Consider the following 40543-nt stretch of genomic DNA (forward strand, 5'->3'; position numbering starts at 1 on the left):
AGCACGACAATCTGAATGACGGGATAATCGCGAGAGAAGACACTATCGAGGATCATCTTGCCAAATCCAGGCAGCCCGAAGATGGATTCAGTCACCACGGCACCTGCAAGAAGGCTCCCCAGTTGGAGCCCGACGATGGTGACGACAACACCCAATGAGTTGCGGATTCCATAGGAGAAGAGAATGCGGGCGGGACTGATGCTTTTTGCACGCGCAGTCGTGATGTAATCGGAGGCCATGGTCTTTTTCATCGAAGTCTTCATCTGCCGAGCGATGGCGGCAACCAATTGGAAGGCGAGCACACTGGCAGGGAGAATCAGATGATATATGCTCTGCCCAACGTTGACGAATGGTGAGACATAGCCCGAGGCAGGGAAAAGACGAAGACTTACGCACAGAACCTGTATTGCCAGCATTCCCAGCCAGAAGTTGGGAATCGAAAGGCCAGCGACCGATATGCCGTCGACAATCCACGACGGCCAATGGGCATCGTAGCGCTGCGCAATCACGCCGAGAAGGATTCCGAATACCACAGCCAGAACTATGGCCATGAAAGAAAGCTCAAGGGTGACGGGAATCGTCGTTGCCAGCATGCCATTGACGGAAGAGCCGGTTCGCAGCGACACACCGAAATTGCCATGGAGGCAACGACCGATAAACCGTACATACTGAATCCATAGAGGCTGATCGAGACCCATCTGCGCTCTCGCAGCGGCAAGTCTCTCAGGCGTTGCCTCCTCACCGGCAAGAGCCAGGGCAGGATCGCCTGGCAGCATGCGAGCGACCAAGAAGACAAGTATTGACGAAACAACAATTGCTATTGCGGATTGCCACAATCGAGTGACCATGTATTTCAGCATGTACGATGCTCGCTTACTTGGCTAGAAATGCTGCATGCGAGACACGAAGCACTCCATCGCCATAGACATACACGCCTGCGATCTTCTTGCTCACACCAGTGAGGTAACGCATGCGATAGAGGTAGATGTACGGATCGTCTTCACGAAGTTGCTGTGATGCTTCACCGTAGAGTTTGGAGCGCTTGGTAAGATCATTGGTCGATGCTGCCTCGGTGAGCAGCGAATCCACGGTCTTATTGCTGTAGCCTGCATAATTCATCGCTGCGCCGGTCTTGAAGAAACTCGTGACATTGCCATCTGGATCGATTCTTCCCGACCAGCCAAGCTGCGCTGCATCTCCATACGTACCCTGATCGACGTTCGAGAGCAATGTCGTATATTCCACAGGATCGATCTCAAGGTCAAAACCGCCGGCCTTGACCTGAGATTGAATCGCCTGCATGAGCTGCTCGTTGAGAGACGTGTTCGTCACTTGGACCTTGATCTTGTAAGGCGTGGTGACACCTGCCTCTTTCAGCAGCTTTTTCGCCTTGGCAGGGTCATACTTCACACAGGTGTTGCTCGCCTTGGAAGCGTAAGGACTTTCGGGAGAGATGAAGGAACAGGCAGATTCATACATGCCGCCGAAAACACTGTTGACGAGTTGGGTTCGGTTGATGGACATGTCAAGCGCCTCACGAATCTTGGCATTCTTGGCGATGGGCGAATCTATCTGCTGCGTGGGCTGACCCACTCCCTTGGCGTTTGCAAGGTTGATGTATATGCCCTGGTTGCCTAGAGAGAGAACAGACATCAGACTGAGCGCGGAATTGCCCTTGACTGAGCTGGCATCCTGGGGTGTAAGGGAGTCAGCAACCTGAATGTCACCGGACTTGAGGTTCTGAGCGCGAATGGATGCATCGGTGATGATCTTGTACTCGATCTTGTCGAAGTGGACATCCTTCGCATCATAATAGTTGGGATCCTTCTCAAGGGTGATGCTGGTCGATGGAACGCGCTGCACCACCTTGTAGGCTCCCACGCAGACTGGTGCCGAAGCGAAATTATCACCCAGACTGTCAAGTGCCTTCGGAGACATGATCATTCCGGCACGATCCGCAAGCACAGCCGTAAGGGGTGCATATGGCTTGGATAGGTCAATCTGAACGCTATATTCGCCCGTTGCGGAAACCTTGGTGATGGGACCAAGCTCTGTCTTGCGCGCGGATGCCTTGTTGGTCAGATCGCGTTCGAGCGTCTTTACCACTGCAGCGGCATTGAATGCCGTGCCATCACCGAATTTCACGCCTTTGCGTACATTGAACGAATATGTCAGACCATCACTGGAAATCTTCGGCTTGCCCGAAGCCAGCAACGGCACTGTTTCATCCTTGCTGTTGATGTCATAGAGCTTTTCGCAGGTATTCTGGAACACATATCTCGAATACAGTGAAGATGAGAGCGTCGGATCGAGTTTGTCGGGATCAGAGGAAAGACCGATGGTCAGTGTGCCACCATTCTTGATTTTCTGATTGCCGATTGCGATACCGGTCACTTCTTTGGAAACTGACTTTTGAGCATCGGAATTCGTTGCGTTGTTCTGGACTGCACTTCCGCATCCAGCCGAGAATCCCAACACCATAGATGCAGCAGCAACGGCAGTTAATATTTTGATTGCAGATTTCTGCATTTCATCTCCCCTTTTTTTATCAAACAGCCCATGACGTGGTACGTGTGCTGTTGATTGCATACTGTATACAATGATGTTGTTTCAATTGTTACCAATGGATAACACCACAATTCACATCGTTAACTTTGTGCATACGAAATGTGCGATCGAGGGTATACCACAGGTTGTGCCTTGGAAGTCAGTTTTCACCCGAATTTGCTCGAAACGCGACTTCCAAAGCACAATCTGCTCAATCTGCACAACATTCGATGGGAAACGACCGGACGCACATTGTTGCCGTAAAAGATCTGGAGATCGATACAAGTGTGCCCAGCCCGTTCGAGTTGTGGAAACTCCTCGAAAAGGCTGGGCGCACTGATCCTATGTGGATCCATTCATGATTGAGCAGATTGAGCAGTCAGAATCGCAGCGGAAACCAACTGCCGACACACAAGGCTACAGCACTGCCTGAAGCACGAAATCAAGCACGAAGAGCAAAGCTACAATCCAAATGACGATGTTGACTTCCTTGGCCTTGCGCTTGAAGGTCATGGTAAGGCAATAGACCAGGAAGCCCGCTGCGATGCCATAGGAAATCGAGTAGGCAAACGCCATGAACACCGACGTGAAGAAGGCAGGAATTGCTTCGGTGATGTCGTCCCACTTGATTTCGCGGAACGAGCTCATCATCATGCAGCCAACGAGCACAAGCACTGGAGCTGTTGCCGCAGAAGGGATTGCGGAAACAACGGGTGCAAGGAAGGCGCTCAATGCGAAGCAGATTGAAACCACAACCGAGGTTAGACCTGTACGGCCGCCAGCGGCGATGCCTGCTGCAGATTCAACGTAGGTGGTGGTGTTTGACGTTCCAATGAGAGCACCGACTGATGTTGCCGTTGCATCTGCGAAGAGAGCCTTGTCCATCTTTGAACTGAAACCGGAACCGTTCTCAAGCGCTTCCTCATCAGCCTGCGAGAAGATACCGGAACGACGGCCAGTACCAACGAAGGTGCCGATGGTGTCGAAGGTATCAGAGAGAGAGAACGCGAAGATCGTGATGATCACGATAGGAAGCTTTGCCGGGTCAGAGAACAGAGAACCGAAACCTGCGTGGGTGAAGATAGCCAGGAAGGTCTGTGGAAGCTCGGTGAATGACTGGCCAAGATTGGTTGCCGCACTCATTGTCGTGACACCCATGGGAATACCGATGATGGATGTCAACGCGATGGCAATGACAAAGCCGCCTTTATTGATGAATGAAAGGCGGCCTTTGAACTTGAACACCAAGAAGAATATGGCGAGCAGCAGTCCAATAAGGAACAAAACGGTGGTGCTGGTATTGAATATGGTCAGACCAGGGTTGGCGAGTGCCGGTGCCGTCTTGTCTGGACTGAATTTGATGATGCCGACATTGAGCAGCCCAACATAGGCGATGAAGATACCGATACCGCCGCCGATTGCGTGCTGAAGCATTGGCGGAATTGACTTGATGATCAGCTTTCTGATCTTGGTGGCTGTGATGATGATGTTGATCAGACCACAGATGAACACCATGCTCAAAGTCTCTTGCCATGTGAAGCCGAGACCCTTCACGACGGTGAAGGTGAAGAAGGCATTCAGACCCATTCCAGGAGCCAGAGCATAGGGCACGTTTGCGACCAAGCCCATGACGAGCGTACCGATGATGGATGCGATGATTGTTGCGAGAAATACTGCTCCCCAAGGCATTCCCGTTTTAGAAAGTACTTCTGGATTTACCGCGATGATGTATGCCATTGCGAAGAAGGTTGTGATACCTGCAACCACTTCTGTTGAGACGCTAGTCCCGTTCTCCTTCAATTTGAAGAACCTGTCCATACTCTCTTCTCCCTACTTATAGATGTGTTGGACAAAGAGAGCATATCACCGGCAATAGCCCGCAATTGTTGCCGCTCACACTGGAATGTGCGTTAGGTCACACATCAAGGTGGTGAGCTCGAAATATTTGTAAAGAGAAATTAACATATGCCGGAATTCTCAGCAGAGTCTCAACGGCAGGAATCAGAATTCACCGAATTTCGCAGCACTGTGAACCCTCAAATTTGGTGACGGACGTCTCTGTAATTATTTTGTTGCCTGTGTTTCAAATTCGGAAAAATAATCGTTGATATATCAACACCGAAATCATCGTATACTCGGAGAAACCCGAGATCAGGCAGCAAAATAATCTGCAAGGGCCAAAATCGCAGAAAATCCACGCCTTTGGCATGGATTTTCTTGCGCGAAGCGCTCATGCAGCGCGCGCGATCATCCGAAACGACCGGAGATGTAGCGTTCGGTGTCCTTCTCCACAGGATTGGAGAAGATTGTCGTCGTGTCATTCATCTCGACCAAATGACCAGGCTCCCCAACCGCTCGCAGATTGAAGAATGCGGTGTAATCAGAAACACGAGCGGCCTGTTGCATGTTATGCGTAACGATGACGATCGTGTAGTCCTTCTTCAGCTCGTTGATCAGATCCTCGACGGCAAGCGTCGAAATGGGATCCAGAGCGGAGCAAGGCTCATCCATAAGCAGCACCTGCGGATGCACTGCTACTGCGCGGGCAATGCACAGACGCTGCTGCTGACCACCCGAAAGACCAATGCCCGGGTTGCCCAGACGATCCTTGACTTCTTCCCACAGATTCGCGCCGCGCAAGGCCCACTCAACCAGATCATCCGCATCCGACTGCTTGAGACGACGATTGTTCAGACGAACGCCTGCAAGCACATTGTCGCGAATCGACATGGTGGGGAATGGGTTTGGACGCTGGAAGACCATGCCAATATCACGACGAACCGAGACAGGATCAATGTCCTGTGCATACAGATTCTGACCTTCCAGAAGCACCTCACCCTTGACATATGCACCAGGAATGATCTCGTGCATACGATCCAGGGTTCGTAAGACCGTTGACTTGCCGCAGCCGGACGGGCCGATGAAGGCGGTGACCTTGTTTGGTTCGATGGCCATATTCACATCTTCAACTGCGAGAAACTTCCCGTAGTAGACGTTCAGATGATTAACATCTATGCGTTGTCCCATATTTGTTCCTTTACTTCACGATCCCTGCTGGAATCAGTGATGACACAGTCTTCAAAGTTTAGTTTTCAGTCTTTACCGCGAAAAGCTTGGCTACCAGACGACCAATCAGATTCAGCAACAGCACGATGATGATCAGCACCAAGGCCGCTGCCCAGGCACGTTCCATGCGAATCTGTGGCAGGCACGGAGGAGTCGCCTGCAGCGCTGTGGCCGAGCAAGTGGCCAGTCCCTGCGAATACTCCTGATAGACATACACAGGCAAGGTGGTCATGCGGCCGCTGAAGAGATTCAAGTTCGTCGTCGAGATAAAGCCCGCAGCAATGAGCAGTGGAGCGGTTTCACCGATAACACGTGCAATGGCAAGAATCACACCGGATACGATGCCGGGAAGTGCGGTTCTGAGCACAATCTTCGTAATCGTTCGCTGCTTGGTAACGCCAAGCGCATAGGCAGCCTCGCGAAGGTCATTGGGAACTATCTTCAACATTTCCTCGGAAGTCTTGACCACGGTCGGAATCATCAACAGCGAGAGGGCAACCGAACCGACAAATCCATTCACCGTTCCCGGCCCGACCAAGGTGTTGAACAGAGCGTATGCAAACAGGCCAGCAACGATGGAGGGGATGCCGCTCATCACGTCAACCAACAGACCGATGGCGCGGGCGAGACCACCATTGTGTGAGTACTCGACCAGGTAGACTGCACACATCAAACCAAGCGGAATCGAGATGATCATCGAGCCAAGGGTCACCAGGAGCGTGCCAATGATGGCATGCACAATGCCGCCATAACCGCCACTAGGCGTTGCATTGCCGCCAACGACACCAGACATGTTGTAGCTCAGGAAGTTGAGATTCAACCGGGCTACACCCGATGAAATCGTCGTCCAGAGTACCGAGACAAGCGGTATCAAAGCAATGACGAATGCCGCGATGATGAAAACCCTCATCGTCCAGTCCTTGCGCTTGCGTGCGGCAATGTAGGATCTGGTCGGCTTGAACTTATCGAAGTCAATCGTTGGATGAGAATCAGACATCATGCTCTCGCTTTCTCAGTGATCTTACGAGCTATGAAGTTCACGAGGAATGTAATGAGGAATAGAACCAGGCCGGTCGCAATCAGCGTCGAAACCCCAAGGTCATTTGCCTCTGGGAACTGCGCGGCTATGTTCGCGGCAATGCTCTGATTCTGCGAAGCCTGCAGCAGCTTGACGGAATACGACATGCCGGGCGAAAGAATCATGAGTACGGCCATCGTCTCGCCCAATGCGCGACCAAGGCCAAGCATCGAAGCAGAAATGAGGCCCGAGCGTCCAAAGGGAAGCACCGCAAGTTTGATCATTTCCCATTTCGTAGCTCCCATGGCCAAGGCGGCCTCCTGCTGGAGGCGGGGGGCTTGCAGGAAAATGTCGCGTGCAACAGAGGTGATGATCGGAAGAATCATGACCGCAAGCACGACGGATACCGTGCCGACGGTACGTGATGGGTCTGCGGCGGGTCCTTTGAACAAAGGAATCCAACCAAGATATTGGGCGACCCATTTCCAGAAACCGGTGATATGAGGCACCAGCACGATACCGCCCCACAGACCATAGATAACAGAAGGGATTGCTGCAAGAAGATCAACTACATAGCTTAACGCGGTTGAAAGCTTTCGCGGAGCGTAGTGCGAAATGAAGAGTGCAATGCCAACCGATATTGGAAAAGCGAGCAACAAGGCCAAAGCCGAAATAAGAATCGTACCGAAGACGAGCGGTCCAACATATTGCAGGAAATTATGCGCCTGTCCACCTGTGAATGAGACGATGGTGTCCTCATTGGCCTTTTGACTGCCAGTGAGCAGAGGCATCGCTCGAACTAAAAGAAATAAAGTCACGGCGGCCAATGCCACCAGAATCATGATTCCGGCCCCATAAGCCAGACCTTTGAACACTTTGTCGCCGGACTTACCCGATGTAGTGTTCTGTGTCACCGTTGTCTGCGAACTCAAGGCTTCTCCTTCATCGTATGCGATTCACGCATTGAGTCTCACTGTATACCTTATCGGAATGCCTACAGGCAAACGGACAATGAATTTTCTGCCTTGTCGGCAAACAATCCGCCCCACCGGTGGCCGCGACCACCCATGAAACGGATTGTTCATTCATCATGACGTTTGTCACTTCAGCATTCGCTCAACAATCAGAAACCCTGCGAAAGTCGTTCACTTGGTCTTGATCGCGTTGATTGACTTCATGACATCAGCGCGCAGAGAAGCTGACATTGGGGCGCTACCTGCACTGTCGGCAGCGGTCTTCTGACCCTCTTCGCTGACAACATAGGTGAGCCACTGCTTTGCGAACTCGCCATTCTTGGCGGTCTTATATGCAGGGCAGGCGATGTCGTACGAGACGAGGACGACTGGATATGCGCCGGACTCGGTCGTGTTGTGGTCGATCTTGATGACGACGCGATTCTTTTGAGTTGCGGTGTCATCCTTGGGAGAAGCATCGACAACCTTGGCAGCAGCATCCGCTGAATAAGGAACGTAGTCATCCCCAACCTTGACGGCTGCTGTTCCAAGGGATCCAGCCTGTGAGGCATCGGCGTAGCCAATGGTTCCTTCGGCCTGGTTGACAGTGGTGATCACGCCGGAAGTTCCCTTGGCACCCTGACCAACGTTGTTCGGCCAGTTCTCGCCGACCTCATAAGGCCATGCAGCATCTGCGGTGTCCTTGATGTAGCTGACGAAGTTCTTGGTGGTACCGGACTTGTCAGAACGGTGGACGACGGTGATTGCCAGGTCAGGAAGCTTGGCATCTGGGTTCATCTTGGCGATTGCAGAATCGTTCCACTTGGTGATCTTGCCATCGAAGATCTTGGCGATGGTTTCACCGTCGAGATTCAAGTGCTTGCTGGTTCCGTTGAGACCGGCTGACTTGAGGTTGTAGACGATTGCGATTGGGGAGATGTACACAGGAACATCGAAGGCGGTGCCTGTTGCGCAAACCGACTTTGATTGTGATACCTGGTCTGATGTCATTGCGGCATCGGAGCCAGCCCAGACTGTCGAACCGGTAAGGAAGGTGCTCACACCTGCACCTGAACCGGATGGGTCGTACGAAATTTTTGCATCAGGCTGCTTGTCAGCAAAGCCTGCAATCCAAGCCTCAACGGCACTCTGCTGTGACGATGCACCTGCTCCTGCGAATTCACCAGATATTGAAGCAGTGGCAGAAGTTGAAGCTGAACTTGACGATGTTGCACTTGTGTTGTCACCGCAAGCTGCAAGGGCTGCCAACATGGCAAAACCAGAAATTGCAGCGACGGAACGGATCAACGCATTGTTACGCATATATTCTTTCCTCTATCATCCTTGACGGTTACCCGCCTGAGTGCCTTCCTCAATACATTGTGGCGATCTCAACCGACCCCACCCATCGTGAACATGGCACATGGAAGTTCATGACAGCTCCAAGCGTATTGGGTGAATCAGGCCTCGGGAAGCGAATAAGGTTAACGGAGCATGAACAGGTGCTTATATCTCGTGATTTCCGTCGAGCTTTCGAGTTTGTGTGCCCAAAGCCGGGATTGCGGGTCATTCCACGCAATCTCATCGCGACAAGACAGGTTTCGGACTCAATTCATGCGTTCATTGACCGGGTTCGTCGATTTTGTAGCCAAGACCACGAACCGTGGTCAGATACTTTGGATGCGCCGGATCGGTCTCAATCTTGGAACGTACCCGTTTCACATGCACATCCAAGGTTTTTGTGTCGCCAACATAGTCAGAGCCCCAGATGCGATCAATGAGCTGATGTCTGGTCATCACTCTGCCTTTGTTCTGCAAGAGATATTCGAGAAGTTCGAATTCCTTGAGTGGGAAAAACACATCACCACCTCGAACCTGCACTGCATGCTCGCCAACCTGCATGGATACATCACCACAGGTCAAGGGCATGTCTGCATGAACCGGACTCCCCTGTTCTGCGGCATGATTGCTCTGGTTGCGCCTGAGCACGGCACGGATTCTTGCCAGAAGCTCACGGAAAGAGTACGGCTTGGTAACGTAGTCATCAGCCCCGATTTCAAGCCCGACAACCTTGTCGATTTCCGAACTTTTTGCCGTCAACATGATGACGGGAACACGTGACTGCTCGCGTATCCGCCTGCACAGAGCAATACCATCCAAACCTGGGAGCATCAGGTCCAAGAGCACCAAATCGACACCGCCCTTGGTAAATATATCGAGACCTTCCTCACCTGTCGCGGCTGCGGAAACATCATAGCCTTCTCTATTCAGCTGATATACCAGAGGCTCTCTGTATGATTCCTCATCCTCCACAATCAGTATGCGAGTCATTCAACACCTTCCCGTGAACGTCACCATTCTCTAATCACCTATGTTGCTGCAGCCTATTGAGCCCGGGCTGCTTTGGAAGCATTCCCTACACTACCGGTTTTGCCTTCAGCCTCGACCGCCTTGGCAGCCTTCATTGCGGCAGCGTCAACATCAGTCTCGTGCACATCGTTGACTTTCGAGTGCCGAGGCAGCGTTATGGTGAAGGTTGAGCCCTCACCTTCCCTGGACCATACAGCGATGGTTCCACCACACTCCTGCACACAGTGCTTGGTAATGCTCAAGCCCAGACCAGTCCCACCCGTTTCTCGCGAGCGCGCGGGATCGACGCGATAGAATCGCTCAAAGACCCTGCTGAGCGAGCGTTCCGGTATCCCAATTCCCTGATCAACCACCTTGATGCGAATATTCTGATCATCGGCAACGATTCCCACCGCGACATGCGTCTTCACCGGCGAATATCTGATGGCGTTCTCCACGAGATTCTTCACGGCTGTCTTCAATGCATCGGCATTGCTCACGATCAACACGGGACTCGGGCAATCCTTGGCATGCGTTTCATCGTCAACGGCGATTCGCTGGCCATTCATGGAGAGCATTATCTCAATCTGCTTTGATTCTGCCTGAACGAGATTCTCCCGTATAGCATCAGCTACCGTATCCAGAACATTCGTTTGCTTGTCGTCAGAGATGTCCAGCGTTTCCTCGGCCTTCTGCAATTCAATCAATCTGCCGACCAAACCCGTCAGTCTCTCTGATTCCTTTGAAATTCTTCCTGAGAAATAGCGAACCGCATCGGGATCGTCCGACGCGTCCGAGACTGTTTCTGCAAGCAGCGCAATTGCCCCTGCAGGCGTTTTCAGCTCGTGAGAGACGTTGGTGACGAAATCGCGTCGCATACGTTCAAAGCTTCGCTGCTCGCTGGTGTCCTGAATCAGGATCGCATAGATTTCACCGGCCACCCTGCCCACACGAACTCTCAGATTCACTTTCTTTGACGGCAGAACCGTTCCTGGCTGCACTCCCAGCCCAGAGATGCCTTGGGAGTGCAACGATGCCACGCTCCCCGGCTTTGCAGCCGGATCGGCATATCCATTGCGATCGCATTCAATTTCCCGCTCTCGCAATACGCCATCAGCTGTGGTCTGGTTGAGCATGTCGATCAGTTCTTCGGAGATGAGACGGCCATTGTCAATAAGTTTCAATTCCTCGACAACGGGACTGGCGTATTCCACTGCCCGCTCGGGGCCAAGCACAATGACACCGCCATACATAATCTGAATCAGACCACGCTCAGCCTGCGCAGTCACGACGGTTTTACCGAAAATAGAATCGCGTCGTTCGTCACAAGCAGCATCGCGCTTCGCTGTGCGCGAAGCACCAAGCCTATAGAATCCCCAGAATAAAAGGCATATCACCAATACCGCCATTGCTGCTGCAAGACCGATCTGCCACGTCAGTATGCCGATTTGCATAGTGTCTTCTCCCCTGAAGTCTTGACGATTCCCTGACTGCTTCGCTTCCATGATATTGCCGCAAGGCAATGATCATACACAGGGATGCCTGAATATATATCTGCCCATGCAGATAGAATCGTATATTTCGCAGGAGTTTTTTGGGGTGAAAATTTCTTGCTGAAGTATTGTTGAATGTTTGATGAATTCGAGAGAAGTGAGTTAATGCGCGCACGCTGGCATGGTCCAATGGAAACGGTTACAGGAAGCAAGGCGTTCGCACACGGAAAGCTGACTCGTCCAGCACTTATCTCTATTTCTATTCTGACCTTCATCACCTTCGTAGGCAACTTCACCCAGCTGCAATTGACCAGTGCACTGCCGACGATGGTGCGCGAATTCAATATTTCAGTCACCACCGGTCAGTGGATGACTTCCATCTTCCAACTCGTCATGGGCGTCATGATTCCTTTGACGGCCTTCCTTACCAAGCGCTTCACGACCCGCGAGATTGTGATTGCGTCAATGGCCATTTTCACTACTGGGTCATTACTCAGCTGGCTTTCGCCCTCCTTCATTCTTGTTCTGGCAGGTCGAACACTCGAGGCTGTAGGTACAGGTGTGATGTGGCCGGTTCTGCAGATAACCGTCTTTTCCATATATCCGCTGGCCAAACGCGGAGTGGCGATGGGAACCGTTGGCCTTGCCATGAGCGTAGCTCCAGCACTGGGGCCAACATTGGGCGGATTGCAGACTGATAGCCACGGGTGGCGTTCGATATTCTTCTCATTGACCATTCTCGGTGCAATATGCATGATCGTTTCGATGTTCTGGCTACGTAATTTCGGCTCCCGCAACGAAAAAATGCACGCGGACTTCTTCTCGGCGAGTCTTTCCGTAGTCGGCTTTGGCGGGCTGCTCTTCGGCTTCACCAACATTCAGGCCTATTCGATTGAGAGTCCGATGACCTGGCTTCCCATGATCATAGGCATCGCCGGCATCATATGGTTCGTGCTGCGTCAAATGCATCTGACGGCACCGTTACTCGATCTTGCCGTGTTCCGCAATCGTGGTTTCACGATTGGAACCATCGCCGCTTCCCTATCATTCTTTGCTTTCAGCTCGATCATGGTGATCATGCCGCTGTACATTCAGACAGACCGTGGATATTCGGCAACCATGAGTGGTCTGATCATGCTTCCCGGGGCTCTGGGCATGGCAATCGCACAATTCTTTGGAGGTCGATCCCTTGACCGTTTCGGCGCCCGTCCGGTTGCCATCACCGGTAGTCTGGTGCTGACATTGGGCACGATTGGTATGAGTCTTGTTGGACTCGATACCTGGATTTGGTGGGTCTCCATCTGCCAGTTTGTTCGGCAGGTAGGCATGGGCTTCGTGTTGATGCCAATAACAACGTGGGCACTCAACTGTCTCGAGCCGGAGGAGGTTTCTGCAGGCTCTGCCGTGACCAATACCGTCCGGCAGCTTGCAGGAGCCATGGGCGCACCGGTGCTGGTCATCCTCATGGAGAGTTTTGTGGCTGCACGCCGATCTGCAATGGGAGGCGGAGCAAGCACCGCGGTGCCGGCAAGCATCTTCGGCATCGACTGGATTCTACGGGTGTCATCGCTGATCTGCGTGGCCATGTTCATTCTTATCTTCCTGGGCGTGAAAGGTGATGGAGCAGGCAGCGGACGCGCCATGGCGCGCGTGGCATTGCGCAAGATGCGCATCGTGCATCTGCCCGACCTGCATTCGGCACCCATTGTGCACAGCATCGAGGAATTTTCAGAGAAACATGTGATTTCCCATGTTCCGTATCTTTCCCACGTGTCCAAGGATGACGCAGCTTAGGGTTATGAGTTCGGAAGACCCTGATTCGTTATTGCCGTCTGTGACTCGGGTGTGGGGGTGAACGGCTGTGCCCACAAAACTATTGTGCCCACGAACCGCTGTGTCCACTAAACCACTGTGTCCACTAAACCACTGTGCCCATCAAACCGCTGTGCAGGCGCGCTACTCTTTCGGCAACTTCTGATGTGGACAACCGTGAAGCACGATGAGCATCGCCTGCCTCTCAGACTTGGTAATTGTCAAGCGATATTTGGTTTTTACCGCGATCTGTCTGGACACATAGCTGCATTGATACGCCTTGTTGCTGGGCAGCCAGTACGCGGCCGAGGCACTGCCCTTCTCTTGGTTTGCGCTGCCATTGACTGCAAGAAGATTGTAAGGATCATTACCAAATCGATATTTTTCGGCCTTCGTCCAGGCGTGTGCTCCTGATTTCCATGCGTTCTCGAGCGCTACGACATGGTCTATCTGCACCTTCGCACTCGTTTTCGCACCACGCACAAAATTCATCGTCTGTGCAGTATAAGGATCTTTGAGAACGCCAGATTGAACGATGCAGCTACCGGTATAGGTGAACTTCACCGAGCTGAAGTCTCGTGTCAGAACATCGTCTCTCACATCGCAGCCATTGCCGTCAACATCAGTTTCACGAAAACCGAATGATGCACGGTCATACTTGGTTGAGGTCGGCACAATATCGCTCACGCGCAGCAGCTGCATGGCAGTTGCCGCTGCACCCGTTGCATGATACCCGCCGCTGAGATCGTTGATGTGGTCACTGAATTTCGGCAGCAGCACTCCAGTGACGATGCCAAGCACCACCGCAATCACCATCAAAGCACAGAGCCGTGCAAGTGACTTGTCCCTGCGATGATGCCGTGCGCGTTGCCAGCTTCGATGCGGTCTTGTCGGTGGTGAGATTCGTCTTGAACTCATGGTCGACACCATTGGATCGAAGACATACCCAGACTCACGAATATGAGAAGGTTCGCGGATCATGCCCCGCACGTGTCGGACCATCCAGTTCGGTTATCGCATCGTGCTCACTCGCTGAGAGTTCGAAATCGAAAAGATTCAGGTTTTCGATCTGACGCTCGCGATGCACCGATTTTGGAATGATGATCGTACCGTTTTCAATATGCCAGCGCAGAATCACCTGTGCTTCGGAAACCGTTCTGCCTTCCCTACTGTGGTTCCTGGCAATCTCTGCGAGCAATCCCCCGCCCGCATGGAAATCGGCTCCCCTGGCCAGTGGTGAATATGCCTGAACGGCTATACCATGCTCTGTGCAATACTGAGTGACTTCATGCTGCTGCCATGTTGGATGCAGCTCGATCTGATCGACCGCAGGATATTCACCGGTCTGCCTGTACAGTCGGTCAAGATCTTCTGGCAGAAAATTGCAGACGCCGAGTGTCCTCACTCTGCGTTCGTCGCGAAGCCGAACGAATGCCCTCCATGTATCCGCCGATCGCCAGTTGAATGGCGTGGGCCAATGAATCATATACATATCGACATAATCAGTTCGGAGCAGACCGATCTGACGATCAAAAGCCTTCAACGCTGTGTCATAACCCTGCTCCGAATCCTTGAGCTTGGTGGTGAGCCACAGACTCGCCCTCCGCTCGCCAGTATTGAATCCGCTCCTCTCCAAACCCTTGCCAACACCCTGCTCATTGCCGTAACCGGCAGCGGTGTCAATGTGGCGATATCCGACCTCAAGCGCCGATTCCACCACTGGAGCCGTGTCATCGTCATCGATTCGTAAAACCCCCAGCCCCACCTGAGGGATTGCATTTCCATCGGCGAGCGTTATGCGTGGTGTCTTGTCTTGTATTGTGCCGCGGTCTTCGTCCACAGTGGGTCCTTCCCGTTCGATGGTTGACATCGTGAAAATATCCATGCATGCCTATAAACAACTCCAACACTAATGACAACACTACAAAGGTCACAGCATATTGCTCGAATGTGGTCGAATATGGCGCCATCATCTTACGAAAGCCCGCGCTCAGATCGAGATTTCAAGTTTTGCAGCAATTCCAAAGTATATGTGCCGCAAAACCTTGAAATTTCGACCAAAAGCAGCGGAAATTCGAGCTTTATACTTTCACATTGCCACAAAACTCGAAATCTCAACAATTAACCCGCCATGCAAACGCTTGCAAAGCGGGTTAGTCAGAAGACAATGGAATCAGTGACGATTATCAAGACGATGATAGATCTCGGAGAGTTCCAGATCCTTCACGAAACGGTCAGGCTTGGTGTTCTCATCAATCGTTGCAAGCTCAACACCGGCAATGCGTGCAAAGTCTTCCCAGGCTTCACGACCGACAGTCGTGGTCATGCATGTATGGTGTGCGGCACCGGAACGAAGCCAGCACTCTGCTGACACCTTGAGGCTTGGACGTGGTTCCCAGAGTGCACGGGCGGTAGGCAGATTCGGCAATTCCTTGTCGGGGGGCACAACGTCGACCACATTCATCGTCAGACGGAAGCGCTCGCGTACATCGGACATGGCGATGACAACGGCATCGTTCTTCGCAGTTGCAGTGAAGACCAGGCGAACTGGATCTTCCTTGCCTCCGATGCCCAATGGATGAATTTCGAGGCGTGGCTTGCCATCGGTCTTGAGCGATGGAGAAACCTCGAGCATATGAGCGCCAAGGATCTTCTCCTTGCCCTGCACAAAGTTGTATGAGTAGTCCTCCATGAGCGAGCAGCCCCCCTCGAGACCATAACCCATGACATTGCCAACCCGAACAAGCAGCGAGGTCTTCCAGTCGCCCTCTGCCGAGAAGCCATAACCATCGGCCATGAGACGCTGCGCTCCAACTCCCGGAAGCTGGCGTAAGGCTCCAAGATCCTCAAAGTTGTCGACTGCTGCGGTTGCGCCCAGATCGTCGAGCATATTGCGCATACCCGCTTCTTCCTGAGCTGCGGTGTAGAGAGAGTCATAGCGTGAGTCCAGAAGTTCGGGAGCCACATCATAGAGTTTCTTGTAATCCTCGATGATTGCCTTGACCTGATCCTCTTTCACCGCGTCAACATAGGCAACCAGCTCGTTGACCGGCCACGTGTTGATTGAGGTGCCGAATACGCGCTCGGCCTCGGTCTTGTCACCCTCGGTCACGGCAACGTTGCGCATATTGTCGCCCCAGCGGCAGATCTTCATGGTATTGGCCGCATCCCAGCCAGCGCAGGCACGAGCCCACACACCGATCTTCTCAGCAACATCGGGATCGGTGTAATGACCGATGGCGATCTTGCGTGCAATGCCCAGACGGGTCACGATATAGCCAAATTCGCGATCACCATGAGCAGCCTGGTTGAGATTCATGAAGTCCATGTCCATGGTCTCCCATGGAATCTCCAGGTGATGCTGGGTATTGAGCTGCAAGAGCGGCTTCTTCAATTCCTCAAGTCCGCGGATCCACATCTTTGCAGGACTAAAGGTGTGCATCCATGCGACGACACCGATGCATGTCTTCGAGGCAGAAGCCTCGATCATGAAGTTCTTGATTGATTCGGAGTCCTTGAGGGTCGGCTTCAACACCAGCTTGACCGGAATCCTTTCCGATGCATTCAGAGCATCCGCAATGTCTGCGGACTGCTGTGCAACCTCGCGCAGCGTATCTTCGCCATAGAGATCCTGCGACCCGACGGCAAACCACAATTCCTTTGCTTCAAACGGATTGACCATTGACATAATGTGTAATTCCTTCCTACCACCTTGTAGGTTGTTACTCGTATGAGCTGATGTTCTTCAGTGCTGCCCGTAAACGTTCTGATAACGATCGTTGAGTTTATCGATATCGGCCTGTGGAATCTCGATCACGTCACCGAGCTGTTCGGCCGCCCATACTGTATGGGCAACTTCCTCCGTCATTGCCGCAGCCTTGACTGCCGATTCGGCATCCTTGCCGATGGTGAATGGCCCATGGTTCTGCATGAGCACCGCAGGTGACTTCGGGTATTGCTTCAAGGTATCAACGACGCCCTTGCCGATTGCCTCGGAACCGATCAGACGGAATGGTCCGACAGGAACCGGCCCGCCAAACTCGTCACCCATCATCGTCAGCGCGCAGGGAATGTTCTTTCCTGTGGCAGCCCACGCGGTTGCATAGGTTGAGTGCGTATGGACGACACCATAGACATCGGGCATATTGCGATAGATGTAGGCATGGGATGCGGTATCGGAACTGGGCGCCTCGGAACCGTCAACAACGTTGCCGTCAAGATCAGTGACGACCATCGACTGCGGCGTCAGATATTCATAGCGGACACCGGATGGCTTGATTACCATCAAATCGGCGGAACGAAGGCGCTGAGAGACATTGCCCGCAGTCCATACGACGAGATTCCATTTCAACAGCTGCTCATGCAGGATCGCCACCGTTTCGCGCACCTGCTTCACCTCGGCCCGGACCTCAGGGCCAAAATCATTAAGAGTAACCATCATTATCCTTCCTTGTATTGTGTAACTCCGTACCTCTGTGTTGGAGAGAATGGCTTGTAGAAATACGTTGGAATATGCGCAGCGGCGTCATGCAGCGGCGTCATGCAGCGACATCACGTAACGACGTCACGCTGCGTATTGTCCTACTCGCCATCCTCTTCGAGCGGAATGGTCTCGACCGCCTTCTTCTCAATTGCAAGGCTTGCCATAAAACGATCGAAGAAGACCTCGAATCCTTGAACATCCTTCGGGTCGGGCGTTTCTGTTGTGCCCTGGGCATCTGCAAACACGCAATCATCGAGATACTGCTCCAATGGCTTGTCGGTATGCTTCAGGTAATCGGCCAGAACTGCCATGCCCCAGGCCCCACCCTCTGCAGCCGTAGACATCACGGTTATGGGAGTGTTGAAGGCGGCGGCAAGAATCTTCTGGGCAACCTTGGGAGTGGTGAAGATTCCACCGTGACCTATCAAAGAATCCACCTTGACATGCTCCTCCTTCACGAGAATGTTCATGCCAATCGTGACCGGAGCGAACGCCGAGAACAGTTGAGCGCGCATGAAGTTGGCAAAGTTCATCCTGCTCTCTGGGCCTCGCGCAAAAACTGGACGGCCTTCGGTAAGTCCTGCGAGGAATTCTCCTGAATAGAAGCAGTAGTTGATCAGTCCGCCGGCATCTGGATCCCCTGTGAGCGCTGCGTTAAAGAGTGCTGCATACAGTTCGTCGGTCTTCAAGGTCACGCCAATCGACTCGGCAAATTGGCTAAAGACTCGTGCCCAGGCATTGAGATCCGAAGTGAAGTTGTTGGCATGGCTCATGCCCGCCAAATCCCCGGCTGGCGTGGTCACCACGTCAATCTCGGAATGGAGCGCCGCCAGTTTGTGTTCCAGCACCACCATGGCAAAGATGGATGTGCCTGCGGATACGTTTCCCGTTCGCACACGCACGGAATTCGTTGCCACCATGCCTGTTCCCGCATCTCCCTCTGGTGGGGCAAGCGGCGATCCGGCTTCGAGATTGCCGGTTGGATCAAGCAGGAGCGCACCCTCGGCGCTCAGAGTGCCCGCTTCACTTCCAGCCACCAGAGGTTCGGGAAGAACATCCTTGATATTCCAGTCATACTGAGCAACCTCGGGTAATTTTTCGAAGGCATCAAGCATTGCTGATTCAAAGTTTTTGGTTTCAGGATTGATAGGGAACATTCCCGATGCATCGCCAATGCCGAGCACCTTGCGCCCGGTGAGCTTCCAATGCACGTAACCCGAGAGGGTCGTCATGTATGCAACTTTCGAAACATGCTCCTCCTTGTTCAGGATTGCCTGATACAAGTGCGCAATGGACCAACGCTCTGGGATGTTGTATTGGAAAAGTTCGGAAAGTCTCTTATGCGCCTGCGAGGTATTGGTATTACGCCATGTTCGGAATGGAACAAGCAGATTGCCTTCCTTGTCGAAAGCAAGATAGCCGTGCATCATGCCAGAAAAACCAATGGTTCCGATGTGCTTCAGCCGCTCGCCGTATTGCGAAAGAGCCGATGCCGCCAATGCGGCATAGGCTGAACGAGCACCTTTCCACACGTCTTCCAGCGAATAGGTCCACAGGCCATTGTCAAGCTTGTTCTCCCACTCAAAATCACCGTTGGCCAGTGTTCGATACTGCTCATCGATAAGGACAGCCTTGATGCGGGTGGAACCGAATTCAATGCCGAGCGATGTTTTGCCACAGTGAATGGCACTGGCTGCCTCGCTTGTTGAATCATCATGGTGATCATTCAGTACATCATGGATGTGTGCCATAAAAGCTCCTTTGTGCGACGTTGCGGGAATAGATATTCCTTAAGCTCAGTTGTGTTGTTCTCTCACAGTTCGGGCATGCGGCGGTTATTCCTTAAGGCTCACACGAGAATTGTTAGCGCTCACATAATGAGTCTATACCTCTATGGCGACTGTACGTAGCACTGTGGTTGGCGTGTTGAAAACTGCTGTGACAAAGATGCAGATAGCGGGGCCTTACGGGATCACTCGCCTCTGGCCTGAGTCAAGGACCGCCTTTTCATAAGCGTTGCAGGCACGAGACCCGCACCATGCAGACTTTCACGGAACAGCGGATGTGGCCCCTCGTTAAGCAATGCGAGCACTTCGCGCATTGCCAGGGTGCCAAGTTGATCGAAATGCGGATGAACAGTCGTCAGTGGTGGATAGAGATTGTCCATTCCCGGCATGTCATCGAAACCTACCAGGCTCATATCCTGTGGAATGCGAATGCCGTGTTCATGCATCGCGCGCGAAGCTCCTATCGCCTGATTGTCGTTTGACGTAACGACCACGGTGGGCAATGAGCTGCCCCCGCTGCCGCTTTCATCCAGAAAATGGTTCATGAGAGCATAGGCTTCGCTTGCAGACCAGCTTGAGGCCTGAATCACATCAGTATGAATGTTCATCTGCCTGCAATAGGTCTGCCAGGCCTGCCGCCGCGTATGCGCATCGCGCCATTGCGCTGGTCCTGCGAGGTACAGTGCCGTTCGGTGATCCAGGCTTCTGACCAAGGTGGCAACATCCCTCATCGCAGACCACTGGTCTATGCCGAGGAATGAAACATCCTGCGTTCCATGATTATGGGTCAGACCTTCCTCAATGCTCATGGCGCCATGGGTTGATGTGATGATGACCTTCGGCTGATTGATTCTTGCCTGACATGCTGCCGCAAACATCAGATCGGTGGGAGCAAGGAATATGAACGCATCCACATTTTGCTCGAGGAACATTTCGCACAGTTCCTCAACATCCTTCTTTGATGCCTTGGACTCGTCAATCATGCCAACCGACATGAAAAGACCATGGGATCTGGCAACGCTCTCTATGGCGCTCATTGACGACACAGGCCCATAGAACTGCACGCCGCCCGCAATGAAGCCTATGGTGCGCGACCTGCTGGAAGCCAAGGCTCGTGCGGAATTGCTGGGACGATACCCCAGCCTGTCGATGGTCTTCTGAACCTTCGCACGAGTCGAGTCAGAGACATCCTGGGAATGATTGATCACTCGCGACACCGTTTGATGAGAGACACCCGCACATCGCGCGACCTCGAATATCGAAGGGCGTTTTTTGCCATTGTGTATGCCATGGTGTGCGCCATCGTGTATGCCATTGTGTGCGCCATTTGCACTGCTCATATGCGCATTCTCCTATCTGGCTCAGTTTCCTTGAGCATACTCGATGCGCTGCAATTCCATATATCAACACGCTTCAAGGATTCCTGTACGATTCTTCACAGGTCAATGTCCACAAGCCAACGCCACAATTCAATGCCGCAGACATTGTAGGTACATGCATTTTCAAAGGTGCTGACTATTCCAAATGCCACGAGATTCTGTGCAAGTCCGATGGTCCGTACTGCCGTATCGCCGCACGGTGAGCAGCTGAGCCATATCCCTTGTTGCGTTCCCAATGGAATGGCTGATATTCGGGATGCGTCTGCGATAGCTGTGTCATCAAGGCATCACGTCTGACTTTGGCGAGCACTGAAGCGGCCGCTACCGTGGCACACGATGCATCAGCCCGTATCTTGGTGAATACCGTGGGAATGATGGAAACATCAGGCGTGTCGAAGGCATGCAGAGCTTTGGTGATGTAGTCGAAGGGACCATCGAGAATCACAGCCACGGTGGTCTGGCGAGGCAAGGTAGAGAATGGTTGCGAGACTTGATTGGCCGGGGCCAAATGAGCAGTCTGATTCTCCTGAACGATCTCGGTCGCATTCTGCTCGTGACGCATTGCCTGCACGTCACAGGAATCTTCAATTGCAGAAATTGCCCTGAGCGCAGCCAGCCCCAACGCATGGGAAATGCCCGACTGATCGATTTCGTGGTTGCTTGCCGAACCCACCGACCACGCATCCGACCATGTCTGCAAGGGATCTATCAGCGATTCCCTACGATGTGGAGTCAGCATCTTGGAATCCGCCAAGCCCGTGGGAACGTTGTGATCCTGCACCGAATGCGATCTCAAGGCAGCAGCGCCAACCATCACAGGACCGGCAAGCGAGCCGCGACCTACCTCGTCAAGGCCGATGATCAGGTCAAATCCCTGTGCAATGATTGCCTGCTCCATCTTCAAGGTTGGAACGGCGTGAATCGTTGTCTGTATGGTGGAATCCTTCAGCGACATTGAATCTTCATTCCGTGGTCGAATCCGCATTGGGAACCGAGGCAAACACGTTCTTGTGATTGCTCAACACCGACCATCGCGATATTGGCCAATAGACCACCATACCAACCCCGACAACATCAGATTCAGGAACAAGACCATTATCGCCATCATTTGCATGATATCGGGAATCAGCGGAATTCGAACGGTTATCACCAAGAACGAAGACGTGCCCAGCGGCGACCTTGACATTGAATGCCATGGAACTCGGATCAACGCCCGGCCGAATGTAATCCTTCTCGTCTATGGCGACACCGTTAATCGTTATTGGCCAGCCCGGACCCTTACACGCCACGGTGTCACCCGGCAGACCTATCAGACGTTTGATCAGATATTCACTATTTTGATAGGAAGTGGAAGAACTCTCGGCGCTCAGCCAGTGCGCGGGATCCTTGAAGACTATGACATCGCCTCGTGCAAGACCAGGATGCTTCGGCGCGATTTTCGAGGTGATGACGCGATCACCAATCTGAATGGTATCCATCATTGAAGCTGACGGAATTGAATAGAATCCAAAGAAAAAGAGCCTGATGACCAACACGATGGCAAAAGGAAGAACAACCAGCGTGAACAGATTTTTCATGCTGAACAATGATTCAGTCTCAGGCACCTGCGGCGGTGCCTTATGGCGAGCCGTTTGACCACGACGCACATATGCGGCTGGGTCAACGCCTCTGTCTGCAACGGCGATCACATACTCATCGTCATCTGAATCGTGCACGGCTTGCTACTTCGCTTTCTTGAGGTGACACAGTCCTGAGGCAACACAGCGCGCTGCGAATCCAACGCGGCAGTCTTGACGCAATTCACGACTATAATCGCAGTTTAGTCCAAAATAAATGACCCGGAGTCATGGGACTTCGGGTCATGCTGATGCCTGGTGATGCTGCCTTATGCTGCAAAGAACATTACTAGGTCACTTCGTTTCGGAAGTTGCGGCCTTGTTATCCTTCCGCTCAACGATACGAGCTGCCTTGCCGCGAAGATCACGAAGGTAGTACAGCTTTGCACGACGGACACGACCCTTGCGCAGGAGCTTCACCGAAGCAATCTGTGGGGAGTGCAGTGGGAAGCGGCGTTCGATTCCAACGCCAAAGCTCACCTTGCGGACCACGAAAGTCTCACGCAGACCGGCACCGGAGCGAGCAATCACCACGCCGGTGAAAGCCTGGATACGGGTGTTGTTGCCCTCTGTGATATTCACATTGACTTCAACGGTATCCCCAGAGCGAAAATCTGGAATTGACTCTTCTGACTTGAGCTGTTTGGCCTCAAAGTCTTGAATAGCATTCATGCTGTTCCTCCATCACTGCCGTACATCAGTGCATGATAAGGGGTTTGCACGCGTTGATTTGCGTACCTCAAACCCAATCATTTCCTGCAAGTTTGCCCACAGGAGAGTGCCGATCCGCCACGATGCGAAGCTCATCGCCTCGCATGGCTGGACCTCTTGAAAACGGGGTCTATACGGCAACCCCGATTTCGGCATATCAAGTTAGCATCTTAACCCATTCTCACGACCTGACGCAACAATGGGCCAAGACAGTGACTACTCGCGGTGTGCGCGGTAGAAGTTGATCAGCGACTGGGTGGACTGATCCTGCTGCGCAAGAGCTTCGTCATCGCTCGAGATGGCTGGCGTGATCTGCTTTGCGAGAACCTTGCCAAGCTCGACTCCCCACTGGTCATAGGAGTCCAGACCCCACACGGTGCCCTCAACGAAGGTGATGTGCTCATAGAGAGCAATCAGCTCACCAAGTGCGAAAGGTGTCAGTGCATCGCCAAGGATTGACGTTGTTGGACGGTTTCCGGTAAATACGCGTGCCGGAACGATTGCTTCTGGCGTTCCTTCTTCGCGGACTTCATCAGCGGTCTTGCCGAATGCGAGCGCCTTGGTCTGTGCGAAGTAGTTGGCGAGGAAGAGCTCGTGAACATCCTGGTCGCCATCCTTGACAGGATTCGGCGTGTTGGCAAAGGCGATGAAGTCAGCCGGGATAAGGCGTGTGCCTTGATGAATCAGCTGATAGAAGGCGTGCTGGCCGTTTGTTCCTGGCTCACCCCAATAGATCTCTCCGGTCTGTGTGGTTACCGGAGTGCCATCCCAGCGCACGGACTTGCCGTTTGATTCCATCGTCAGCTGCTGCAGATACGCAGGGAAACGGTTCAGGTATTGGTCATATGGCAGAACGGCATGCGAATGGGCGCCGAAGAAGTTCACATACCAGACGTTGATGAGACCAAGCAACGCGACGACATTCTGCTCGATTGGTGTGTTGGCAAAGTATTCATCGATTTCATGGAACCCATGGAGGAACTCTTCGAAACGCGCTGGTCCAAAGACCACAGCCAAGGATGTGCCGACTGCCGAGTCCACGGAATAACGGCCGCCAACCCAGTTCCAGAAACCAAAGGAATTCTGTGGATCGATGCCAAAGGCCGCAACCTTATCAAGAGCGGTCGAAACTGCAACGAAGTGACGCTCAATGGCATCCTTGCTCTGCTCTTGCGAACCATCAATTGCGCCCTGTGCCTGAAGCTCTTCGAGCAGCCAGGCCTTTGCCTCACGAGCGTTGGTCAGCGTTTCGAGAGTTGAGAATGTCTTGGAGACAATGATGAAGAGCGTGGTCTCAGGGTTCAAGCCCTTGGTCTTTTCAGCAAGATCGTTTGGATCAATGTTGGAAATGTAACGAGCTGAGATGCCTGCATCCGCATATGGCTTCAATGCCTGATATGCCATGTTGGGGCCAAGATCCGAACCGCCGATACCGATATTGACAACGGTTTCAATCTTCTTGCCGCTGACGCCCTTCCACTCGCCCGAGCGAACCTTGTCGGCGAACGCATAGATGCGATCGAGTGTCTCACGAACGTCCTTGACGGTGTCCTGACCGTCGACGATGTATTTGCCCTCGTCTTCGACTGGACGGCGAAGCGCGGTGTGAAGCACAGCACGATCTTCGGTGTTATTGATATGGACACCGCTATACATTGCCTTGAGACGCTCTTCCAAGTTCACGCTCTTGGCGAGATTTGCAAGCAATGGCAGCGTTTCAGGCTTGATCAGGTTCTTGGAAAGATCAAAGTGCAAGTCACCGGCATCGAAGCTGAGCTTTGCTGTACGCTGTGAATCTTCGTTGAACCAAGTACGCAGATCGATGCCTTCGTGCTGCAGATCTTCAAAGTGCTTCTGCAGATCCTTCCATGCTTGGGTAGCTGTGGCATCAATTGGGGGGTTAATTGCCATGATTCGATTCCTTTCATCAACTTCATTGTCAAGCGATACAAACGTTTGCATTTCAGGTTTGCCTCGAATTCCGTTGTTCACATTACTTACAAAAGTGGACATTATCAAACAAGTTCTTGCATTCTGCAGTGTCGGAATCAGATTGCCGCCATGTTTTTCAACAACTTCATATTCATTGTGAACTCTTCAAAGTATAGATACTTCAAATTGGCGAAATTACACTAATCAACGGCCTGATTGTGCCCTAAAAACGCCATTGATACTTTGAAGAGTTCACAATGAGCACTGCTTCTGGGAAATTCAGTGTGTTGAGACGTGTTCCGTCTGCTAGAGGATGTCATGGTGACCCGATTTCGCCAAGTAGGCCACCATGTCCTTGACTTCTTGGCTGCGAGCGCGCGGTGCAACAAGCAGTGCGTCCGGTGTATCAATGACGATAAGGTCATCGACGCCAAGCAGGGCAATGGTTCTTCCAGACTGTGGGGCAACGACGTCTCCTGCGGAATCGAGATATACCAGATTATCGGAGTCCCCAAGTACCTTGATATTCTGCCGGTTTGAGCTCGGCAGCAGCGCGGCGACTGAATTGAAATCGCCTACATCGTCCCATCCGAATCCCCCGGGGATCACAGCGACCCCGCTTTTTGCCGCAACCGGTTCGGCTACGGAATAGTCAAAGGCGATTTTCTCGATTCCGTTCCACCAACGCCCCATGGCCTGAGCGCGCTGTTCCTCTCCCTGATCCCAAGCTTGAGCAATCGCTTGAATGGCTTTATATATATCAGGCTTCGTCTGGCGCAGGTTATCGAGCAAGACATCCGCACGCATGATAAAGATGCCGGCATTCCAGCGATACTCCCCCGTTTCCAGGTATCCCTGCGCCGTTTGTGCATCTGGTTTCTCAACGAAGGATTCAACCAGATGGGCGGATGGCGCGTCAGGAATCTCCGACGCCAATGATCTGCCTTCGTGGATGTAGCCGAATGCCGTGGAAGGCCGTGATGCCGCAATGCCTATTGTCGTGATATATCCCGCACGAGCGGTGACGACTGCCTGACGTACCGATTCTGCGAATGCAGTGTTGTTGCGGATAACATGATCTGCCGCAAATGAACCGACCACTGAACGCTCTCCGAAGCGGCGTGCAACCACTGCAGCGGCCAAGGCAATGGCAGCCGTGGAGTCTCTGGGAGAAGGCTCGGGAAATATTGCAGACAGATCCAGCTGTGGAAGTTGTTCGCATATAGGCTTGACATGCTGCTCTCCCGTGGAGACATATATATGGTCAGCTCCGCATAGCGGTACCAGGCGGTTGTAGGTTGATTGCATGAGCGTCTGACCTGATCCAACCAGATCATACAGGAATTTGGGCTTGGCCTTACGGCTTAACGGCCACAACCGCGTGCCGACTCCACCAGCTGGAATGATTGCATGAAAGTCCTCAAGTGTCATGCTTTCATTCTCTCGCAGGTGTTGTACACGCTTGAAACTCGCGACGCCACAGCCCAGGACTGGACAAATCTCAAGTTTTCAGTACAATTTTAGGACTGTGCCGAAGTTTATGCTGAGGCATATGATTTGTGCCGAGGCAAGGTCTGGGCAATACGAGGTTTTCAAGAAACCAGCTTTTCATAAGCTGAAAACATTGAGAAGCGTGTGTTGCAGAAGATTTTGGCGACTTGCCACTTTAGCTCAGTTGGTAGAGCGGCTCACTCGTAATGAGCAGGTCGACAGTTCGATTCTGTCAAGTGGCTCCATGCACACATTGCACCACATCCGAAGTATGCTGGGCAAGGTGCATTTCAGATGTAGCATGGTTCGAATTCAACGTTCAATCCGTCAATTCCCATCATGCCTTATCTGGCACAAGCGCGAGTGGCGTAATGGTAGCCGCGCAGGATTTAGGTTCCTGTGTCTTCGGACGTGTGGGTTCAAGTCCCATCTCGCGCACGATAAAGGTCTTATTCGAACCCGTCTTATCGAAGTTTTCGGCGGACGGGTTTGGGCTTCCGGAGCGGCTGTGATGTCGTTTCTTCAAAATACTTGTCAAACGTGCGATAATACCTACAGATTGCAGCGCTCAACTTGCTTGGCGGCGATAGCAATAACCGCAGTCAGCTAGGTCTTAATGATGTGATGCAACTATTGCAGGGAGAAGAATTCTAAATGTCACCAACCACCAAAGAAGGTCAACGCGCGGAGTTGCATAAGACGATCTGGCGAATTGCCAATGATCTTCGTGGTGCAGTGGATGGTTGGGACTTTAAGACGTATGTGCTGGGGCTACTGTTCTACCGATTCATTAGTGAGAATCTGATCGCGTATCTGAACAAGGGCGAGCACGCTGCGGGTAATCCTGATTTCGACTACGCTGCGATATCGGATGATGAGGCGGAGTTGGGCCGTAAGGATACGGTTCAGGAGAAGGGTTTCTATATCCTGCCCTCTGAATTGTTTGCAAAAGTGCGAGAACGAGCGTCCAGTGATATGAATCTGAATGAGACGTTGGAGCGGACGTTCAAGAACATTGAAGCCTCGGCGGTTGGAGCAGGCAGTGAGGATGATCTCAAAGGCCTTTTCGACGATCTGGATGTGAACAGCAACAAGCTCGGACCAACAGTCGCCAAGCGCAACGAAAAACTGGTCAGACTGCTGAACGCCGTGGGCGATCTGAAACTCAGCGATGTTGGCGACACAGTGATCGACACCTTCGGCGACGCCTATGAGTTTCTGATGACCATGTACGCATCGCAGGCGGGCAAGTCGGGCGGTGAGTTCTTCACCCCTCAGGAGGTCTCAGAGCTCTTGGCCAGGATTACCGTAGTCGGCAAGACACAGGTAAACAAAGTGTATGACCCCGCCTGCGGTTCAGGTTCGCTCTTGCTGAAGTACGCGAAAGTGCTCGGCAAGGATGGCGTGAGGCAAGGCTATTTCGGCCAGGAGATCAACCTAACCACTTACAACCTGGCCCGCATCAACATGTTCCTGCACGACATCAACTATGAGAAGTTCGACATCGCCCACGGGGACACGCTCCTCGATCCTAAGCATTGGGATGAGGAACCGTTCGAGGCGATCGTGTCAAACCCTCCGTACTCGATCCACTGGGAGGGAAAGGACAACCCACTGCTGATCAATGATGAACGCTTCGCGCCCGCGGGCGTGCTAGCACCCAAGTCGAAGGCCGACCTGGCATTCACCATGCATATCCTCTCCTGGTTGGCAGTCAACGGCACGGCAGCAATCGTTGAATTCCCCGGCGTGCTCTACCGTGGAGGCGCAGAGCGCAAGATCCGAAAATACCTGGTCGACAACAATTACATCGATACCGTAATCCAGCTGCCGCCAAACCTGTTCTTCGGCACCACCATCGCCACCTGCATCATCGTGCTCAAGAAGTCAAAGAAAGACAACTCGATCCTGTTCATCGACGCATCCGACCAATTCGAACATTCAGGCAACAAGAACAAGCTCAACGATGAAAACCGCCAGCACATTCTCGACTGGTTCACGAAACGAAAGGACACGGATTACCGGGTCAAACTAGTATCCAGCGAGCAAATAGGCCAAAACGAATACAACATCGCCGTCTCCAGCTACGTGCAGCAGAAAGACACCCGCGAGAAAATCGATATTCACAAGTTGAACCAACAGATTGCTGGCATTGTTGAACGTGAGCAGCAGCTTAGAACACAGATCGATGCCATCGTTGCCGATCTGGAGGGGAAATCATGAATTCCAGCGTGGGCCAAATCCGTCAGCGTACTCGAATCGCATTACCTACCGACGATATGTACCTATTCCGTCTCGGTGTGGCGCTTTACGGATTTGCATCTATCAACAGTTTCGTGTGTGAAGTGATTACTTACTTGAACCCCAAAGCAAATCGAATCGAACTTCAAGGCTTAACATCCGGAGCCGTGCTCGGAAGGTTCCGGTCGGCAATCAAGCAGTGGAGCGCTACAGACAAAGTGAAAACGGTTGGCGTGAAAGTTGCAACGGATTTTGAACGACTAAACACGGAGCGTAGCGACTTTGTTCACGCTTACCCGATCACATCTCCATCAGGTGAACAGATCTTGCATCGTCGCGTTGACGAAAAAAACAAGTACTTCGAAGTAACTACATCTTTTCTTGATGATTTTATCTCGCGACTTGAGAACGTGAGCGATGGTCTCTATGCGATTAGAAGTATTGTGAGGCCCAATATATGAGCCGCATCGAGGAATTATTGAAGGAGTTTTGCCCCGACGGAGTCGAATACAAGACTCTCGGAGATGTTGCAGAACTCGCTAGGGGTAATGGAATGCCCAAGGCAGATCTAACTGATATTGGTGTTGGCGCAATTCATTATGGACAGATTTATACTCACTATGGCACTTGGGCCAACTCAACGATATCATTTGTGAACCAAGAAAAGGCATCGAGACTAGTGAAGGTCAACCCCGGTGATCTTATTGTTACAAACACAAGTGAAAACATTGAAGATGTATGTAAAACCGTTGCCTGGCTCGGTTCTAGCCGAATTGTTACTGGCGGTCATGCAACTGTAATTAGACATCACATGAATCCAAAATATCTTTCCTACTGGTTTCAATCACCTGAATTCTTCAATCAGAAAAAACGGTTTGCAACAGGCACAAAGGTTATTGACGTTTCCGCAAAACAACTAGCAAAAATTCGCGTTCCGGTTCCTCCGCTGCCTGTACAGGAGGAGATTGTTCGGATTTTGGATTCGTTCACCTCGCTGGAGGCGGAGCTGGAGGCGGAGCTGGAGGCAAGGAAGAAACAGTATGAGTATTACCGCGCTGAATTATTAAGCAATTACGAAGATACTGTGATGCGATTGGGTGACGTATTTGATATGGGAGCAGGTACACATATTTCTGCTTCCGTAATTTCTGATACTCCTAATGAGACTCAGTGTTATCCATGTTTCGGAGGAAATGGAATTCGCGGTTACGTTGATAAATTTACACATAACAATGACGCAGTGTTTATTGGTCGACAAGGTGCGTTGTGTGGCAACGTTCACCGAACTAGTGGGAAGTTTTATGCTACTGAACATGCAGTAGTTGTTACGCCCAAAATAAAGGTTGATATGGCTTGGGCTTTTCACAAACTTACGCAGATGGATTTGAATCAGTTCAAAACTAAATCTGCTCAGCCAGGTCTCGCGGTAGTACGTATTAAAGAACTCACTTTCACTCTCCCTCCCCTTTCCGAACAGCACCGTATCGTTTCTATACTCGATAAGTTCGATTCTCTGGTCAATGACCTCTCGTCTGGCCTACCGGCTGAGATTGCTGCTCGTCGTAAGCAGTATGAATATTATCGGGATAGGTTGCTCACGTTTAAGGAGTTGACCGTATGAGTGAGGCTGTGGCGCGTAGGTTTGATCCGATTGCGGTGTCGGCGGAGAGCACGGTGGTGTCGGAGTACGTGCCCGACGCGTCCGGCGAGGAATCGTATCAGTCAGAGGCTGAACTGGAGAACTCTCTCATAAAGCTGCTCGAGTCGCAGGCGTATGAGTATCTTTCACTTCATACTGAATCTGATTTGGTGGATAACCTGCGTGCTCAGCTTGAGACTTTGAACGGCATGACGTTCACGGATGGGGAATGGCAGCGGTTCTTCACGCATAGCATCGCCGACAGGAACGACGGGATCGTTGAGAAGACGGTACGTATTCAGGAGGATTCGGTCCAGGTGTTGCGTCGTGATGATGGCAGTACGAAGAATGTCAAGCTGATCGACAAGACGGATATTCATAATAACCGTTTGCAGGTGATCAACCAGTATGAGGTGCCGGGCGAAGCGGATGGTGGCTCGGCGAAGTATTCGAATCGTTATGATGTGACGATTCTGGTGAACGGCTTGCCATTGGTGCATGTGGAGTTGAAGCGGCGTGGTGTGGATTTGCGTGAGGCGTTCAACCAGATAGACCGCTATCAGCGCGATTCGTTCTGGGCGGGTTCCGGTCTGTTCGAATACGTGCAGTTGTTCGTCATCAGTAACGGAACGCTCACGAAATACTATTCAAATACGACGCGCCGTCAGCATATCAATGAGGCGAAGCGGCAGAGCACATCGTCGACCCATCAAACATCGAACAGCTTCGAGTTCACCAGCTGGTGGGCTGACGCAAGCAACAAGCCGATCACAGATCTGCGGGCTTTCACGAAGACGTTCTTCGCCAAACACACGATCCTGAACATTCTGACACGCTACTGCGTGCTGACGGCAGACAGGATGCTGCTGGTGATGCGCCCATATCAGATCGTGGCCACGGAGCGAATCCTGCAGCGAATCCTCGTCTCGACGAATTATCGGCAGCTGGGCACAGTGAAGGCTGGCGGCTACATCTGGCATACCACCGGTTCAGGCAAGACTTTGACGAGTTTCAAGACCGCCCAGCTCGCAACGCGCATGGATGGCGTGGACAAGGTGCTGTTCGTCGTGGATCGCAAGGACCTGGACTATCAAACGATGCGCGAGTACGACCGGTTCCAAAAGGGTGCAGCGAACTCGAATACGTCGTTCCGTGTGTTACAAAGGCAATTGGAGAATCCTAATGCGCGGATCATCATCACCACGATCCAGAAGTTGGCAGTGTTCATAAAGAAAACCCCGCAGCATCCGGTGTACGGCCAGCATGTGGTGATCATCTTTGACGAGTGCCATCGCTCCCAGTTTGGCGACATGCACACGCTGATCACCAAGGCGTTCAAACGATACAACCTGTTTGGGTTCACCGGTACGCCTATCTTCTCCATGAACGCAGGAGCCGGTGGCAACCCGAAACTCAAGACCACGCCGAGGCGTTCGGCGACAAGCTGCACACGTACACGATCGTGGATGCGATCAAGGATAAGAACGTGCTGCCGTTCCGCATCGACTATGTGAACAGCGTGAAGGTGGGCACGGTGCAGGATGCGCAGGTGTCCGCCATCGACACGGAAAAGGCGCTGCTTGACACTCGGCGGTTGTATCAGATCGTCAAGTACACCTTGGAGCATTTCGACCAGAAGACCCGCCGTGCCAGCAGCTATCAGCATGCTCTGGTGACGAACGTGGCTGCCATCGTGCGGTCACGTCATGCCGCTCAGGATACGGTAGCGGAGATCAAGCAGACCCAGCGGGCGCACGGGTTCAACGCCATATTCGCCACTGCCTCCATCGAAGCAGCGAAACGCTATTACAGCCAGTTCCAGCATCAGCAGGCGGAGCTGACTCCAGACAGACGTCTCAAAGTCGGACTGATCTACTCGTATGCTCCCAATGCGCAGTCGCAAGAAGGAATCCTCGATGAAGAGGACTTCGATCCCAACGCCATGCATGGCGACGATCGTGACTTCCTCGAAGATGCGATCAAGGATTACAACGAGATGTTCGGCACCAGCTACGACACCAGTGCGGACAAGTTCCAGAACTACTACAAGGACCTCTCCCTACGGCTCAAGAACCGTCAGATCGACTTGGTGATCGTGGTCAACATGTTCCTCACCGGCTTCGACGCCACCACGCTGAACACGCTGTTCGTCGACAAGAATCTGAAGTTGCACGGGCTTATCCAAGCCTTCTCACGCACCAACCGAATCCTGAACTCGGTGAAGACCTACGGCAACATCGTCTCCTTCCGCAATCTGGAAAAAGAGACGAACGAAGCGCTGGAACTCTTCGGCAACAAGGACGCCCAAGGCATCGTGCTTTTGAAGCCATACAGCGACTATTACCACGAGTATGAGAACAAGGTCCACGAACTCGTCGGCTCTTATCCACTCGGCCAGCAGATTGTTGGTGAGAGCCAGCAGAAAGCGTTCATCGCACTGTTCGGCAACATCCTCAGACTGCAGAACATCCTCAGCTCCTTCGACGACTACGCCGGTCAAGAGATCATCTCGGAACGCGACAACCAAGACTATCGCAGCATCTATCTGGACTTATTTGCCGAATATCGCAAGAATGGCAACTCGGACAAGGAAACCATCAACGATGATGTGACCTTCGAAATCGAACTAGTTAAACAAGTCGAAATCAACGTCGACTACATCCTCATGCTCGTCGAAAAGTACCGGCAAGAACACGGCAATGGCGAGGACAAGGAGATCCGCTCCGAAATCAGCCGTGCCGTGGATGCCAGCCCGACCCTGCGCGACAAGAAGGACCTGATCGAAACCTTCGTCGACACAATATCGTTGACCAACCCAGTCGACCAGGAATGGCAACAGTTCGTCAGCCAGAAACGCGAACAAGAACTCCACACCATCATCAGCGAAGAAAACCTCAAACCCGAATCCACCGAGCAGTTCATCCAGAACGCGTTCCGAGACGGCACCCTGCAAACCAGCGGCACCGCCATCACCACCATCCTGCCACCAACATCCCGATTCACCGCTAGCGGCGGCCACGCCGAAAAGAAGCAACGCGTCATCGATAAGCTCACCGCATTCTTCAAACGATTCACCGGACTAGGGCAGGGAGAAGAACAATGATCACAACCAATGAAGCGCCCAAAATGCTGGACATAAATCTGTCCATCGAGTTGTCTCCTAAGTTTCTGACCCCAGCACCTATGGATGAACATAATCCAGACTTGGCGATCCTCAAACGGGAAGACGGCGAGAAGAAAAACTACATGATCCGCGAAACCAAGAGCAGTGCGTTTGATGAGTTGTTGTGTCCAACTGAAGTTGCCAAAATCAAATGCGGCAAGAAACATTTCGCAGCCATCGGCATTGATGAGTACGCCAAATCATCACCGGAAGGGTGGAGAATGTGACAATTACATTCCGTGATATTTTCTACCAACTTGCAAAAGGAGAGTCATGATCGATCATGCGTCGAGTGGTAATGTAAGTCTCTCAAGCCAGAATTCACTCGGCAAAAGCCGGGTAAAGATGAGCAATGATGAGGACAGAGTAGGTCCTTGGAAACTGTTCCCTTTAACCCCAAAATTCGACGCGAGCGTGCATGCCCCATATGTTAAAGAATTGGAAGCCTGTCTCAAAAGGCCCGATATTCACAATGTCGCCCTCACAGGCAGTTATGGAGTTGGTAAGAGTAGTATTCTTGGAGAGCTTGCTCGAAAACATGCACATGAAGTTGTTCAAATATCTCTTTCGACACTCGCGCCGATTGATCTAGGAAAAGTAGATAAATCTGTACCTAAACAGGCGACGACTACCACTAATCGAATCCAACAGGAAATAGTCAAACAGCTGTTGTATAGCGAACAGCCGAAGGATATGCCTCAGTCACGTTTCAATCGCATAGGAAGACCAAACCTGCGACGCGAGATGATCGCGGCGCTATACGGTGGACTAGTGTGTGTAGCAACATTTCTTGCCACTAATTGGTATATGGATGTTTTAGCTGCATTCTCGCTCTCCTTTGGAATAATCCAGCATTTACTCACTCTTTTGCTGGTCTTCGTATTATTCTCAGCTCTGTCCTTCGGAGCAGTATATATGCTCCATGGACGTGTCCATGTTAGACAGTTTTCTGCCGGTCCTGCGACCGTAACACTCGATGAGCAGTCTGTCTCATTCTTTGACCAATATCTTGACGAAATCATGTACTATTTTGAGCGATCAAATAAAACGCTTGTCATTTTCGAAGACTTAGACAGATTCAATGACTCTGATATCTTCGAAACACTTCGTTCACTCAACATATTGCTAAATAGCACTAAAGAGCGAAAAGATAAACCTATACAATTCATATATGCGTTGAAAGATAGCGTGTTTGACAATGAGTCATTGAAAAACGAACAGCAAAAAACTAGAGAGCAGTTAACTGAAGATATTCCAGACATTGAAGACCCTGCCGAGGCTGAATCAATTCGGGCTAATCGTACGAAGTTTTTTGATATCGTGATCCCAGTTGTTCCATTTATCTCGCATACCACCGCCGGCAGCCTGATTCGCCAACTGTTGAGCATTTCAGAATTCCATATATCGCCCTCGATTATGGATCTCGCAGGTCGTTATGTAACGGATATGAGACTTCTGAAGAATACCTGTAATGAATTCATTATATTCCATAATCGTCTAAATGCCGGTGAAGGGGTAGATGTTGAATTCAACGATGACCAGATTTTTGCGATGATGCTCTATAAGAACACTAGTATGCGCCAATTTGAACTGATGCGAATTGGCAAAAGCAACATGGATCGTCTCTATGCAGATTATCGAAACTTAGTATCGCGGAATATAAGTGGACTGCAAGAAAAAAATCGTGACTTAGAGAGCAAGAAAACTCAAATCAATCAAATTAGCGATAGAAGCAATACACTTGGCGAGAAATTCGATGCCGCTCTCCAGCTAGTCGCTAAGGTGCATGGTTATACAAATGGAACCCCAAGTTTTAATATTAATTTTAACAATCAAACAATAACTACTGAAGACATGAAAAATGAAGCTTTCTGGGATTCGTACATCAAAGTAGCTGACAAACAAAAGATTAAAGTATCAGTTCGAAACGGCTATTATGGTAATTCCCTTAATCTTACATTTGATAAAACCGATATCGCTGCAATATCCGACATATCTCTTGATGAGAGTTCATGGGAACCCAACAGGTTGAAAGACCTCTCAAGTCAGATAGATATGCATCGTGAACAGATTAGTTTCTTACGTTCAGCTGATATGGCTGATTTGATTCCATGCTCAGAATTCACTTTAGCCATAAAGCTACCAAAAACTGAGGAAAATTCAATAGATAATAATGAGGGAAAGACCTCTGACAACCACTCATTTAATGAAATTGCACAATATCGACTTGGGAACGGATTGGCTTATGAGTTAGTCAAGAAAGGTGTACTCAATCGAAATTATGCTTTGTACGCGCAAATGTTCTATGGGGACAGAGTGAGCGCAGCAGCTACAAACTTTATCCATCATCAAATTGAGCCTAATCAGATGGATGTCGAATTTTCATTGAACGATAGAGATGTTGCCGATGTATTGCGTATGAATGAAAACCATGATCTTGGTGAACGTGCATTTTATAACATCTCAATTCTCAGCTACATCCTCGATAAGTATTACGTAGAAAATCAAAGTCAACAACCGGATGTCCGGCTACGCACTGATAAGCTAATCGATGCGCTCTCGCATTTGGGAGAAGACGAGAGAAAGTTTCTCCAAGCATATTACGAGTCAGGACAAAACGAGGCAACAAAGGCTGTGTTGATACCACCGTTGCTTCAAAAAAACACAAATGTCCTTGAGTTCTTCATTTCAGAAATCAAGCTGAACGAAAGTGACCGTCTACGCTGGACAAATCTTACTTTAGAGAATCTCGACGCTAAGAGTGAGCTGAAAGAACCTAGGCGATATAATATCAGCGATAAGTCGTGTTCGTTCCTGCGAGAAAATCTTACAGAACTTCTGGTATTAAAACAGGAGGATATTCATACCAAAATTGCAGTCGCCATTTCAACAGTCTTACAAAAGGCCGACGCTGTTGCGACTGATTTGAATGTTTTTGCTAATAAATTCGCTCAACAATTTGTAGTGAGAAACATGTATGAAATCAATCGTGCCAACATGATGATTATAACTGGATCAGCTGGTGTCTCTCTCGACTGCTTGTTATCGGTACAACCTAAATCCGTGTATAAGAATGTGTTGTCGCATCTACCTGAATACTTGTCAGTACTCGATAGCGGTGATCACACAATAGAAAAGCCTGCTGTAATGTCCGAAGTGCTCAATGAAGTGGCTGCACAAGAAACCTTTGATATAAGTCTCGCTGCTCGTCTTATTTCGCGATCTGCAGATGACTGTAAAATAACGGTTCTCGCCGCTATCAAAAACGACGACATTTGTGACGAATTAGTAAAACGATCGAAAATCGTGCTTACTTATACAAACGTAATTCTGTATATCAGTATGTCTGATGGTATCAATCAAAACCTAGCAAAAATGCTGAACGCAGAAAAAGTTATCGTCGATATTCCAAAAGACGAAGAATCTGTTGCCGACAGAAAAGAACTCGCTATGGATATTATAAACTCGAAACCTGACCTGCTCGACGTGCCTCTCAAGATCCAGTTGATTGAAGGTATGGAGTTGGAAACTCTCCTGGACGTCAACGAGGAGATGTCAGTTCAAGATGGTGACTTACCTGCGGAACTTATCAAGCATAAAATCATCGCAGATGATGAGAATACGTTTATTCGCCTTAAGTCAGCAAGTTGGGAGACAAGGGAGAAGGCTATAGCAATCTCTGAACAGTTTAAGACTTTTATGAATCAGGAACTTATACCCCCAACCGATCTTGATTCTTTCTTGCAAAGCAAACTACTCTCTAGCGACCTTAAATGTGAAATACTCAATAACTTCACGTTGTATTCAGCGAACGCTGACAAAGAGGGACTTGAAGCTATAGCCAAATTCGCCATTCAGCAGAAGCGTAAACTGAGTTTTGAGGAGTTTCACATACTTGCGAATGCACAAATTTCATCGTCATTGGTTATCAAATTAATATGTCTCAATCTCAATACAGAAGACGCCTTGTCTCTTGAACAAATCCAAACGATACTTAGCCAATTACCTGGGGATTACAATCGCTTACTATCGTCAGAAAATGACCAAGCAAAAATCCCAAAGACCACTGAGAATCGCAAATTACTTCAATACTTGAAAAACAACGGATCTACTGTTGCTTCATTTGACGAAATGGATACAGCCTTTGTTGTGAGTAAACAACAATGACTCATTATTAAGGCGCAAACAATGCAAATCAATAGAATTGAATCAATATCGAATCTCGGGCTGTACCGTAACTACTCTTGGGCCGATGGGCTACCTGTTTTTAATTTCTTTAATGTGATATATGGTTGGAACGGAACTGGGAAGACTACCTTATCGAGAGCTTTTTCCGCTTTAGACAATCACCATGTCCCAATAGATTATCCAGATATGAGCGCGTCTTTTTTACTCAACTCCGGCAAAAAGGTTTCAGTTGGAGATTCCATCGATATACCTGTTCTGGTGTTCAACCAAGATTACGTAGATGCCAATGTCAATTTCGGCCAACAACATTCAAAATCTATATCCGTTGTACTCGGCGAGCAAAACCAGGCATTACTAAAGACAATTAAGTCTGATCAAGCTTTATTACAGGTAACAGACAGACGAATTGGCGAACTTAACGATAAATTAACTGTTGCGAAGAAATCACGAGGCAGAGAGTTTACTAACGTTGCGAAGATGATCAGCCAGGCTACTAAAAACGCTGTTGTTAGAAATTACAATAAGACAAACGCCGAGAAAGCTTTCGACAGAGCAAAATATTTCCAAACGCTTTCGAAAACAGACTTGAGTAATGCCTCGCAAGCAGTCGCACAACAAGCGAAGGTGAAGATTGGCCCAATAACCATTCAGCAACTGGCGACATCAATAGCTGACTCATTATCGTCCGCCAATGAGCTACTTGAAGAGACAGTAGAAAGCAAAATAATCCAACGTTTGCATGATAATCCCGATATAGCTCATTGGGTGGGAAATGGCATAGAGTTGCAAGAAAAACATAAAAACGATATATGCGAGTTTTGTGGTCACCGAATTTCCGAACAAAGACTTTACCAATTACATCAACACTTCACCGAAGCAGACCAGCAGCTGAAGAGAGAAATAGACGAACTGATTAAAGCTTTTGAACAGGTTAAAAACCAATGTCAAAATATCCCGATACTCGATCCACTGCATTATTACAATGAACTCCAAGGAGAAGTCAGAGCAGTCCAATCAGATATCAAAGACAAGGCTACTCATCTGGTACGGTATCTTGACTATGTAGTACGGAAACTTAAAGATAAACGTGACGACACTTCAGCTTCTTTATCCGTGGACACATCGGATACTCTTTCGGATTGGGAATCAAGTATTAAAGATCTGAACGATCTGATTGAGCGGCACAATGCAATAACAGACAACTTCGTAACAAAGCAGCAATCTGCAAGCAACGAAATCGAAAATCATTACTTAAGCGGTATTAAAACGATCGTAGATCAACTCGATGGGTGCATAAAAGAAGCAGTCGATGAATTAAAGGACCTCACTGATGGTGACGCATTGAAGAATATTAGAGGTCGGGACAGTATTGCAAAGGATATAGCAAGTAATCTCGCGACAATTTCTTCGACGAAATTAGGGTGTAAAAACTTAAATGATGCAATATCCGGTTTCCTTGGAACACGGGAAATTCAATTTATGGACGACAGGCAAGAAGGTTTCTCAATCTTACGCCAAAACAAACCCGCTACCCACCTCAGCGAAGGTGAGAAAACAGCCATTGCTTTCATCTTTTTTGTCACCGAAATTAATTCCCGCCTTTCCACGAGTCAAAACGGAATCCTAATTATAGACGATCCGGTATCAAGTCTCGACTCAACACATCAGTTTCAAGCTTTCTCCTTTATGAAGAAAGCCACAAAATATGCGTCTCAAGTATTCGTGCTAACGCATAATTTCAATTTACTGAAATTGACACTTAACTGGATTAAGCACGATAGTCGTGGGAAACATAGCCTCTACATGATCAAAAACTCTATTTCGGAATCTGATCATCAACGATATGCAACACTCGAAAAGCTTGATCCCTTACTAGAGAACTTTGAAACGGAATACCAATATTTGTTTGGACTTGTGTACAGCTACAAAGATAATGGGACGATTGAGAATGCTTATACATTACCAAATATATGGATAACGTCCGGATTCTTGCGCAGTTTTGAGGTGGTGGGAGCATAGCCCGTCCTGTGTGTACGATTTTCAATCGCTGAAAGAGAAAACCGATTGGAAAGCAGGTACGGGCCATGGATAACGTCCGGATTCTTGCGCAGTTTTGAGGTGGTGGGAGCATAGCCCGTCCTGTGTGTACGATTTTCAATCGCTGAAAGAGAAAACCGATTGGAAAGCAGGTACGGGCCATGCCCAAGCACATTTTACAGGTGAATCAACCCATGTTCGAGACCCAACTGGACCGGATGGTGAGCGAGAAGGTCACCGAGATCCTCAACCGGATGCTGGACGCCGAGGCCGACGAGATCACCGGCGCGGCCCGCTACGAGCGTTCCTGCGGCAGGAAGGCGTATCGTGCCGGCCATTACGAACGCGATCTGACGGTCAAGGCCGGCAAATTGAGTGTGAGGGTGCCGAAGCTGAAGGGCGCCCTGTTCGAGTCGGCGGTCATCGAACGGTACCGACGCCGGGAGGAGAGCGTGGAGGAGGCCTTGATCGACATGTACCTGGCGGGCGTGTCCACCCGCCGCGTCGACGACATCTCCCAGGCGCTGTGGGGAGCGCGGATGCCGTCGCAGACCCTGTCGGACAAGCTCAGGAAGGTCTACGGGGACATCGACGCCTGGCGCGAACGCCCGCTATCCCAGCCCTACCCGTATGTGTTC

The 40543-nt window shown here is 50.7% G+C and carries 30 protein-coding genes and 2 tRNA genes (1 of these 32 running past the window's edge); 12 read left to right on the top strand and 20 right to left on the bottom strand.

Features of this window, described 5'->3' with window-relative positions:
• The 9 genes from BAQU_RS07935 to BAQU_RS07980 form a co-directional block, all read right to left on the bottom strand.
• Nucleotides 1-860, bottom strand: partial view of an ABC transporter permease gene (locus BAQU_RS07935; RefSeq protein ID WP_094694494.1) — the 5' portion only. The gene continues 94 nt to the left of window position 1, outside the view; 860 of the gene's 954 nt are visible here — the first part of the coding sequence; the start codon lies at nucleotides 858-860; its stop codon lies off the left edge, out of view.
• 13 nt (nucleotides 861-873) lie between these two features.
• Nucleotides 874-2529, bottom strand: a complete 1656-nt coding sequence (locus tag BAQU_RS07940) for an ABC transporter substrate-binding protein (RefSeq protein WP_211277144.1) — start codon at nucleotides 2527-2529, stop codon at nucleotides 874-876.
• A gap of 435 nt (nucleotides 2530-2964) precedes the next feature.
• Nucleotides 2965-4365, bottom strand: a complete 1401-nt coding sequence (locus BAQU_RS07945) for an NCS2 family permease (RefSeq protein WP_094694496.1) — start codon at nucleotides 4363-4365, stop codon at nucleotides 2965-2967.
• 429 nt (nucleotides 4366-4794) lie between these two features.
• A complete protein-coding gene (pstB, locus tag BAQU_RS07955) occupies nucleotides 4795-5574 on the bottom strand; it encodes a phosphate ABC transporter ATP-binding protein PstB (protein ID WP_094694500.1) in 780 nt (259 codons plus the stop codon).
• A gap of 58 nt (nucleotides 5575-5632) precedes the next feature.
• Complete coding sequence (gene pstA / locus BAQU_RS07960; protein ID WP_094694501.1) at nucleotides 5633-6613, bottom strand: phosphate ABC transporter permease PstA; 981 nt, start codon at nucleotides 6611-6613, stop codon at nucleotides 5633-5635.
• Nucleotides 6610-7563 (bottom strand): phosphate ABC transporter permease subunit PstC, encoded by a 954-nt coding sequence (pstC, locus tag BAQU_RS07965; protein ID WP_094694503.1) that lies wholly within the window; start codon nucleotides 7561-7563, stop codon nucleotides 6610-6612. The genes pstA and pstC overlap by 4 nt, the downstream gene beginning before the upstream one ends.
• 213 nt (nucleotides 7564-7776) lie before the next feature.
• Nucleotides 7777-8907: a phosphate ABC transporter substrate-binding protein PstS gene (locus tag BAQU_RS07970; protein ID WP_094694505.1), complete on the bottom strand. Its 1131-nt coding sequence runs from the start codon at nucleotides 8905-8907 to the stop codon at nucleotides 7777-7779.
• Nucleotides 8908-9204: 297 nt separating this feature from the next.
• Nucleotides 9205-9915: a response regulator transcription factor gene (locus tag BAQU_RS07975; protein WP_094694507.1), complete on the bottom strand. Its 711-nt coding sequence runs from the start codon at nucleotides 9913-9915 to the stop codon at nucleotides 9205-9207.
• Between the two features lie 53 nt (nucleotides 9916-9968).
• Nucleotides 9969-11375 carry a sensor histidine kinase gene (locus BAQU_RS07980; protein ID WP_415446928.1) on the bottom strand — a complete coding sequence of 469 codons (1407 nt, stop codon included), beginning with the start codon at nucleotides 11373-11375 and terminating at the stop codon, nucleotides 9969-9971.
• A gap of 240 nt (nucleotides 11376-11615) precedes the next feature.
• On the opposite strand from BAQU_RS07980, the gene BAQU_RS07985 reads away from it, so the two are divergent.
• Nucleotides 11616-13220 carry an MDR family MFS transporter gene (locus BAQU_RS07985; RefSeq protein ID WP_338022702.1) on the top strand — a complete coding sequence of 535 codons (1605 nt, stop codon included), beginning with the start codon at nucleotides 11616-11618 and terminating at the stop codon, nucleotides 13218-13220.
• Between the two features lie 162 nt (nucleotides 13221-13382).
• On the opposite strand, the gene BAQU_RS07990 is transcribed toward BAQU_RS07985, so the two are convergent.
• From BAQU_RS07990 to BAQU_RS08040, 11 genes are all read right to left on the bottom strand, one after another.
• Complete coding sequence (locus BAQU_RS07990; RefSeq protein ID WP_094694545.1) at nucleotides 13383-14156, bottom strand: HNH endonuclease family protein; 774 nt, start codon at nucleotides 14154-14156, stop codon at nucleotides 13383-13385.
• Between the two features lie 34 nt (nucleotides 14157-14190).
• Complete coding sequence (locus BAQU_RS07995) at nucleotides 14191-15108, bottom strand: aldo/keto reductase (protein ID WP_094694547.1); 918 nt, start codon at nucleotides 15106-15108, stop codon at nucleotides 14191-14193.
• Between the two features lie 303 nt (nucleotides 15109-15411).
• The gene (gene araA, locus BAQU_RS08000; RefSeq protein WP_094694511.1) at nucleotides 15412-16926 is read right to left on the bottom strand and encodes an L-arabinose isomerase; all 1515 of its coding nucleotides are present in this window, start codon (nucleotides 16924-16926) and stop codon (nucleotides 15412-15414) included.
• A 57-nt stretch (nucleotides 16927-16983) separates the two neighbouring features.
• Nucleotides 16984-17676: an L-ribulose-5-phosphate 4-epimerase gene (locus tag BAQU_RS08005; protein ID WP_094694549.1), complete on the bottom strand. Its 693-nt coding sequence runs from the start codon at nucleotides 17674-17676 to the stop codon at nucleotides 16984-16986.
• Nucleotides 17677-17819: 143 nt separating this feature from the next.
• Nucleotides 17820-19472: a xylulokinase gene (locus tag BAQU_RS08010; RefSeq protein ID WP_094694513.1), complete on the bottom strand. Its 1653-nt coding sequence runs from the start codon at nucleotides 19470-19472 to the stop codon at nucleotides 17820-17822.
• A 221-nt stretch (nucleotides 19473-19693) separates the two neighbouring features.
• Nucleotides 19694-20767, bottom strand: coding sequence for a LacI family DNA-binding transcriptional regulator (locus tag BAQU_RS08015; RefSeq protein ID WP_244568490.1), 1074 nt, complete (start codon nucleotides 20765-20767; stop codon nucleotides 19694-19696).
• Nucleotides 20768-21023: 256 nt separating this feature from the next.
• The gene (locus BAQU_RS08020) at nucleotides 21024-21842 is read right to left on the bottom strand and encodes a ribonuclease HII (RefSeq protein ID WP_169713290.1); all 819 of its coding nucleotides are present in this window, start codon (nucleotides 21840-21842) and stop codon (nucleotides 21024-21026) included.
• A 7-nt stretch (nucleotides 21843-21849) separates the two neighbouring features.
• Entirely contained in the window at nucleotides 21850-22602 is a 753-nt protein-coding gene (lepB, locus tag BAQU_RS08025; RefSeq protein ID WP_415446920.1) for a signal peptidase I, read from the bottom strand.
• Between the two features lie 195 nt (nucleotides 22603-22797).
• The gene (gene rplS, locus BAQU_RS08030) at nucleotides 22798-23175 is read right to left on the bottom strand and encodes a 50S ribosomal protein L19 (protein ID WP_094694517.1); all 378 of its coding nucleotides are present in this window, start codon (nucleotides 23173-23175) and stop codon (nucleotides 22798-22800) included.
• Nucleotides 23176-23430: 255 nt separating this feature from the next.
• A complete protein-coding gene (gene pgi, locus BAQU_RS08035) occupies nucleotides 23431-25125 on the bottom strand; it encodes a glucose-6-phosphate isomerase (RefSeq protein WP_094694555.1) in 1695 nt (564 codons plus the stop codon).
• A 327-nt stretch (nucleotides 25126-25452) separates the two neighbouring features.
• Nucleotides 25453-26577 (bottom strand): mannose-1-phosphate guanylyltransferase, encoded by a 1125-nt coding sequence (locus BAQU_RS08040; RefSeq protein WP_094694519.1) that lies wholly within the window; start codon nucleotides 26575-26577, stop codon nucleotides 25453-25455.
• Between the two features lie 229 nt (nucleotides 26578-26806).
• Here BAQU_RS08040 and BAQU_RS08045 point away from each other — a divergent pair.
• The 11 genes from BAQU_RS08045 to BAQU_RS08090 form a co-directional block, all read left to right on the top strand.
• Nucleotides 26807-26882, top strand: a tRNA-Thr gene (locus BAQU_RS08045).
• Nucleotides 26883-26994: 112 nt separating this feature from the next.
• Nucleotides 26995-27075, top strand: a tRNA-Leu gene (locus BAQU_RS08050).
• Nucleotides 27076-27291: 216 nt separating this feature from the next.
• A complete protein-coding gene (locus tag BAQU_RS08055) occupies nucleotides 27292-28860 on the top strand; it encodes a type I restriction-modification system subunit M (RefSeq protein WP_094694521.1) in 1569 nt (522 codons plus the stop codon).
• Nucleotides 28857-29339 (top strand): hypothetical protein, encoded by a 483-nt coding sequence (locus BAQU_RS08060; RefSeq protein ID WP_094694523.1) that lies wholly within the window; start codon nucleotides 28857-28859, stop codon nucleotides 29337-29339. Before BAQU_RS08055 ends, BAQU_RS08060 begins: the two co-directional genes overlap by 4 nt.
• Nucleotides 29336-30499, top strand: coding sequence for a restriction endonuclease subunit S (locus BAQU_RS08065; protein ID WP_094694525.1), 1164 nt, complete (start codon nucleotides 29336-29338; stop codon nucleotides 30497-30499). The genes BAQU_RS08060 and BAQU_RS08065 overlap by 4 nt, the downstream gene beginning before the upstream one ends.
• On the top strand, nucleotides 30496-32031 hold the full coding sequence (locus BAQU_RS10610; RefSeq protein ID WP_244568487.1) for a type I restriction endonuclease subunit R: 1536 nt from the start codon (nucleotides 30496-30498) through the stop codon (nucleotides 32029-32031). Before BAQU_RS08065 ends, BAQU_RS10610 begins: the two co-directional genes overlap by 4 nt.
• Nucleotides 31980-33620 (top strand): type I restriction endonuclease subunit R, EcoR124 family, encoded by a 1641-nt coding sequence (locus BAQU_RS10615; RefSeq protein WP_244568488.1) that lies wholly within the window; start codon nucleotides 31980-31982, stop codon nucleotides 33618-33620. The genes BAQU_RS10610 and BAQU_RS10615 overlap by 52 nt, the downstream gene beginning before the upstream one ends.
• On the top strand, nucleotides 33617-33907 hold the full coding sequence (locus BAQU_RS08075; RefSeq protein WP_094694527.1) for a restriction endonuclease: 291 nt from the start codon (nucleotides 33617-33619) through the stop codon (nucleotides 33905-33907). The genes BAQU_RS10615 and BAQU_RS08075 overlap by 4 nt, the downstream gene beginning before the upstream one ends.
• Before the next feature lie 46 nt (nucleotides 33908-33953).
• Complete coding sequence (locus BAQU_RS08080; RefSeq protein ID WP_094694529.1) at nucleotides 33954-37847, top strand: YobI family P-loop NTPase; 3894 nt, start codon at nucleotides 33954-33956, stop codon at nucleotides 37845-37847.
• Nucleotides 37848-37868: 21 nt separating this feature from the next.
• Entirely contained in the window at nucleotides 37869-39887 is a 2019-nt protein-coding gene (locus BAQU_RS08085; RefSeq protein WP_094694531.1) for an AAA family ATPase, read from the top strand.
• A gap of 179 nt (nucleotides 39888-40066) precedes the next feature.
• Nucleotides 40067-40543, top strand: a 477-nt coding sequence (locus tag BAQU_RS08090; RefSeq protein WP_211277145.1) for a transposase, incomplete at its 3' end; no start/stop codon positions are given.

Source organism: Bifidobacterium aquikefiri, assembly GCF_002259795.1.
GTDB classification, from domain to species: Bacteria; Actinomycetota; Actinomycetes; order Actinomycetales; family Bifidobacteriaceae; genus Bombiscardovia; species Bombiscardovia aquikefiri.

Bases quoted from the DNA above. Each gene is read 5' to 3' on its own strand.
- BAQU_RS07940 (WP_211277144.1), bottom strand. From the start codon at position 2,529: ATGCAGAAATCTGCAATCAAAATATTAACTGCCGTTGCTGCTGCATCT.
- BAQU_RS07945 (WP_094694496.1), bottom strand. From the start codon at position 4,365: ATGGACAGGTTCTTCAAATTGAAGGAGAACGGGACTAGCGTCTCAACA.
- pstB (WP_094694500.1), bottom strand. From the start codon at position 5,574: ATGGGACAACGCATAGATGTTAATCATCTGAACGTCTACTACGGGAAG.
- pstA (WP_094694501.1), bottom strand. From the start codon at position 6,613: ATGATGTCTGATTCTCATCCAACGATTGACTTCGATAAGTTCAAGCCG.
- BAQU_RS07970 (WP_094694505.1), bottom strand. From the start codon at position 8,907: ATGCGTAACAATGCGTTGATCCGTTCCGTCGCTGCAATTTCTGGTTTT.
- BAQU_RS07975 (WP_094694507.1), bottom strand. From the start codon at position 9,915: ATGACTCGCATACTGATTGTGGAGGATGAGGAATCATACAGAGAGCCT.
- BAQU_RS07985 (WP_338022702.1), top strand. From the start codon at position 11,616: ATGGAAACGGTTACAGGAAGCAAGGCGTTCGCACACGGAAAGCTGACT.
- BAQU_RS07990 (WP_094694545.1), bottom strand. From the start codon at position 14,156: ATGAGTTCAAGACGAATCTCACCACCGACAAGACCGCATCGAAGCTGG.
- BAQU_RS07995 (WP_094694547.1), bottom strand. From the start codon at position 15,108: ATGTCAACCATCGAACGGGAAGGACCCACTGTGGACGAAGACCGCGGC.
- araA (WP_094694511.1), bottom strand. From the start codon at position 16,926: ATGTCAATGGTCAATCCGTTTGAAGCAAAGGAATTGTGGTTTGCCGTC.
- BAQU_RS08005 (WP_094694549.1), bottom strand. From the start codon at position 17,676: ATGGTTACTCTTAATGATTTTGGCCCTGAGGTCCGGGCCGAGGTGAAG.
- BAQU_RS08010 (WP_094694513.1), bottom strand. From the start codon at position 19,472: ATGGCACACATCCATGATGTACTGAATGATCACCATGATGATTCAACA.
- BAQU_RS08020 (WP_169713290.1), bottom strand. From the start codon at position 21,842: ATGTCGCTGAAGGATTCCACCATACAGACAACGATTCACGCCGTTCCA.
- rplS (WP_094694517.1), bottom strand. From the start codon at position 23,175: ATGAATGCTATTCAAGACTTTGAGGCCAAACAGCTCAAGTCAGAAGAG.
- pgi (WP_094694555.1), bottom strand. From the start codon at position 25,125: ATGGCAATTAACCCCCCAATTGATGCCACAGCTACCCAAGCATGGAAG.
- BAQU_RS08040 (WP_094694519.1), bottom strand. From the start codon at position 26,577: ATGACACTTGAGGACTTTCATGCAATCATTCCAGCTGGTGGAGTCGGC.
- BAQU_RS08055 (WP_094694521.1), top strand. From the start codon at position 27,292: ATGTCACCAACCACCAAAGAAGGTCAACGCGCGGAGTTGCATAAGACG.
- BAQU_RS08060 (WP_094694523.1), top strand. From the start codon at position 28,857: ATGAATTCCAGCGTGGGCCAAATCCGTCAGCGTACTCGAATCGCATTA.
- BAQU_RS08065 (WP_094694525.1), top strand. From the start codon at position 29,336: ATGAGCCGCATCGAGGAATTATTGAAGGAGTTTTGCCCCGACGGAGTC.
- BAQU_RS10610 (WP_244568487.1), top strand. From the start codon at position 30,496: ATGAGTGAGGCTGTGGCGCGTAGGTTTGATCCGATTGCGGTGTCGGCG.
- BAQU_RS08075 (WP_094694527.1), top strand. From the start codon at position 33,617: ATGATCACAACCAATGAAGCGCCCAAAATGCTGGACATAAATCTGTCC.
- BAQU_RS08080 (WP_094694529.1), top strand. From the start codon at position 33,954: ATGATCGATCATGCGTCGAGTGGTAATGTAAGTCTCTCAAGCCAGAAT.
- BAQU_RS08085 (WP_094694531.1), top strand. From the start codon at position 37,869: ATGCAAATCAATAGAATTGAATCAATATCGAATCTCGGGCTGTACCGT.